This window comes from Bordetella trematum (assembly GCF_900078335.1).
GTDB classification, from domain to species: domain Bacteria; phylum Pseudomonadota; class Gammaproteobacteria; order Burkholderiales; family Burkholderiaceae_B; genus Bordetella; species Bordetella trematum.
Window position 1 is genome coordinate 55,441 of the sequence record NZ_FKBR01000031.1, and the last position, 42,704, is coordinate 98,144.

Here is a 42,704-nt window from a genome sequence, read left to right on the forward strand (position 1 = left end):
CGTGAAACTATAGCGTGTTTTTTTTCTTTTGTCCAACCGGATGACACCGGCTGGATGCCGCCGCCCGGTTTTCACCGTTTGGCGCAGACACGTAAAACCGAAATCATGCGTGTCTTGCAAAATGGCGCGCCCGGCAGGATTCGAACCCACGACCCCTTGGTTCGTAGCCAAGTACTCTATCCAACTGAGCTACGGGCGCTAAAGAGGCGTGTTTATAACATGCCTGGAAAAACAACACAAACCGGGCCGTTCAACTCAGCGGCAGGCAACGCCCATGCGCTTCGAAACTGGGCCGCCCTTCCTCCACCAGAAACTCGACCAGCGCCGGCAGCGCCGCCCCGGCCCGGCCACCGTCGCGCGCCATGCGCATGACGTAGCCCCAGGAGCCGGCCAGGCGATATTGCGGCACCAGCGGCACCAGCCGCCCGGCGGCCAGTTCCTCGTCGATGAGCGGCGCGCGTCCCAGCGCGATGCCGACACCGGCCACCGCGGCCGCCACCACGGTGCTCAGTCCGCTCAGGACCAGCGGCTCGGGGACGGGCTCGCCCTCCAGCCCCAGATGGCGGCGCCAGGTGCGCCAGTCGGTCTCCGGGCTGTCGACATGCTTTTCCTCCAGCCAGCGATGGGCCAGCAGGGCGCGCGGCTGGTCGCGTTGCCCGGGCGCAATCAGCGCCGGGCTGCAGACCGGCAGCACCGTTTCGGCCAGCACCGGCAGATCGCCCGGCGCGGCCAGCCGCGCCCCCGTATCCCGCGTATGCAGGAAAGCCAGATCCAGCGCCTGACTGCTCCAGGCAGGGTCCTGACTGGCATGCAGAAAGACTTGTACATCGATGCCCGGATGCAGCTCGATGAAACGCCCGATCCGTGGCGCCAGCCACAGGGAAGCCAGCGAAGGATTGGCCGAAATGTTCAGGCCCAGGCGGCCACGGCCCTGGGCGGCGGCGCGCGTATTGCGACAGGCCGTGGCCAGCAAAGCCAGCGCCTGCTGCACCGAGGCCAGCAGATCAGCCCCGGCCTCGGTCACTTCGGCCCGCCTCAAGCGCCCGCCTCGGTGCAAAAGCGCTATACCCATGTCGGCCTCCAGCGCGCGCAGCTGATGACTCACGGCGCTTTTGGTCACGTGCAGCTCCACCGCTGCGCGGCTCAGGCTGCCCAGGCGTGCAACGGCTTCGAAGGCGCGCAGGGCTGCCAGCGGCGGGGTATGTCCGGGAAACGGGGAGGTGCGAGTCATGAGTTGAGTTTATCTCAACCCATGATTGAAAAAGCATCGCTTTCCCGAAGCGGGTCTGCGGGAGATGATGAGGTCCTGGAGGGAATGCTATGTATTTCGACTATCGTTTATGGCTCATGACGGCCGGCCTGCGCACCCGCATGCTGGGCGGCGTCGTGCTCGGGTTGCTGGCCATGCTGGCCGGCATCGGCCGCTATGTGTTTCTTGGCGTGCTGCTGGCGCGCGTCTATGACAACCAACCCTGGCAGCAATGGCTCGAGCCGGCCGCCATGGTGGGGGTACTGGTGTTGCTGCGCGCCGCGCTGGACCACTGGCGCACGCTGGCCGCCAACCGGGGGGCTGCCGAAGTCCAGCAGATGCTGCGCGGCCAGCTCTATGACCGGCTGGTCGAACTCGGCCCGGCCTGGATCGCCAACCAGCGCACCGGCGGGATCATGCTGACGCTGGTCGATGGCGTGGAACAGCTGCAGACGTTCTTTGGCCAGTATCTGCCCCAGGTCGCGATCGCGGCCCTGGCCCCCCTGGCGATCTTCGGCGTGATCGCCTTCTGGGACCTGCCCACGGCCAGCGTGCTGCTGGTGGCGGCGCTCTTTTCTCTCTTCGGCCCCATGGCCGTGCACATGCTGGACCGGCGCGCCAGCCTGGCGCGCTCCCAGGCGCTCAATGCCTTCGGCGAGGATTTTCTGGACGCCATGCAGGGGCTGCCCACCCTCAAGGCCTTCGGCCAGGGCAAGGCCTTCGGGCGCCGGCTGGCAGAACGTGCCCGCATGCTGTCGGATCATACGTTCTGGGTGCTCTCGGTCAGCCTGCTGACACGCGGCATCAGCGACCTGGGCGTGGCCCTGGGCGCGGCGGCCGCCATCGCGCTGGGCGCCTGGCGCGTGACCCACGGCGACATGAGCGTCGAAGCCCTGCTGATCGTGCTGATGGCCGGCACCGAGATCTTCCGGCCCTTGCGCGAACTGCGCGCGGTATTGCACCGGGGCCTGCTCGGCCAGTCCGCCGCCACCAGCATCCACGCCCTGCAGGATGCCCGCCGCGACGACAGCGGGCCGGGCGGTGCGCGCGGCGTCAGGCTCGCGCCCACCATCGAGTTCGATCAGGTCAGCTACGCCTATCCGTCCAGTCGCCAGGCACACCAGGGCCTGAGCTTTCGCGTGGCGGCCGGCGAGCGGGTCGGCGTGGTCGGCCCCAGCGGCGCAGGCAAGTCGACCATCGTGCGCCTGTTGCTGCGCGAGGGCCTGGCCCAGTCCGGTGCGGTACGCATCGGCGGACGCGACGTACGCGAACTGGCGCACGAGGACCTGCTCTCGCATCTGGCACTGGTCAGCCAGGATCCCGTGCTGTTTCACGGCACCATCGCCGAGAACCTGCGCCTGGGGCGTCCCCAGGCCAGCGATCAGGATCTGCGCGAAGCGGCGCGGGCCGCCAATATCGACGCCTTCATCCTGTCCCTGCCGCAGGGCTACGACACCCGCATCGGCGAGCGCGGCCTGCAGCTGTCGGGCGGCCAGCGGCAACGCCTGGCGATTGCGCGCGCCCTGCTGCGCGACGCCCCCATCCTGATCCTGGACGAAGCCCTGTCCTCGGTGGACTCCGAGAACGAGGCCCTGATCCAGCAGGCGCTGGACCGGCTGATGGCCGGCCGTACGACACTCATCCTGGCGCACCGCCTGGGCAGCGTGATCGGCGCCGATCGCGTACTGGTGCTGGATCAGGGCCGGGTGGTCGAAGAAGGGCCGCATGAAGCCCTGATGCAGGCGCGCGGCCTGTACTACGCTCTCATGCGCGAGCAGGCGCGGGACCGGGCCACGCCTGCGGCCAGCGGCGGCGCCACGGACCGCCCTGCCGCACACGCGTCCAAGGCAGGCGACGGCGCCCTGCCCCGCTCGCTCAATGCCGACGCCGCCCAGGTCGGCTGGCGCGCGACCCTGGGCACGCTGCTGGCCTTCGTGCGCCCCTGGCGCGGCACGGTCATCAGCACCGTATTGCTGGGCGTGGCCCGGGTGGCGGCCTTTATCGGCGTGGGCGTGCTCAGCGCCCTGGTGGTGGCGGCAGTGCGCGATGGCCAGCCCACCGGCGCGCTGATCGCCGCGCTGTTGATCGTCGCGCCGCTGGCCGCGCTGTTCCATTGGCTGGAGTCCTGGCTGGCGCACGCCATGGCCTACCGGCTGCTGGCCGATATGCGCGTCAAGCTCTTTGATCAGCTCGAACGCCTGGCGCCGGCCTATCTGCTGCGCCGTCGCTCGGGCGACCTGGTCGCACTGGCGACCCAGGACGTCGAAATGGTGGAGTACTTCTATGCCCATACCCTGGCGCCGGCCATCGTCTCGGTGCTGGTGCCGCTGACGGTGCTGGGTTTTCTGTTCGCCTATGACGCAATGGTGGCACTGGCCCTGCTGCCGTTTCTGGCCTATGCGCTGATTTCGCCGTGGCGCGGCCGCCGGCGCGCCGACCGCCTGGGCGAACAGGCCCGCCAGGCCCTGGGCGAGATGAGCGCCCATGCCACCGATACTTTGCAGGGCATGCCGGATCTGGTGGCCTTCCAGGCCACCACCCGGCGACGCGCGCAGTTCCTCGAAAGCGCCCGTCAGTACCAGCAACGCCGCCTCGCCCTGCTGCGCGACCTGTCGGCGCAATCCACGGGGTTCGAAATCGCCACCGGCCTGGGCGGGCTGGCGGTCGCCGTCGTAGGCGCCATGCAGGCCGCCGCCGGCGTCGTGCCGGCCGTCATGGTGCCCCTGCTGGTGCTGATCGCTCTGGCGACTTTTCTGCCGGTCTCGGAGATCTCGCAGGTCAGCCGCCAGCTGGCCGACACGGTGGCGGCCACCCGACGCCTGCATGTCGTCGCCAACGAACCGGTGCCGGTCCAGGATGGTCCCGACCGCCTGACCCCGGCGCCGGGCGGGGTTCAGGTGCGTTTCGAGCAGGTCGGCTTCCGCTATCCCGGCACGACGCGCGATACGCTGCACGAGCTGTCGTTCACACTGGAGCGCGGCCAGGCCACCGCCCTGGTGGGCGCCTCCGGCGCAGGCAAGAGCACCATCGCCCATCTCTTGCTGCGTTTCTGGGATCCGCAACAAGGGGCCATCCGGCTCGACGGCCGGGACTTGCGCCAACTGGAGCTGGACAACCTGCGCGAACATGTGGCGCTGGTCACGCAGGACACCTATCTGTTCAACGACACCCTCGCAGCCAACATCCGCCTGGCACGCCCGGACGCGAGCGATGCCGAGTTGCAGCAGGCAATCGAGCGTGCGGCGCTGAGCGACTTCTTGCGGGCGCTGCCCGACGGCCTGCAGACCCGGGTCGGCGAGCGCGGCATGCAACTGTCCGGCGGGCAGAGGCAGCGGATCTCGATCGCGCGCGCCTTCCTGAAGAATGCACCGGTGCTGATCCTGGATGAAGCCACGTCGCATCTGGACACCCTGAGCGAACAACAGATCCGTCAGGCGCTCGACAGCCTGATGCGCGAACGCAGCACGCTCATCATCGCGCACCGCCTGTCCACGGTGCGCGATGCGGACCAGATCCTGGTGCTGGATGCCGGGCGGCTGGTCGAACAAGGCCGCCATGACGCGCTGATCGCCCGCAACGGCGCCTATGCCCGCCTGGTGCGCCACCAGACGATGCAGGCTTGATCCCGGAGGCCGGCGCAACGCGCCGGCCGGCTCACAGCCCGCGGCAGGCCTGGATGACAGCCGTGCGGCTTTGCGCCAGCACCATGGCCATCCAGGTATCCTCATCGATGAAGAAGGCGTCCCTCAGCGCCCGCTTGGCGCTGACCTGCTCGCGCGTGCCCGCCAGGGCCGGACGCAGGTGGTACCACTGCTCGGCACGCATGGCCGACAAACTCGTCGGCAGACGGGTGCCGAACTCCAGCGCGATCCCGACGTTCTGTGAATGCGGACACTCATCGAAGATCGCGCCCAAAGCGTGGCCCTTGACCTGCCGCGACACCGAGTCGTCGGCCCAGGCCGCCACCACATCGCTGCCCCATACCCGGCGCGTCAGCGCCAGATTGTCCACCGCACCGGGCAGGCCGCCATGGATTTTCTCGCCGTGACCGTAAGGCCCCAGCCCCGTGTGCACATCGATCCAGGCGATGCGTCGGCGCTGGGCGCCATAGATGCGCAGGATCGCGCGCAGACTGCGGTTGCTCCAGCTGGGCGCATAGCCGCCATAGAACAGACCGCCCGGATGGCTGGTCTGCCCAGTCGTGACGGCCTCGCGAAAGGCGGCGTAGCCATGCTCATCCTGGTAGCGCTGCAAAGCGGCGGCATTCTCGACCGACGCAGGCCAACTGGCCGGCAGCAATAATTCATGCAGCTGGTCGTAACCCGGATTGTCCAGCACCAGATCATCGGGCCCGCGAAAGTTGCGATTCAGATCGATGTTGTCCTCGTTGACCCGCCGCAGATGCGAGAACCCATAGGGGTTGACGCCATGGATGAGAAGACAAGCCACCCGCCGGGCGGCCAGCAGCGCACGCACGCCCGCGTCTCGCATCAGGGCCACCTGACAGGCTGAACCGCAGAACCCCTCCACGCCATGCGTACCCGAGGAGACGATGAGCAAGCTTTCGGCGTCCTCGGCGCCCAGGTAGGCCACGTCCATCGACAACACCTCCCCCTGCGCCCCGCTCAGCCCAGGCAGCACGTAGGCCGCCATGGACGCCGAGGCTGCGCTTGCGGCCTCCTGGAACTTGCTGCGCGCATCAATGTAGAGATGCGCAAAACAATCACGCGGAACGGGGGAAGACATAACAGGGTCCTGATCACAATAACGGGAAAGCGGCGCCGCTCTCAGGGAGAGGCCGACCGTCGGGCGCGCAGCGCCCACCTCTGATGAATCTCACGCATATTCCGGGCCAGCACCTCACCATCTGCCGGGTTGACCTGCGACCCCTGCAGGCGCAGTTGCTGCCTGACGTCCTCATCCTGCAAGGCCTGAAACACCGCCTGCCGCAGCACGGCGACGCGCCCGGCATCCGTGCCCGGGGGCGCGAACAGGCCCACCACGCTGCCATGCTCCAGGCCCGCCAGCCCCTGCTCGCCGAAGGTCGGCACCTGCGGCAGATCGGGGTGCCGCCGTCCCCCCGTCACAGCCAGCACGCGCAAGCTGCCGGCCCGCCACGGCTCCAGCACCTCTGCCACCGACGTCATACCCATCGCCAGATGACCGCCCAACAGCTCCGTGACCATCGGCGCCCCGCCACGGTAGGGGACCACCACCAGGTCGACCTCCAGGCGCTCGCCCACCATCTCCATCACATAAGCCGGCACACTGCCCGGGGCCGGCACGCCCACCGCGGGACTGCCGGGCAGTGCCGGCAGGTCCGCCAGCTCGCGCACAGGCGAGTCGGCCCTGACTGCCAAGGCCAGCGCAGCTTTGTCGGTCAGCTGCGCAACGGCGCGGAAATCATCCGGGGACCGGTAGCCAGCCCCCGGCACCTGATGCGGCACGATCGCCAAGGCGTGATCATTGCTCAGCAGCAAGGTGTGTCCATCCGCCGCCGCAGTCAGCACGGCTTGCGCTGCCAGCAATCCCCCCGCACCCGGCCGGTTCTCGACCACCACGATCTCCCCCAAGCTGCGCTGCATCTGCTGCGCCAACACGCGCGCAATCCTGTCCACCCCCCCGCCCGGCGCAAAACCCACCAGGATGCGCGTCACCGGCGCCGCCCGGCTCAGACGGACACTGGTTGTTGCGAGGACGACACCCGCCAGAACGGAAAAAAGCCGGCGGCGGCTCGGGGACACAGCAGCTTGCATGGTTGACTCCGCAGCAATGCCCTATCCACGGCCCCCCATGGGCAGAATAGGAAAAAACACTATATAAAAGAAGACAGCCCTGTTCTATGAGAGATTCAAATGATCAATCTCCAGGAAAACCCGGATCTGACCTGGCGTTTCAGCCTTCGGCAGCTCGATCTCTTTCGCGCCGTCGCGACGCACGGCAGCCTGCGCGCAGCGGCCCGTCATCTGGGCCTCACGCAACCGACGCTGACCCACGCCATGAAACAGCTGGAACACAGCGTGGGCGCGCCGCTGTTCATCCGCTCGGCGCAGGGCAGTCGCCTGACGCCGATCGGCCAGACGCTGCTGCAGCACAGCCGGCGGGCGCTCAACGAACTGCAACGGGCCCAAGCCGAGATCGGACGCCTCAGCGGCCAGAGCGGCGGACATGTATCAATGGGCTTCAGCGCAGCCGGCTCCACGCTCCTGCCGCAGGCCTTGCCCCGCTTTCAGGCGACCCACCCCGATGTCTCGCTGACATTGAAGGAAGTCACTTCGGCCGAGCACGATCCGGACTGGCAGGCGGGCAACTACGACTTCATCATCACCAGCGAGCTGGACGCCCCGGCCAAGGGCGACCGGCAGCGCGAACTGCTCACCCGGCTACCCCTGACCCCAATGACGCGCAAGGGCAGCCGCTGGCTGCAGGCCCGCTCCTTGCATGCACTGCAGGACGCCCTGTGGATCCTGCCGGAGTACGGCCCCGAACTTCTCAGGCGGCTGCATGCCGGCCAGGGCCTGGCGGCTCCGCAGCGACAACTGATGTGCCTGTCTATCCAGCTGGTGTTCACCATGCTGCGCGCCACCGACGCGGTGTGCCTGCTGCGCACCCAGTCGATACCGATGCTCCGGGAACGCTATGACCTGCATCCGGTGCCGCTCGATGAGCCCCTGGACGCGATGCTGTATGTCTGTCTGTCGGCACCCGACCTGCAACAACTCACGCCGGTCGCGCAACACTTCGCAGACTGCCTGCGCGCCGTCCAGGCCGGCCAGGATCGCCAGGCCCGTGCAGCGCGCACGGGCGCGCCAGGCAAAGAAAAAACCCGCAAGGCCTGAGCCTTGCGGGTTTTTTGACTTCGGGCTGCGCCAGAAGCGGTATCTGGCGGAGACGGTGGGATTCGAACCCACGATGCAGTTTTTAGCCACATACTCCCTTAGCAGGGGAGCCCCTTCAGCCTCTCGGGCACGTCTCCGAAGAATCCAAGATTCTACACGAAAATTTTTAGTTTTTCGCGCTGACGGCGAGAAAACTTAAAAAAAGTGGACGGAGCAACCGTCCACTTCTTCAATCAGGCGGCCGGCGCCTGATCCAGACCAAAGGCCTTGTGCAGCGCACGCACGGCCAGTTCCATGTACTTGTCGTCGATGACCACCGAGGTCTTGATCTCGCTGGTGCTGATCATCTGGATGTTGATGCCCTCTTGCGAAAGCGTCTGGAACATCAGGCTGGCCACACCGACGTGCGAACGCATGCCGATGCCGACGATGGAGACCTTGGCGACCTTGTCGTCGGTCACCAGCTCGCGGGCGTTGACGGCCGGCACCACGTCGCGCTTGAGCAGCTCGACCGTGCGGGCCAGATCATTGCGATTGACCGTGAACGAGAAATCGGTCGTGCCTGCCACCGACTGGTTCTGCACGATCATGTCGACATCGATATTGGCGGCGGCGACCGGCCCCAGGATGGAGTAGGCCACTCCAGGGGTGTCCGGCACGGCCAGCAGGGTGATTTTGGCTTCGTCGCGGCTGAAGGCGATGCCGGAGACAACGGCGGCTTCCATTTTTTCGTCTTCCTCGAAAGTAATCAGCGTGCCCGAAGCCATTTCTTCTTCGAGCGGAATAAGCGGGTCGGTCAGCGAGGACAGCACGCGGGTGGGCACCCGGTACTTGCCGGCGAACTCGACGGAACGGATTTGCAGAACCTTGGAGCCCAGCGAGGCCATTTCGAGCATTTCCTCGAACGAGGCCACCGGCATGCGGCGCGCTTCGGGCACCACGCGCGGATCGGTCGTGTAGATGCCGTCCACGTCGGTGAAGATCAGGCACTCATCGGCTTTCAGGGCCGCCGCCACGGCCACGGCCGAGGTGTCGGAGCCGCCCCGGCCCAGGGTGGTGATGTGACCCTCGGGATCCACGCCCTGGAAGCCGGTCACGATGACCACGCTGCCGGCATCCAGATCGGCGCGGATGCGCGTGTCGTCGATGGAGCTGATGCGCGCCTTAGTGAAGGACGAATCGGTCACGATCGGCACCTGCCAGCCGGCATAGCTGCGCGCCTTGACGCCCTGCGCCTGCAACGCAATCGCCAGCAGACCGCTGGAGGCTTGCTCGCCGGTGGCGGCGATCATGTCGAGTTCGCGGCCATTGGGCTGCGGGGTAATCTCGCGGGCCAGGCCCAGCAGGCGATTGGTTTCGCCCGACATGGCCGAGGGCACCACGACGACCTGGTGGCCGGCGGCGTGCCACTTCGCGACGCGGCGCGCCACATTCTTGATGCGCTCGATGGAGCCCATCGACGTACCGCCATACTTGTGAACGATCAGGGACATCTCGTACTCTGGCTTAAGGCCCGCCCAGGGCGAGCAAAGTCGGTAATTCTAGCGCATGGTGATATTTTGCGCAGATCGTTATGCGAGCTTGTCCACCTGGCGCATCACCGACACCCGCCCGCGTTGACAGCGGATTTCATGGCCGTCGTGCAGCAGCCGCAGGTCGCGGTCGTGGCCCAGGGCGTGCAACTGCCGCAGCTGACGCATCAGTTCCTGCAGACGCGCCTCGGAGGGCATGCGCAGGCCCTGTCCGTGCAGCCAGTGGCGCAACACCTGGGCCTGGCGGGGCGCCGACAGGCCGCGCCAGGCTGCCAGAGAGAAGTCCTGCCCTTGCGGCCCGGGCGCAAGCGCGGCGAAATCGGCGCGCGCCACTTCGTCGAGGATGTCGGCAGCCTCGGCCATCTGGCGCGCATGACGCGCCACGATGGATTGCCAGCCCGGCCAGCGGGCCGCCAGCGCCGGCCCCAGCGCCGTTCGCACGGCGGCACGGGTATAGCGCGGGTCGGCATTGGTGGGATCGTCGACCGCCTGCCAGCCACTCACACGGGCAAACGCCTGCGCAGCGTCGCGCAATGTATCCCGCCCGATATCCAGCCAGGGCCGCAGATACACCAGCCCGTCGCGGCGGTGCTCGGCGCGCATGGCGGCCAAGCCGGCAACGCCGGCGCCGCGCAGCAGGCGCAGCAACACGGTTTCGGCCTGATCATCGCGATGGTGCGCCAGCAGGATATGCCCCACGCCGGCAGCCCCGGCCATTTGCGCCAGCGCGCCATAGCGCGCCTGACGCGCCGCCGCCTCGATGCCGCTGCCATCGGCCGGCACACTCACCCGGGCCACCTGAAACGGCAAGCCCAGCAAGGCGCAAAGCGCGCCGGCGCGCGCGCTCCAGGCATCGGCCTCGGCTTGCAGACCATGATGCACGTGGAAAGCCCGCAGCGGCCGGTCCCGCAGCGCGAGGGCCGCAGCCAGGGCCAGCATGGCCGAGTCCGGGCCGGCGCTCAGGGCAATGCCGACCGGCGTGCCGGCAGGCACACCCGCCACGGCGGCGCGCAGCTTCGCCAGCGGCGCCTCGCCCAGCAGAGCACGGTAGGGAGAAAGATCAGGAAGGCCCGACATGGTCAGACCCTTGCCCGCTCAGGCGCGCGTTTCCTGATATCGGCCGTAGGCCAGCACACGCTCCAGGCGTTGCTCGATCAGTTGCTCGGGCGTGAGACCCTGCAACTGGCGCAGCGAATCGCCCAGGGCGCGGCGCAGCAGCCGGGCCATGACGCGCGGATCGCGATGCGCGCCGCCGACCGGCTCGTTGACGATGCGGTCGATCAGGCCAAGATCTTTCAGGCGCGGCGCCGTGATGGCCAGCGCTTCGGCTGCCTCGGGCGCCTTGTCGGCGCTGCGCCAGAGAATGGAGGCGCAGCCTTCGGGCGAAATCACCGAATAGGTGGAGTACTGCAGCATCAGCACGGCATTGCCCACGGCGATCGCAAGCGCGCCGCCCGAGCCGCCCTCGCCGATCACGGTCACGATGACCGGCACCTTGAGCTCGGCCATGACGAACAGGTTGTGGCCGATGGCTTCCGACTGCCCGCGCTCTTCGGCACCGACGCCGGGATAGGCGCCCGGGGTGTCGATGAAGGTGAAGATGGGCATTCTGAACTTTTCGGCCAGGCGCATCAGGCGCAAGGCCTTGCGATAGCCCTCGGGGCGCGGCATGCCGAAATTGCGTGCGGCACGCTCTTTGGTGTCACGCCCCTTCTGGTGGCCGATGACCATGCAGGGCGTGCCGTTAAAGCGCGCCAGGCCGCCCACGATGGAGAGGTCGTCGGCATACATGCGGTCGCCGTGCAGCTCGTGGAAATCGGTGAAGATCTCACGCACGTAATCCAGCGTGTAGGGGCGCTGCGGGTGCCGCGCCACCAGGGCAGTCTGCCAGGGCGACAGCTTGCCGTAAATTTCCTTGGCGAGACTTTGGCTCTTCTGCTGCAGACGCCCGATCTCATCGGAAATGTCCACTGCAGAATCGGCCTGCACATAGCGCAGCTGCTCGATCTTGTTCTCAAGCTCGGCGAGCGGTTGTTCGAATTCCAGGAATGTATTGCGCATGAGGTGTGGTTCCGTCGAAGGGCGCTGGCGGGATCAGTACTGGACCGGAGTCGGTTCCAGGCTGCGCCACAAATACCAGGTCGCCACGGTACGCCAGGGCTGCCAGGCCAACGAAACCTCTCGGGCTTCGAAGCGCGATACCGGCTCGCCGCTGAAGTAGTGTAACGAGATTGCCTTGAGCAGCCCAAGATCGTCCAAGGGCAGGACGTCCGGCCGCTGCAAGTTGAAAATCAGGAACATCTCGGCCGTCCAGCGGCCGATGCCCCGAATGGCGACCAGTTCGGAGATGACCGCTTCGTCGTCCATGGAGGCCCAGCGCTCGGGGTGCACCTTGCGCTGGCCAAAATGATCTGCAAGATCCTGCACGTATTCGGCCTTGCGTTGCGACAGCCCGGCCTCGCGCAGCCCGGCCACGCCGGCGCGCAGCACAGTAGCTGGCGTGGGGCGTTTGCCGGCCACCTCCAGCAGGCGCGTCCAGAGGGCATCGGCCGCCTTGGTGGAGATCTGCTGCCCGACGATGGCGCGCGCCAGCGTCACGAACGGCGAGCCGCGCGACATCAGCCAGGTATGGCTGTGCTGCGGAATGATCTTCTTGAGAATGCGGTCGCGGCGCATCAGATGCGCCACGGCCTCTTCCCAGTAATCCGGTTTGGCAGCGTCGAGGTCAGTGCTGGACATGGCCGTCGATCTCAGGCGCGACGCCACTGCGTCAGGCCGCCCGGTTTGTCATCGAGCTCGATGCCGGCGGCGCGCAGTTCGGCCCGGATGGCGTCGGCGCGTGCGAAGTCACGCGCCTGCTTGGCCTGGCCACGCTCGGCAACCAGCGCCTCGATACGTGCGGCATCCAGCTGGCCCGCGGGCGCGCCCTGTTCCATCGCCGCGGCCGAATAGCGCGTGGGCGACTGGAAATACGCCACAGGATCGAGTTGCAGCAGGCCCAGCACGCCCCCCAGGGCGCGCAACTGGCCGGCGGCGCGCGCATCGCGATCGCGGTTGGCCTGCGTGGCCAGTTCGAACAGGGCGGCCACGGCGCCGGAGCTGTTGAAATCGTCGTCCATCGCGGCCTTGAAGGCCTGCGCCTGCGGCTCCTGCCAATCGATGCCGGCCTGATCGGGAGCCACGTTCTGCAGCGCCTGATACAGGCGATCAAGCGCGTTCTGGGCGTCCACCAGGTTGTCGGGGGTGTAGTTCTGCGGGCTGCGGTAGTGATTGCGCACGATGAAAAAGCGCAGCATTTCCGCTTCGCGCGGATTGACCGCATAGACCGCTTCGTTCTCGGCGGCTTCGCCCTGCGCGATGGTCTGGCGGATGGTGCGGAAGTTGCCCAACGACTTGGACATCTTCTCGGCATCGACCATCAACGGGCCGCAATGCATCCAGACATTGGCCAGATTGCCGCCGAACGCCCCTTCGGTCTGGGCGATCTCGTTCTCGTGATGCGGGAATTTCAGGTCCGGGCCGCCGCCATGGATATCCAGCGGCAGGTCCAGCAGGGCCTTGCTCATGGCCGAGCACTCGATGTGCCAGCCGGGGCGGCCGAAACCATAGGGAGACTGCCACTTGGTTTCAGGCGGTTCTTCTTCCTTGGCCGATTTCCAGAGCACGAAATCGAGCGGGTCGCGCTTGGCGGTATCCACGGCCACGCGCTCGCCGGCGCGCAGATCGTCGAGCGACTTGCCCGACAGCTTGCCGTAGCCGGCGAACCCGCGCACGGAGAAGTTCACGTCGCCATCATCGGCCTGATAGGCCAGCCCGTTATCGCGCAGCCGGCCGATGATGTCCAGCATCTCGCCCACATATTGCGTGGCGCGCGGCTCGTGATCGGGCCGCGCCACGCCCAGGGCGCGCTCGTCGGCGTGCATGGCGTCGATGAAGAACTCGGTGACTTCGTGCATGCGCCGCCCGGTCTGCACCGCGCGGCGGATGATCTTGTCGTCGATGTCGGTGATATTGCGAACGTAGTTCACGGCATAGCCGCTGGCCCGCAGCCAACGCTGAACCACGTCAAAGGACACCAGCATCCGGGCATGGCCCAGGTGGCAGTAGTCATAGACGGTCATGCCACACACGTACATGCGCACCTCGCCGGCATGGACCGGTTTGAAGGCTTCTTTGGTACGCGACAGTGTGTTGTAGATGTGCAGCATGGCGCTCGTCGGCAAGTATCAGAACGTCGTTGGGGGAAATGCCGCCCGGATGGCGGCTGCGGTGAATTGCGGCACCTGCGGACAGCGCGGAAACTCCCGCGACGCGCCCCGCTGCGCCCCTGATTGCACCGGTCTGCCACCTTCTGGCGGGCCATTGCCTCAACCAGAGCTAAAATGGCGATCGTAAAGTATAGCAAGCGGCCTGCCTCTGCGCTTTTCTGCCGCTTGCCCGCCAATGGACTACGCCCTGTGATTACCCCGTCGTTTCTCCGTTTCGCCGCGCGGACGCTGGCCTTGTGCACAGCCCTGGCCGCCCCTGCCGCCCTGGCGCAATCCATGGCCGGCGGCATCCCCCTGCGGGACGGCCCGCCGGCCACGACCACCCTGGACGAGCCCCCGCCCGAAGGCGGCTGGGACAGCCTGGCCCGTCTGCTCGAGGCGGCCAAGCCCGGCGTGGACACGCGCCTGGCCCCATCTCCGTCGCAGATCACCGACCACATCGAGCGCCTGATCAACAGCGGGCGCTACGAAGAGGCGCTCAAGCTCATCGATGCCCGCACCCAGGCCTCGCGCAATCTGCCGGGCACCGATGTGCAACTCATGTTCCAGCATGCCCGTGTGCTGGGCGCGCTGGGGCGCGACCAGGAAGCCGAAGCCATCTACACCGAGATGACCACCCGCTTCCCAGAACTGCCCGAACCCTGGAACAATCTGGGTGCGCTGTACGCCTCGCGTGGCGAGCTGGATCGCGCCCAGGATGCGCTTAACATGGCGCTGCGGGTCAATCCGAATTATCCGGCTGCGCGCGCCAACCTGGGCGACCTGCAGCTCATGATCGCCCTGCGCACCTATCGGCAGGAAGCCGAGCGCGGCGTGCCCGGGATGAAAGAAAAAGCCCAGGATCTCGAAAAGCTACTGAAGGATAAATCGCACTCATGACCGCTTATGATTCGCGCATCAAACCGCTGGGCCGCTGGGCCGGCGCTTTTCTGCTGGCCGCGCTGCTGCCCCTGAGCGCAGGCGCCCAGACGTCCCCCACCCCCTCTCTTTCAGAAGGCACTACTTCCATGAGCAATCCTCGCGTCAAGCTGCATACCAACCAAGGCGACATGGTCATCACGCTGGATGCCGAAAAAGCCCCCAAGACGTCCGCCAACTTCCTGCAATACGTCAAGGACGGCTTCTATGACGGCACGGTCTTTCACCGCGTGATCGACGGCTTCATGGTGCAGGGCGGCGGCTTCGAGCCCGGCCTGAAGCAAAAACCCACCCGCGAGCCGATCGACAACGAAGCCGACAACGGCCTGAAGAACAACAAGTACACCCTGGCCATGGCCCGCACCAGCGACCCGCATTCGGCCACGGCGCAGTTCTTCATCAACGTCGCCAACAACGACTTCCTGAACTTCACCGCGCCCACCCCGCAAGGCTGGGGCTATGCCGTGTTCGGCACCGTGACCGAAGGCACCGATGTGGTCGACAAGATCAAGGGCGTGAAGACCGGCAACAACGGCTTCCACCAGAACGTGCCCAAGGAAGACGTGATCATCGAGAAGGCCGAAATCCTTGAATAACATCGAGACGATCGCGCTGCCGGGCACGCTCTGGCTGGCTTCCGATGTGCATCTCGGGCCGGCCACGCCGGCCACCGCCGAAGCCTTCACGGGCTTTCTGGAGGCGGCGGCCGCCGAGGCCGACGCCCTGCTGCTGCCAGGCGACATCTTCGACGCCTGGATCGGCGACGATGTCATCCGCGCCGCGCCGCCCTGGCTTGCCCAGGCGCTGCAGGCGCTCAAGGCCACCGCAGCGCGCATCCCGGTGTATCTGGGCCGCGGCAACCGCGACTTCCTGATGGGCCGGGAGCTGGCCGACGCCCTGGGCGCACGCCTGCTGCCCGACCAGGCTCTGCTGCAGACCGATGGCGGCATGGTGCTGCTCAGCCACGGCGACGAATACTGTACGGACGATGCAGCCTACCAGCAGTTTCGCGCCATGGTGCGCGACCCGCGCTGGCAGACGCAGTTTCTCTCCATGAGCATTCCCGAACGCCTGCAGATGGCCCAGCAGGCGCGCGGCGAAAGCATGGCGGCCAATCAGGCCAAGACCATGGAAATCATGGATGTGAACGCCCAGGCCATCGAGACGGCCCTGCGCGACAGCGGCGTGGCCCTGATGATTCACGGCCATACCCATCGCCCGCAACGCCACGTGCTGAGCGTGGACGGCCGCAAGTGCGAACGCTGGGTCCTGCCCGACTGGGATTGCGACCATGGCGCCACGCGCGGCGGCTGGCTGGTCATCGACGCCGACGGCCCCCAGATGTACGACCTGGACGACGCCGAGTAAGGCACGCGCCCCGCTAGAAAAACGACCGCCCCTCAGGGCGGTCGTTTCGTTTGGGCCGGCGTCAGGCCGGCCAAGAGGTGGCGTCAGGCCCGCATCATCAGCCAGCCTCCCACCACCAGGCCCAGCGCGATGCGGTACCAGGCAAAGCCGCGATAGGTATGGTTGGCCACGAAGCGCAGCACGGCGCGCACCACCACCAGGGCGCTCAGGAAGGCCGCCACGAAACCTACCGCGATGCCGGAGAGGTCATGGCTGGAAAGCAGGCTGGCATTGCGATACATGTCGTAGACGGCCGCGCCCAGCATGGTCGGCATGGCCAGGAAGAACGAGAACTCGGTGGCCGTCTTGCGCTGGATCCCGGCGATCATGCCGCCGATGATGGTCGCGCCGGAACGGGACGTGCCCGGCACCATCGCCAGGCATTGGGCCACGCCCACGCCCAGCGCCTGCTTCCAGCTGATGTCCTCCAGCCGCCGCGCCGTGGCGCGCTCTTCGGAGGCGGTGTCGTCAGCCGCCCCGGGCAGATCGCCCGGGGTCTTGGGCGCACGACGCTCGACCCACAGCATGATGAGGCCGCCCACCACCAGCATCACTGCCACCACCGCCGGGTGATAGAACACCTGCTTGATGTGCTTGATGAAGATCGCCCCGATCACCGCCGCAGGCAAAAAGGCCAGCAGCAGGTTGCGCGTGAACAGCACCTCCTGGCGATCGCCGGTCAGCGTGCCACGGATCAGCTGCCACAAACGGGCGCGGAAGATCCACATCACGGCCAGGATGGAGCCGAGCTGGATCACGACTTCAAACACCTTGCCCGTGCCGGAATCGAATTCGATCCAGTCGCCGAACAGAATGAGGTGGCCCGTGCTCGACACGGGGATGAACTCCGTCAGGCCTTCGAGGATGCCCAGGAGAAATGCTTTGAGGAGGTAGATATGGCTGTCGGTCACGGTGCAATGCAGAGATAAAGGTCAGAGGAAGGCCGCGCCCGGATCAGGCTTGCGCGGTATCGTCAGGAACATCGAACAGGGTCAGCGCAATGCGCTGCACGCGCACCGAGGCAATGCGCCGCCCTGCCATGTGCAGCACTTCAAAGCGGAAGCGGAAATAAGGGGTTTCGTAATCACAGCTGTCGCCCGGCTGGGGCAGTTTGCCGAAGCGCATCAGGAGATAGCCGCCCAACGTGGAATAATCCTGCGCCTCATCGAGCAGCCCTTCGGTATCGAGCACCTGCTCGACATGGCGCAGATCGGCTGCGCCATCGATCTGCCAGACATCGTCGCCGATGGCGGTAATGTCGGGGACCTCGTCCTCGTCGGGAAACTCGCCGGCAATGGCCTCGAACACGTCGATGGGTGTCACCACCCCCTCGATGGCGCCAAACTCGTCGGCCACCAGCACCAACTGCCCGCGCGACCGCTTGAGCGTGTCCATGAGGCGCAGAATGCCGATGGACTCGTGCACGATGATGGGCTCGCGCAGACGCTTGGTGTTGACGCGCCCTTCGGTGATCAGGTCAGCCACCAGATCCTTGGCCCGCGCAATGCCGATCACTTCGTCCAGCGCCCCACGGCATACCGGGAAGAAGCTGTGCGGCGCCCGCATCAATTGCTCGCGGATGAGCTGCGGGTCATCGTCGAGGTTGATCCACGACAGATCGATGCGCGGCGTCATGATGGAGCGGATGGAGCGTTCGGCCAGGGTCAGCACGCCGCTGACCATATTGCGCTCCTCGATGCCGAACGCCCCCGTGGCCGGCGGCGAAGCCTCATCGTCCGTCGCCGGTTCGGCCTGCGCACGCTTGCCAAGCAGGCGCAGCACTGCCTCGGCCGTGCGGTCGCGCATGGGCCGGCGCGCATCCAGCTTGAGCAGGTTGCGCCGCGCGATCTGGTTGAGCGACTCGATCAGCACCGAGAATCCGATGGCCGCGTACAGATAGCCCTTGGGCACCTTGAAGCCGAAGGCCTCGGCCAGCAGCGAGAAACCGATCATCAGCAAAAAGCCCAGACACAGCACGACCACGGTCGGATGGGCATTGACGAAACGCGTCAGCGGCTTGGAGGCCGCCAGCATGATGCCGATGGCGATGATCACGGCGATCATCATGATCGCCAGGTGATCCACCATCCCGACGGCGGTGATGACCGAATCGAGCGAAAACACCGCGTCGAGCACCACGATCTGCGTGACCGTGACCCAGAAGCTGGGATAGGCGCGCGACCCGCCGGCCGGCGACATGCCGCCGCCTTCCAGGCGCTCGTGCAGCTCCATGGTGCCCTTGAAGAGCAGGAACAGGCCGCCCAGCATCAGGATCAGGTCGCGCCCGGCAAAGGAGAACGCCCCGATGGAGAACAGCGGCCGGGTCAGGGTGACCAGCCAGGACATCACCGACAGCAAGCCCAGGCGCATCACCAGGGCCAGGGACAGGCCCACGACGCGTGCCCGGTCGCGCTGCGCAGGCGGCAGCTTGTCGGCCAGAATGGCGATGAAGATGAGGTTGTCGATCCCGAGGACGATTTCAAGGATGACAAGGGTAAGCAAGCCGACCCACGCGGCGGGGTCAAGCAGCCACTCCATCAGATGCTCCAGAAGTTGGGGAATCGGTAATCGTACATGCAAGCCCGCGACAGTATGGTCACAAAATCCTGCACGCGACGGCTGCTGGCCCCGGGATGCAAAAACCGGCACAAGGCCGGTTTTCGGAATGGCACGGCCGGAATCAGGCCTTGGGCTGCAACGCGGTCATCATCTGCGTGAAGACCTTGGGCGTGCCGGCCAGCACGTTGCCGGAGTCCATCCAGCCCTGCTCGCCATCGAAGTCGGCCACCAGGCCGCCGGCCTCGAGCACCAGCAGACTGCCGGCGGCCAGATCCCAGGGCTTGAGGCCCACGCCGCAGAAGCCGTCCAGGCGGCCGGTGGCGACATAAGCCAATTCCAGGACGGTCGATCCCAGACGGCGCACGCCGACGCTGCCCTCGGCCATGTTGCGAAAGCGCGAAGCGCTGGCGTGGTCGGCGTCGACCGGCGAAGGCCAGTGCGCGCCCAGCAGCGCCTCGTGGTAGCGCACGCGGCCCGATACCCGCATGCGGCGGTCGTTCAGGAAGGTGCCGCCGCCACGGCTGGCGGTGAACAGTTCGTTGCGCGACGGGTCGTAGACCACGGCCTGGGTGACCAGGCCGCGTTGCGTCAGGGCAATCGACACGGCGTAGTTGGGCAGACCGTGAATGAAGTTGGTGGTGCCGTCCAGCGGATCGATGATCCACTGGAACTCGGCCTGATCAGGGCCTTGCAGGCCAAATTCCTCGCCCAGCACGGCGTGGTCCGGGTAGGCCGTACGCAGCACCTCGACCACCGCCTCCTCGGCGGCGCGATCCACTTCCGTGACATAATCGCGCGGACCCTTGCGCGCCACGGTCAGGCGGTCGGGATCGAGGCTGGCGCGATTGATGATGGTGCCGGCACGGCGAGCCGCCTTGATGGCGGTATTGAGCATCGGGTGCATAGAATTCCGTTCGGTGAGAGCCTGGCCTGCATAGGTTGGGGCCGCAGGGCGTATCGTACCGCGCCGCAGCAAGAAATACCCTTGCGGCACCGGCGGCAGCCCCGGGAAACCAGAAAAGCGCAAAGCCAAACCAGCTATTTTAAATGACTCAAAAATTTTCACGCGTGCGATTCATCATGGTGCAGCCCAGCCACCCTGGCAACGTGGGTTCGGCCGCGCGCGCCATCAAGACAATGGGGTTCGCCGATCTGGCGCTGGTCGAGCCCCGGTTCCCCGACATGACCCGGCAGCCGGAAGCCCAGGCCCTGGCCAGCGGCGCCACCGATGTGCTCGATCGCGCACAGGTCTTCGCCACCCTGGAAGACGCCCTGGCGCCCGTCACGCTGGCTTTCGCCCTGACCGCCCGGGTACGCGACCTCGGTCCGCCCCCCTGCGATATCCGGGAAGCCGCCGACCTCAGCCGCGCCCACCTGGATCACAACGACGAGGGCAGCGTGGCCATCATCCTGGGCACCGAGCGCTCTGGCCTGACCAATGAACAGATCGCCCTGTGCCAGCGCATCTGCCATATCCCGGCCAATCCCGAGTACAGCTCGCTGAACGTGGCCCAGGCGCTGCAACTGGCGGCCTGGGAACTGCGCTATGCGCTGCTGCGCGCCGACGGCACGGCGCTGCTGCCGGCATCGCGCGCCCAGCAGCCCGACCCCGGCGCCCGGCCGGCCAGCAGCCAGGCGGTGCAGGCCATGCTGGCGCACTGGGAACAGGCGCTGGTCGGGGTTGAGTTTCTCGACCCGGCCCATCCCAAGAAGCTGATGCCGCGCATGCGCCACCTGTTCGGGCGCGCGGAACTGACCCGCGACGAGATCGACATGATGCGCGGCGTCTGCACGGCCATGCTGGAGGTCGCCTCGCGCGCCCTGCCGCGCAAAGGCAAATAGAAAACGGGCAGTCCCGCGAGGGATCTGCCCGTCTGCGCGCCACGCTGCACACGTGGCGCCAGGGTGCGCGGGATCAGTCGACCCGTGCGCCCGAAGCCTTGACCACAGGGGCCCAGCCTTCGACTTCCGACTTGATGAAAGCGCCGAACTCTTCGGCGGTGGTCTTCTCGGCCACCGCGCCCAGGCTTTCATAGGCCTTGAGCACGTCCGGATTGTCCAGACCCTTGACCATCGCTGCGTTCAGCGTCTGGATCACTTCCGGCGGCGTGCCGGCCGGCGCAATCAGGCCGAACCAGGACGACACGTCGAAATTCTCGAAACCCGACTCCTTCATGGTGGGCACATCCGGAGCACTGGTCGAGCGATCCTTGGTGGTCACCGCCAGAGCGCGCAGCTTGCCCGACTGCACATGCGGCCACGACGACGGCATGTTGTCGAACATGTACTGCACCTGGCCGCCGATCAGGTCGGTCACGGCCGGCGCGCTGCCCTTGTAGGGCACGTGCAGCACGTCGATGCCGGCGCTCTGCTTGAACAGCTCGCCCGCCATGTGGATGGAGGTGCCGCTGCCCGAGGAAGCGAAAGCCAGCTTGCCGGGGTTGTCCTTGGCGTACTTGACCAGTTCCTGCACCGAATTGACCGGCACCTGCGGGTTGACCACCAGCACGTTGGGCACCTTGGCGCCCAGGGCAACCGGCGAGAAGTCCTTCACCAGGTCAAAGTTGACGTTGCTGTAGAGCGTCTGGTTGATGGCGCTGGTCACGGCCACGAACAGCAGCGTGTAGCCATCGGGTTTGGCGCGGGCCACATAGTCGGTGGCGATGTTGCTGCCGCCGCCTGGCTTGTTTTCGACCACGAAGGACTGGCCCAGCTGAGCGGTCAATTCCTTAGCCATCAGGCGAGCAATCACATCGGTCGTGCCGCCAGCGGAAAAACCGACAACGATGCGCACCGGTTTATCCGGATAGGCGGCGTGAACCGTCGTCGCACTGAGAGCAAAGGCGCTGAGAGTAGCTGCGGCCAGGCCGGTCAAAGCACGGGCCACGCGGGGCTTTTTAGCCTCGGACATGCGTCTGTCTCCTATAAAACGTCCAGGATGTGGACATAATAAGAACTGTTACCTATCGGATGATGCGCTATACACTCGGACTCAGGCAAGGTAGAGTCCACGGTACGGACACATACTAACCCTAGGACAGAATCTGGGCGCGTACAGATTTACCCGGACTATCAGAGACATACATGCAAGAGAGTGAGACCGCTGCCGCGGGGCCGCGTACCCTGAGACGGGGGCTGGCCGTGCTGGCGGCATTGCGAGACCAGGGCAACCAGGGCCTGAGCGTGACGGATCTGGCCCGCCATACCGGCATCCAACGCCCCACCATCTATCGCCTGCTGGCCGCCCTGCTGGAGGCCGGACTGGTATCCACCATCCAGGGCACCAAGAAATACCGCGCCGAACTGGGCGCTGAAACCGATATCGTCTCGCCCGATCCCCGCGTGCGGCAACTGTTGCCAGCGCTCAAGCGCCTGGCCGACCGGACCGGCGACGCCGTCTTTCTGGTGGTGCGCGATGCCGACGACTCGGTCAGCCTGCATCGCGAGGTGGGCAGCTATCCGGTTCAGATCCTGGCCACCTATGCCGGCAAACGCCAGCCGCTGGGCGTGGGCTCTGGCGGTATGGCCATCCTGGCCGCCCTGCCCGATGAAATGGCCCAGGGCATCGTGATGCGCAACTCCAGCCTGCTGGACGAGTACGGAGGCATGACGCCGCAGGAAATGCAGCGGCTGATCGTCAACACCCGTTCGCGCGGATACTCCGTCGTGGGCAATCATGCGGTGCGCGGGGCGCTGGGCGTGGGCTGCGCCCTGCTCAATGCCCAGGGCCAACCCGTACTGGCGGTCAGCGTGACAGCCATCATCGACCGCATGCCAGCCCAGCGACAACGGGAGATCGCCGGCTGGATCAAGGCCGAGCTGGCACGCCTGAAGACCTGAAATGCAAGGGCCGCCCTGAGGCGGCCCGGCGAAAGCATCGAGAGGCTTCCTGGCTTACCTGGCCTGCGGCGCATCCTGCGGCGGCGCCTGGATCTCGCGCACCGGCACCGGGGCGCGGAAACCGGCCTCGGTCAGCTGCAGGCGGATCTGCTGGAACAGATTCCAACGCACTTCCCAGTAATCGGCCGCCTTGGTCCAGACCCGTACGTTGACGACCGTGCCGTTGTCGCGGTACTCGATGGCACGCACCATCGGCGCCGGATCCTTGGCCACGGAAGCATGATTCTGCACCAGGGTTTCGAGGCGCCGCATGGCGTCCTGCAGATCATCGCCATAGTGGATGATCACCGGGATATCGCAACGGCGATCGACGTTGCGGCTGTAGTTGATAATGGTGGCTCCCCAGACCGTGCTGTTGGGCAGCGTGATGTGCACCCCGTCGAACTGCACCAGGCGGGTCAGGAACAGGCCCACCTCGGCCACCGTCCCTTCGTTGCCGGTGCTCAGGCTGACGTACTCACCCGCGCGCACGGGGCGCAGAATCAGCAGCATGATGCCTGCCGCGATGTTCTGCAGCGTGTTCTGCAGAGCCAGGCCCACCGCCAGACCGGCAGCGCCGAGCACGGCGATGAGGCTGGCGGTCTGCACGCCGAAACGGGCCAGCACCGCGATCACCGTGAAGATCCGCACCGCCCATACCACCGTGGCATAGGCCATCGGCACAATGGTCGGGTCCACGCGCGGCGAGCGTTCGGCCGCGCGCCGCACCCAGCGCCCCAGCAACGCCGACAGCCACCAGCCGACGATCAGGATCAGCAAGGCCATCAGCAGATTCATGCCCATATCCAACAGGCGCGGCATGACCTCGCTCATGCCATCGATTACTTCATTCATGGAAACTCCTGCCTAGTCCGGTCGAAGATGTAAAACAAACAGCACCGACTCTAGCAGAAGCCCTCGCTGCGCCAAACTCAAATATTGTCAGGATAGCCGGCGGAAGTGATTGTCCCAGGCCTGCCCGGAGCCTGCCTCGTGCAGACTGTGCATGGGCTGCTGCGGCCCGGTGCGCACCATGGCCCCCAGCCCGCTGGACACCAGGAAACCGGCCGGCGCAGCCGGCGCGACGCCACAGCCGTCCGCCAGGAACGTCGTCCCCAGCAGCCGGCCACTGGCCGCATCCCAGTAGAGGACCTGCCCCCCCACGGGGCTGGAGGTGGCGATGACCTCGCCACGGGCATCGGCGGCCACCGAGCCGACATAATTGCGCATGCCGCGCAGCGCCTCGGCGCTGCCCTCGAAAAGCTGTGGCGCCTGCCCCCGGCGGTGCCGCCCCACCAGCGCCGGCCGCTCGCCGGCCGGCCCCATATGCTGACAACCGAACCACACGGCGCCGTCGGCCGCCAGCGCCAGATGGCGGATGGAGAGGCGGTGCCAGGCCCGCGCCAGCTCGACGCGCTCCAGCAGGTCTCCGGTGGCGGCATCCAGGTAGACCAGTGAAGGCTGCATGCTGTCCAGGTTGAGCTCCAGCTTGCCGTAATCGGGATGCGTCAGGATGCCGCCATTGGCCACGCACAGCGTCTTGCCGTCAGGCATCAGGATGACTTCATGAGGGCCGATCCCCCCCGTATCGAACTCGCCGATACGGCGCGGCGCGCCACTGACATCGTAGATGCCCAGCACGCCCCGTCCGGCCTCATAGTCGTTCTCGGTCGCCACCATCAGTTGACCGCCCGGCAGGTAGACGCCGTGACCGAAAAAATGGCGCCCCTCGGCGGCGGCGATCGCCTGCGGCGCGCGCCGGCCCTGCAGGTCCAGGCTCAGGGCAAAGAAGCCGGGTTGGCGGCCAAACACCGTCAGGCGCCGGCCATCCAGCGCAAAGCTGTGCCCGCGGTCAGGCATGGTTTCGACCAGCCGCTCGCGCCCCTCGGCATCGAGCAGCACGACCTCGTGGCGTGCCCCGCGCAGCCGGGCCGTCACGTAGAGGGCCTCGGTGCCCGCCGCCAGCACCTGGGAAGGCGCCACCAGGGCGGCCGCGCCCAGGCCGAGAAAAGTGCGTCGATCAATCCCCATCGAGCGCATTGAACCCGATCGTGACCCCAAGCGCCGGGGCAATATCCTGATCCACCACATCTTTGGCGTTTTTGATGACCAGGGCCGCCAGGCTCAAGGCCGCACGCGGCGCCTCCTGTACGAAGGCCGCCTCGACATCGGCCGGCACGCCGGCCACCAGCGTGGCTGCCTGGCGGAGCTCGCTGTCGAGCGTTTCATTGAGCGCCTGGCTGCCGGCGGGCAAGGGATAGCGGCCGGCATCGTAAAACGCCTGCATGCCGCGCAGGCCTGCCGCCAGCACGACCATGCTCTGGCCGCTGCGCCAGAAGGCGGCCCGCTTTGGCCGGGCCGCCTCGGCAGTGGCGCCCAGTACCGGCAGCAACTGCACGTCGCGCGCAAACTGCAAGCCGGTAGACAGCGCCTTCATGGCTTCGGCCGCCACTTCCTGGGAACTGCGGTACAGGTCATTGGCCGCAGCCGGCGCGGTGAACTGACGCCCGAAGTCGCCCTGCTGGCTCCAGGCCGCCACCAGTTCGCCTGTCAGTCCGCTTATATTGCCCGCCACCGCAACCGCATAGCCGCAAGGATAGACGGCCGGCATCCTGGCGCGCAGCAGCCCAGGCTCGCCATACAGCACATACTCCAGCGCCGGCAGCCCCTGCACCGCCACGCTGCGCTGCGCCAGCGCCCCCTCGGCCAGCAGCGCCGGATCGGCCGCCTTCAGGACCGCCTGCACCTGACGCGGCATGACGCCGCGCGGATCCGGCCAGAAAGACAGGCGCTCGAAACGATTGCCCTGCACCAGCGGGCCGAAACGCAGAAAGGCCACGCCGCCCCAGGCCTGCACCAGGTGCCCAAACGCTGCCTCGACACGGGCGGGCGAGCCCTGCCCGTCCGCGCCGCACCAGGCCTTGAGTTCGCCCTGCATCTGGCCGGCGCGCTGTTGCAGTTCGGCAAAGGCCGCGCGCGCATAGCCATCGGCGAGCCGTTGCCCGAGATCCGGCGGCACCTCTGCGCGCACGCCGGCGACGGCCAGCAGGCCCGCAGCCAGCACAAGGGATGACTTCATAGAGACTCCAGGAAACGGATCAGGTCGGCCCTTTCGGCCGGCGACATATTGACCACGCGATCCCGCGCGGCCTGCGCCTCGCCGCCATGCCACAGCACGGCCTCCAGCAGACTGCGGGCGCGGCCATCGTGCAGATAGGTGGCATTCGGGTTGACCACCTTGGTCAGGCCGATGCCCCACAGCGGCGGCGTTCGCCACTCGCGTCCGTTGGCCTGGCCTTCGCCCACGCCATCGGCCAGCCCCTCGCCCATGTCATGCAAGAGCAGGTCGGTATAGGGCCAGATGAGCTGGAACTGGTGCTCGGGCTGTTTGGCATCGCGCCGGGTCACGTATTTGGGCACGTGGCAGGCCACGCAATTGGCCTGATAGAACAGTTTTTTGCCTTCGAGCACGCGCGCATCATCGACGTCGCGGCGCTGCGGCACCGCCAGATTGGTCGAGTAGACCGTCACGAAATCCATCAGGCGCGCCGGCACCTCGTGCTCGCCCAGATGGGGTTGCGCACCATGCGGCATGTCGAAACAGGCTTTCTGCGCAGGCGTGCAATCACCGTAGTGGCTGGGAAAGAGCGGCGAGGACAGGCCCATGTCGTTGGAGAAGGCCGCCGCGCTTTGTTGTTCGACGCTGGGCTGGCCCGCCTTCCAGTTGAAGCGCCCCAGCACTTTCTTGCCGCTGCGCAAGTCCGTCACCCAGTTCGGCTTGCCGCTCACGCCATCGCCCTTGTCTTGCCGGGCGTTGGCCAGGATGTCGTCTTCGTGGATGGCCTCCAGCAGACCCAAGCCGATCATCGGCGGCGCCAGGCGTGGCGAGAACTGGGTGTCGGCCCGCATCGGGCCATAGTTCAGATCCTCGATCCGATAGCTGGGCTGCATCAGGGTGGCTGTTTCCCCGCCCGCCAGGGCGACCTGCAGCGGCGCATAGTCGACCACCAGCCTGCCCTCGCTGGGCAGGCCAGCCACGGCGAAGTTCTGCAGCTGATGACCATAGACCGGCTCGGGCAGGGCCGCCAGCTCGCCCGCCCGCAGGGCGCGCTTTTCCTCGTCGGTGGTGGGCGGCACCGAAAGACGCATCAGCAGCGCGACCGCCTCGCTCTGCTCCAAGGGGTCAAAACCGGGGGCCGTGCCGCGCCCGTCCTTGACGTGACAGGCTTGGCAAGAACGTGCATTGAAGAGCGGCCCCAGGCCATCGGAGGCCTGGGTGGATGACGGCGCCGACACCCAGTCCTTGCGGAACAGGCCATTGCCGACCAGAAACTGCTGGCGCCCTTCGAAGCTCATGTTGGCCGACGGCTGCGAAAAAATGTCAGCATTGATCAGCTTCTTGACGGTCGCCGCGCCGGCCTGCATGGTCTCGAACGCCTCGGGCGACGAAAAATCCGCCGTCGGCGCAGTGATCTTGCGCACACGCTCGGCATCCTCGGCGCTCAGGTCGCTGCGCGCTTGGGCGCCAGCCATCGCCAGCGCCCCGGACAGCATCAACAACCAGGGCTTCACTTGAATACCGCTTCCGGCTGGTCCAGGCTGTCAGAGCCTTCGATTTCGATGTCACCCAGCTCCAGCAACGCGATCACACGCTCCAGGCTGCGGGTCTGATCGATCAGACGGTCGATGGCAGCCTGCACCACCGCGTTGCCCTCGGCATTGCCTTCGGCGATCATCTGGTCGTAGGTCTCGATCTTGTCGGCGCGGTCACGCATGGCCTGCATGGCCGCCAGCGTGGCGTCCAGCTTGGCGCGCACTTCGGCATCCAGCTTGGGATCTTTTTCCTTGACCAGATCCGAGAGGCTCGCGCCCTTGACCTGCGAGCCGTCGATGCGACGGTAGTCGCCCAGGTAGACATTGCGCATGCCGACCTGATTGTAATAGTGCGAATTGTGCGTGTTGTCGGAGAAGCAGTCGTGCTCTTCTTCGGGGTCATGCAGCATCAGGCCCAGCTTCATGCGCTCGCCGGCCAGTTCGCCGTAGGAGAGGCTGCCCAGACCGGTCAGCATGGCCGTCAGGCCCGCCTTCGGATCTTCTTCGACCGACTTGCGCGCCTCGCCCGTGGCTTGCCACTGAGCGGCCATTTCCTTGAGGTCGTCGACCAGCAGTTGCGTCACCACCTTGAGGTATTCGATGCGGCGCTCGCAGTTGCCGCCGGTGCACTGCTTGGGATCGAAATCGGTGTGCGGGCGGTTGCCGGCATGGCGCTCCTGCGGCGTGCCCACGCTGCCTTCCGGCGCCGGACCCGAACCATTCAGATCCTGGCCCCACAGCAGGAACTCGATCGCATGGTAGCCGGTGGCCACGTTGGCCTCATTGCCGTCGGCTTCGTGCAACACGTCGCTCAGCAGCTCGGCCGTGATCTTGCTGGCATCCAGGGTCTTGCCCCCCACGGAGATCTTCGAATTGGCGATGACGTTCACGGCATAAAAGGCGTTTTCATCATTCTCGTTGCCGTAGGAGGCGTCAACGTAATCGATCAGGCCTTCATCCAGGGGCCAGGCATTCACCCGGCCTTCCCAGTCATCGACGATGGCGTTGCCGAAGCGGAATGCTTCGGTCTGCTGATAGGGAACGCGGGCATCCAGCCACGCCTGACGGGCAGCCTTGAGCGACGCTTCGCTGGGCTTGGCGATCAGCGCATCGATGGCTTGCTGCAGTTTTTCGGCAGCCAGCAGCGAATCCTGGTAATTCGCCGCGGCGATATCCGAATACGTTTTGACGACAGCCTTGGGTTCCACCGCAGCCTGAGCCCCGCCGGCGGCGACGGCCGCGACCAAAAGCATGCCTTGCAGCAACTTGCGCATCCTACTCTCCCTATTCATGGGCCTCCCCAGCGGGGGCCGCAATGAGCCAAAAATTCAGGAATGCAAGTGTAAACAATTTTCGTTTGTGATTCAGTGTATTGTCAGTTGGGCATGCGGATTCATCGGTTTACGATTGAATCTGCCAAGGCGCCGCCCTACACTCAGTCACGCCATTTCCCTGGAGACCCGGATCATGAAGCAGCGTGACATCCTCATTGTGGTCGGCAGCCTGCGCGCCGATTCGATCAACCGCCGTCTGGCGGGCGCCCTCAAGAAATGTCTGCCGCCGCACTTCGCCGCGCACGACGCTGCATTGGATCTGCCGCTGTTCAATCAGGACGATGAACACAGCCCCACGCCCGCTGTGAGCGCTTTCAAGCAGCAGGTGGCCCGCGCCGACGGCCTGATCTTCGTGACCCCCGAACACAACCGCTCGGTGCCCGCTGCGCTCAAGAACGCGCTGGACTGGGGCAGCCGCCCGCCGGGGGAAAGTGTCTGGTCCGGCAAGCCTGCCGGCGTGCTGGGCACTTCGACAGGCGGCCCGGGAACCGCCCTGGCACAGCAGCACCTGCGCAACATCCTGGTCTGCCTGGGGGTGGACACGCTCAGCACGCCCGAAGTCTTCCTGCAGATGAAGGAAGGACTGATCGATGCGCAATCGAACATCACGGATCCGCGCACCGAGGCCTTTCTGCAAAAATGGGTAGACCGCTACGTCGCCTGGGTGGAGCGCCTGGCTGCCTGATCCCGGGATACACAGCTTATCCCCGCCTGATGTGGACAAGCATGAGGACAGTTGCCGGGCAAGACGAAACAATGGTTTCAAATCAATGACTTGAAACCACTGCTCTTTTATTGCCCAGGCACAGCTTTTCGCCACGAAGTTGTCCCCGATTTTTGTGGATAAGACCCCGAAAATACGGGACAGTATCAGGGAAAATTGTTTTAAATCATCGACTTGTAGTCGATCGCATGAAAAAGAAGCAGCTCCGGGTAAACCCTGGAGCCTGCCTGCCGCTCATCGGCCGCCGTGTTTCATCCTGCTTGGCTTATCCCCGCCCAGTGTGGAAAAAGCACTTGATAGCCCGGGAACAAGAAGAAAAAGACCAGCGATATCAACACCTTGAAATTCGTGCTCAAAAACTGCCCGACATCGCCTATTCTTTTTTCCCCAGGGCAGCGCCGGAATTATCCCCGCCCATTGTGGACAAGCACGGGGAAACCCTGCTGACAATAAAGAAAAAAGCATCCATATCAAAGACTTGCAATCCATGGGCAAATATTGCCCATTTCCCGCCGACCCACGATGCATCGCCTCGGACAAGCCAGGACGGCCCCGGCCATCGCCCCCTTCTCCGTCCGGCCACGGCCTGTGGATTTATCCCCGCAAAATGTGGACAAACCCTTGAATAGCCTGCGGGCAAACCAAAATATCTGTTGCAGGGCAATAACTTGCAATGCACGGGCAATCATTGCCCAGACGCTCGCCGACATTCTGCCCAGGGTTATCCCCGCCAAATGTGGATAAAAGCCGGGACAGCTTTCTGACAAGCAGAAAAATCGCTTATAAAACAATTCACTACACGATCTGGTCAGAGATTGAACAAGGCGCACCGAGGCAAGCCGGTCTTCAGGCAACCGTTTAACGAGCGCCACGCGGTGCCGGGCGTACCGCTGGACGATGTCTGTGCACCCGCCACGCCGTTGCCAGCAGGGCAAGCCCACTCCCGAGGCATAAGCCGTCAAACGCCAGCAGCGCCCGGGCTGCGTCCGCCACATCGGCGCGCGTGGCCAGGTCCACCACAGGAATCAGGCCATAGAGTCCCCCTGCAAGCGCCAGTTGCAGCACCCAGGCCGACCTCGCGCAACGCAGCAGGAAAGGCAGCAACAGGCAGGCCAGCCAGACCAGGAAAAACACCGCGAGCTCGCCGCCGACGCGTCCGGCCAGCCCCGCCGGCAGCAGGCGATTGGCCCAGAAGTAGGCCGCGACCGCCACCATCAGGCCTGCAACGATCCCGATGTTCAGGCGGTCCACGATCTGGACATGACGTGGGGCAACCCCGCCTGGCGGCCGGCGCTTGAGCGGCCACATCACCAGCCCGGTGACGATCATGAGCGTCCCCAGGGCTCCGGCCAGGAAAAACAGGGCACGCAGGCCGCCGGGCGCAAACCGGGCCCGGTGCAGGCTGCCCAGCGATGTATCGATACGGCTGAGGACCGAGCCAGGATCGCGACGATGTTCACTGAGCAGGCTCCCGCTGGCCGGATCGAACCAGAGTTTGACATCCCCCACCCCGCCGCTGCCGCTTTGCTGCGACAGGGCGTCATTGCGCGTCGGCAGCACCTCCAGCAGCGCCCGCGGCGTGCCGGGGTCCAGCAGGGTAAAGCGACTGGGCGGCTGCCCCCAACGCTGCTCGGCCTGCGCCAGGATATCCGCGATGGGAATGGCCGCTGTCGCGGTGGACACGCCGCTGGCTCGTACCTCGCTGGCCGGGGCCGGTGCGCGCCGCCCGCCCTCATTCCAGGGCAGCAGGGTCGCTGCCAGCAACACCAGCCCCGAATAGGTGATCATCAGATAGAAGGGCAGCGCCAGCACGGCGCTGGCGTTATGGCCATCCAGCCAGCTGCGCAAGGCCTTGCCGGGCCGGAAGGTGAAGAATTCGCGAAAGATCTTCTTGTGCGTGATGACGCCGGACAGCAAGGCGACGAACATTGCCAGCGTGGCGATGCCGACGATCCAGCGTGCGGTATCGCGCGACAGGCCATACAGCTCGAAGTGCATGCGGTAAAGAAACTCGCCGCCTGCGGTGGCGCGCGGCTCCAGCACCGCACCGCTGCCCGCATCCAGCGTCAGCGTCTGCAAGGCCCGGCGCATCGGCGCCGTCCCTTCGGCTTGCGGAAGGGGCCAGGCGATACGCAAGGTATTGCCCCGGTCGGTCGGCAGATAGACTGTCCAGCGCCCGGCATCAGGCGCCAGCTCGGCCAGCTTGCGCAACGCCAGCTGCGCGCTGTCCGCCGAAGGCTGCGACGCTGCCAGCTCCGGCTGCATCCAGGCGGTGATCTCCTGCCGGTAATAGGAAAGCGTGCCGGTCAGAAAGATCACAAACATCAGCCAGCCCAGCAGCAGGCTGGACCAGGTATGCAGCCAGGCCATGGCCTGGCGCAGGCCCTTGGGCTTCATGGCTGCCCTCCTGCCAGCAGGCCGACAGCGGCCAGCCCGCCACACAGACAGGCCACCACACCCCACGCCCGGCCCGCCGAGCGCAGGCCGAAACTGGCCAGGATACAGGTCGGATAGATCAGGAAACCCAGCAGGACCACCGATCGGGCGGCCTCACCGGCATCGAGCAACGGGCGCAGGGCGAACCGCAAGGCCAGCAGCACGGCATAGCCGCCGACCACGCCCGCCAGGCTGCGTGATGTGACGGCCCACGCCGCATGGAACTTGTTCATCGTCTTGTCTCAGAAGCCCGGCGGCCACGCCGCCGGGCAGGCGCGCAGGTGTCAGAAGCCAGCCGTCAGGCCCACGTAGAAACGGCGGCCATCGAGGGTTTTGCCGTAATCCTGCGAGCTGACTTCTTTGTCGAACAGGTTGTAGATACCGAAGAAACCGCTCAGGTTCTTGTGGAAGGCGTAGCGCGCGCCCACATCCACCAGGGTGTAGGAAGGGATCTGATCGCTGCCGCCCTCCAGGGTCTTGCTCTTGAAGCGCACCTTGCCCCACAGCGCGAGTTTCTCCGTCACCGGCGAATCCGCAGCGATGTTGAACATATGCCGGGGCAGGTTGTTCAAGGCACGCCCCTTGCTCGTGCCCGAGGTGATCTCGCTGTCCGAGTAGGTGTAATTCACATCCAGCGTGGCGCGTGCCACAGGCACCCGCAGCGCCGCCTCCACCCCACGCAGGGTGGCCGAATTGACGTTCACGTACTGGCGGATTTCCTGGCGTACCTCGCCGTTGTAGTAGCAGGCCGGCGCGCCAGCCGGACTGGAGCAGATGGTCTGGGTTTCGATCTTGTCCTTGAAGCGGGTCTGATAAGCCATCAGGCTGCCGCTCACTCCGTGCTCATCGGCCCAGGTAAAGCCCAGCTCATAGTTGGTGCTTTTCTCGGGTTTCAGATTGTCATTGCCCATATCCCAGGCCCGGCCGCGCGCGGCCAGCTCAACGATGTTGTCGTCGGCCTGTTTGAGCGTGGGCGTGCGATAGCCACCGCCCACGCCGCCCTTGAGCGCCAGCGCGTCGGTCAGGTGATAAACGCTGTAGAGCCTGGGCGTGAAGTGCTTGCCATATTTTTCATTGTCATCGGCGCGCAGCCCGACCGTCACGGCCCAGTCATCGGTGACGTTGTATTCATCCTCGGCGAACAGCGCCGCCTGCCAGCGCTTCAGATTGAGCGTCTTCGACCCCGGAAATCGCGATCCATCGTGATCGGTTTGCTCTTTCTTGAACTCGGCCCCCAGCGTCAGCATATGGGCATCGAAAGGCAGCACCGTCCTGGTATTGAAGAGCGTGCTCCTGTAGCCGGATTCGTTGGTGCCGTTCTCGATATCCACCCGCTCGCGCATGATGTAGCTGTTGCTGCGATTGCCATTGCCCCAGTTCCACTCGTGCGACAGCACGAAGTGCTTGCGGGTGTTGCGCATGTCGCTGGGCGAGCCGCTGCGCTCGCTGCGCCGGTTGTCGGTGCGCGCCTGCCCCCCTTCCAGCTCCAGGCTGTGGGCCGGGTTCAGTTTCCAGCTGAGCTTGGCGGTGTTGTCGTAGCTGTCCTTGCGTGCATAGCCGCCGATGTACTTGTCTTCGTTGCGGCGGTACTTCACGCCATACAGCGTAAGAGCCAGCGCGTCCTCGACAATCGGGCCGCTCAGGTAATAGGTGCCCTGGGTGGCATTGCCGGCATTCGAATGCGCCTGCAGGGTGGCATTCAATGTGACGCTGCCGGTCCACTTGTCCGGCACCTTTTTGGTGATCAGATTGATCACCCCGCCCAGGGCGCTCGACCCATACAGCGAAGACATCGGCCCGCGGATCACCTCGATACGCTCGATCGATGACAACGGCGGCATCCAGGCGGTCTGCGCACCGCCTCCGAACCCGTTGTAATAGGCCTCGGAAGACGCACCCAGCGGCCGCCCGTCGATCAGAAAGAGCACATAGTTCTCGCCCAGCCCCCGGATGTTCACCGAAGTGGATTCCAGCTTGCCGCTTGCGCCGCCCTCGATAGACACTCCCGGGATGCCCTGCAAGGCATCGGTGACGTCGCGATAGGCTTTACCCTCCAGCTCTTCCTTGGTGATGATGGTGATGGAGGCGGGCGCGTCGGCGACCGCCTGCTCGAAGCCACTGGCCGTCACCACCACCGCATCCAGCGTAGGCGCGGCTTTCTGCGCACTCTGCGCCGCTGCTGCCGCCGGCGCCGCCAGCGCCAGCAACAACCCCCGAATCACCACTGCAGACGCACCAGGACGCCCCGACAAGACAAGCGACAACACAAAGCTCTCCGATGAGCCGGCAACCGCCTACCCTTTCCGTTGGCGGCCCGCTCCATTGCGTTTATGAATAAGAATAATTTTCAATACGCAATTTATCCGCAGGTCCTGACCATTTCCTGACGCCTGCGGCACGCTGTGGTTTGCCCGCCTCAGACCGCCACGAAACACAACCGCAACACGCAAGGCCGAACTGACACGAATGCCGCCGAGCCGCCGGCGTTGTGCATCACGCGCCGCACGATCGCCAGGCCCAGACCGGATCCGGCGCTGACGGCCGCTCCCTTTCTGAAACGCTCGAACACGGCTTCACGATGGGCCGGGGGGATGCCATCGCCCTCATCGCAGATATCCAGCACAAACCCGTTTTCGCTGCGATGCAGGCGCAAGCGCACCTCCCCTTCACCATGCCACAGGGCGTTCTCCAGGCCGTTGCGGATCGCGTCCTTGATCTCCTCGGCGTGGCCGCGCACGACCGCCCCCTCGATCAAGGCCACCGACAGCCGGCGCCCGCAGGCGTCGTAGAGCGGCATCATGGCGGCGACCACCTCGCGGCAGACACGGGCCAGTCTCGCCCTGGCGGGTGCGGCGCCCTGGCGGGCACGCTCATGCTGCGCCAGCGACAGCAACTGATGCACGCGCCGGCGCAGATCCTGCATATTTCCCTGCACCGCGGGCCAATCCAGCGCGCCGTCGGCCTGGCCCTGCTGCAGGCGCAGATCCAGAACGGTCAGCGGCGTGCGCAGCTCATGGGCGGCATCGGCCACCAGTTGCCGCTCGCGCTCAAGGGCAAGCGTCAGCCGGTCCAGAGCCAGGTTGACCGCTGCTGCCAGCGGCGCGACCTCCTGCGGCATGCCCCGCAAATCGAGGCGATAGCCCGGATCCTCCGGCACGATCCCCTGCGTAGCGCGTGCCGCCCGCGCAAGAGGCGCAAGGCTGCGCTTGACCAGCCAGCGGATCAGCCAGGCCGCCAGCGCGGCCAGCGGCAGAAACAGCAGCAAGGCCTGCACATAGCGTGAGGACATGACCATGCCGATCACTTCCCGTTCACGGACGTCGTCCTTGGCAACCAGCAGCACAGCACCATCGGGCAGACGCAGGGCGGCGGTGATGACATCGCCCCTGCCGCGCGGCAGGCTCAGGTGGATGCCGGGCGTCAGCATGCGCAACTGCGCCTTGGACCGTGGTATCGGGCCGCTGCGATCCGGCGAGTACCACAGCAGCCCGCCCTGCCCGTCGTAAAGGGTGTAACTGAGCGCCCCGCCTGCATGGGTTGCGGGAAGCCGCCGCGGATCGCTCGCGGAGCTGAAACCGGCAGCGATCTCGGTGGCCTGCAACTGCATCAGGCTCAGCCGCAGATACGCCCCCGACTCATAGACAAACAGGATGACCGAGGCAAAGCCCAGCATGAACACCACTACCGCCGCCAGAAACACCCGCCCCTGCAGGCTGCGCAACCACGGCTTCACGCCCTGTCGACCTCTACCAGCCGGTAGCCCACGCCGCGCACCGTGTGGATCTGCACCGACGCCCGCCCCGCCACAAGACGTCGGCGCAGCCGCGACACCAGCGCCTCGATGGCATTGGGCGTAACACTCTCGTCGAGGTCGTAGAGCCGCTCCTCCACCCGGTCCTTGACCACGATGCGCGGGAAGGCACGCATCAACTCCTCCAGCAGCATCGACTCGCGACGCGGAATGTCCTGTGAAGCGCCACCGATCAGCCAGGTACGAAAACGGCGCTCGTAACGCACATTGCCACGCGCCAGCTCCAGTCCGCAGGACTGCGTGCGCCGCAGCACCGCACGCAAACGCGCCACCAGCTCAGCGACCTCGAATGGCTTGAGCACGTAGTCGTCCGCGCCGCTTTCCAGCAGGCGGATACGGCTTTCGAGCGCATCGCGCGCGGTCAGAACCAGGCATGGCACCCGCGCCGTGCGCCCCAGATTCACGCTCTCAAGCACCTGCACGCCGCCCATGTCCGGCAAGCCGAGATCCAGCACCATCGCGTCATAGCGGTCCCCCGCGGCCATATCGATGGCCTGCCCGCCATTGCCGGCAACCTCGACATCGAAACCCTCCCGGGTCAGATGGGTACTCAGCAGCCCGCTCAAGGCGGCGTTGTCTTCGATCAAGAGCAATCTGGTCATGACGGGAAAATACGGACCGCCCGAGCCGACGGCCTAAGCTGTAAATAACGTAATGATAATCGTTAATACTTCTTTTTAAAAAAGGAGGGACAGCCGGGAAAACCGGAGGACCCCGGCGAGCAACCCCGGTCCGCTCAAGCGAAGCCGGCCCCGCAGCCCCTAGCCGCCGCGGTAACGCTCCCGATAGCTCACGGGCGACATGCCGCAATGCTTGCTGAAGATCTCCCGGAAAGCCTTGCTATCGTTATAGCCAACGTCGTACATGACTTCGGCCACACTCTTGCGAGAACTCTCCAGACGCTGCTTGGCGGCCTCCACGCGCACGCGCTGCAGGTATTCGACAATGCTGTTGCCGGTGGCCAGACGAAAGCGTCGCTCCAGGCTGCGCCGCCCCAGCGCGTGTCGGCGGGCCAGCTCTTCGACGGTGATTTTCTGCGTATAACGGTCTTCGATATCGCTCTGTACCGCCTGCACCACCGGGTCCGCATGTGATTTCTGCCCCATGAAGACCGAAAATGGCAACTGGCTCTGCCGGCCCCAGTCGAGCTGGAAATACTTGGCGCACCAGATGGCGGTCTCGCGATCGGTATCGCGCTCGATCAGATGCAGCACCAGATGCGCGGCGGAGAACGCGCCGCCGCTGGTGTAAATGCCCCCATCGGCCAGGACAATGCGATCACTGACCCATTGCACCTGCGGGAACAGGCTGGCATAGAGCGGCAGTGCCGCCCAGTGCACCACGGCCTGGCGGCCGTCCAGGACCCCACCCGCGGCCAGCAGCGCGGCACCCATGCACAGACTCGCCACCTCGCCTCCTGCGCAGCGATGGCACGACAGCCATTCGATCATCGCCCGATTGGATGCCACGGCGTCCGGCACCGCCCCCATCAGGGGCGGCGCAATGCAGATATCGATATCACGGGCGTCGGCCAGCACCCCATCGGCCTGCACCGTGATGCGGCCTTCGTCCAGGCGCACCTGCGGCGTCACGGCCAGGGTGCGCAACGAGAATCGCGGTGCGCGCCCCTGCATGCGCAGATATTCATTGGCGGCCAGAAATCCTTGCCTGGCCGTCTCGAGCGAAGCGATGTTGGCCGCCTGCGGCAACAGGAAGACGATGTTTTTCATGCAGAAAAGCATACGCCCGGCGATTGTCGCAATCCACCCTCAAGATTGTCGCAATTTCCTATCTGAGCCAGACACGCCCACCGATACAGTGAGGTTCACCGGAATACGGCCCGGACCGGAATCGGCCGGCGACCGCCCCGCTCCCACTGAAGCACGCCAATCCAAGGAAGGATCCATGGAAAAATATATTGACGGTTTCCTGCTGCCCCTGCCCCGGGCCAATCTTGAAAACTATCGAAAAATGTCCGAACAGGCACAGATCGTCTGGCGGGAACACGGAGCGCTGGATTACCGCGAATGCGTGGCTGAAGACATCGACAAGGAAGGCGTTGCTTCATTTCGCGCTGCAGTCGGCGCGCATGAGGACGAGACCGTCGTGTTCGCCTGGATCACCTACGCCAGCAAGGCTGAACGCGACCGCATCAATGCCCTGGCGATGGCCGATCCGCGCCTGACCGGAAATTGCTGCGAGGGCGTGTTCGACTTCAAGCGCATGTGCTGGGGCGGTTTCACCACCCTGGTCGGACACTAGAGCAACGATCGGGCGCACCGCCCGCCGGCGGCGCGCCCGATGGCTCGGCGCCTCCCCCCTCTTCCGCACGCGCCGCGCCTCCCGCCTGCCCCGACAGCCCGGCGCGCGCCAAGCTGCCGCCAGCTTGCGCGCCTTGCCCCTCCAGGCCAGCCGCCGCAGCGCCAAGGCCGATACAATCCCCGCTCGGCAACCCCGGACGAGGCCACACCGTGGGCAGGCAACGCCCCTCGCACCCGCATCGGCGCCTGCCGCGGCACGGGGTCGACCTGTGCTGTGCAAGCGATTTACAGAATGGTCTGATACCCGCCCGCCCGGCCTGACGCCAAGGGGGCCGGCAGCGTCTCCTGCGGTGTTACCCTCTTCAGGATTCGGCCCCGGCTCGGCTGCCATGACCGACCGGCGTCGCCAGCGCGCGCAAACGCCCGCCGCCGACGGCCCCCCCATTCAACCGCCCGGCAAACAAACGGGCCTGAGTTTCAGACTGTCCAGAAAAAGCATGTCGCAAGCCATCGATTCCAAACATACCCCCATGATGCAGCAGTACCTGCGGCTGAAAGCGGAGGCCGGGCCGCTGCTGCTGTTCTACCGCATGGGGGACTTCTATGAAATGTTCTACGAGGACGCCGAGCGCGCCGCGCGGCTGCTCAACGTCACGCTGACCAAACGCGGCAACTCCAATGGCGCGCCCATCCCCATGGCGGGGGTACCGGTGCACGCCATGGAGCAATACCTGGCACGCCTGGTCGCGCTGGGCGAATCGGTCGCAATCTGCGAGCAGATCGGCGACCCGGCGGCATCCAAGGGCCCGGTCGAGCGTCGCATCGTGCGCATTGTCACCCCCGGCACCCTGACCGATGAGGCCCTGCTGCCCGCCAAGGCGGACCGCGCCCTGGCCGCCGTGTGCGTCAGCGGCAAGCGCGAGCCGCGCGCCGGCATCGCCTGGCTGAATCTGGCCAGCGGCGAATTCCAGGCAACCGAATGCGCCCCCGCCCAACTGGACTCCGAACTGCACCGCATCGCACCGGCTGAACTCATCTATGCCGACGGCGCCGAACTCGACAGCACCTACGGCGGCGCGCGCAGCCGGGTGCCGGACTGGCACTTCGAGGCCGACGGTGCGCGCTCCCAGCTGCTGTCCCACTTCAAGACCGACTCGCTGGCCGGCTTCGACATCGAAGACATGCCGGCGGCGATCTGCGCGGCCGGCGCGCTGCTGCGCTACGCCGCCCGAACCCAATCGCAGACCCTGGCGCATGTGCAAACCATCCATGCCGAACGCGCCGGCCAGTATGTGCTGATGGACCCCGTCACACGGCGCAACCTGGAGCTGACGCTGACGCTTTCCGGCGAGGACGCGCCCACCCTGTTTTCGTTGCTGGACGATTGCCGCACGCCCATGGGCAGCCGCCTGTTGCGCCGCTGGCTGCACCACCCCTTGCGTGAGAATGCGCCGGTTGCCGCCCGCCAGCAGGCCATCAGCATGCTGCTGACGGCACGTCTGGAAATGGCGCAGACCTTCGGCGCAGCCGGCCTGCTGGAAACACTGCGCGGCGCGCTGGGCGCGTTTCCCGACATCGAGCGCATCGCCGCGCGCCTGGCGCTGCGCTCCGTGCGCCCGCGCGAGCTGGCCAGCCTGCGCGATGCGCTGGGTACGTTGCCGCAGCTGCAACGCCTGCTTGCCCCGTTGTCGGGCGACGGCCGCCTGGCTGAACTGGCCTCCCACCTGTCGCTGGATCCGGCCATCGGCGCCCTGCTGACCCAGGCCATCGCCCAGGAACCTGCGCTGGCGGTACGCGACGGCGGCGTCATCGCCGCTGGCTTCGACGCCGAACTGGACGAACTGCGCACGCTGGCGGCCGACAACGGCGAGTTCCTGCTCCAGCTGGAGGCGCGCGAACGCGAGCGCACCGGCATCAGCAACCTGCGGGTCGAGTTCAACCGCGTGCACGGTTTCTATATCGAGGTCACCAAGGGCCAGGCCGACAAGGTCCCGGAGGACTACCGGCGTCGCCAGACCCTGAAGAACGCCGAACGCTACATCACCCCGGAACTCAAGAGCTGGGAAGACAAGGTGCTGTCGGCCCAGGATCGCTCCCTGGCGCGCGAAAAATGGCTGTTCGAACAGCTTTTGGATCATCTGGCCGGCGCCGTGCCGCCGCTGTCGGCAGCTGCTGCCGCGCTGGCCGAACTCGATACGCTGGCCAGCCTCGCCGAGCACGCGCGCCGCCATGACTGGGTCGCCCCCGACCTGCTCGAAACTTCCGAGATCGACATCGAGGCGGGGCGCCACCCGGTGGTCGAGCATGCCATCGAACGTTTCACGCCCAACCACTGCCGCCTGGACGCCACACGCCGCATGCTACTGATTACCGGCCCCAACATGGGGGGTAAGTCGACCTACATGCGCCAGGTGGCCCTGATCGCGCTGCTGGCGCGCACCGGCAGCTTCGTGCCTGCGCGGCGCGCGCGCATCGGACGGCTCGATCGCATCTTCACCCGCATCGGCGCGGCCGACGACCTGGCCGGCGGACGCTCGACCTTCATGATGGAGATGACCGAAGCCGCCGCCATCCTGGCCGCCAGCACCGCGCACAGCCTGGTCCTGATGGACGAGATCGGCCGCGGCACGTCCACCTACGACGGGCTGGCGCTGGCCTGGGCCATCGCCCAGCGCCTGGTCACGCACAACCGCGCCCTGACGCTGTTTGCCACCCACTACTTCGAACTCACGCGCCTGCCCTCGGAGCAGCCCACGGCAGCCAACGTCCACCTGGCGGCAGCCGAATCGGCCGGCGGCATCGTGTTCCTGCACGAAGTGCGCGAAGGCCCGGCCAGCCGCAGCTATGGTATTCAGGTCGCCCAGCGCGCCGGCATTCCGGCCGCCGTGATCCGTCATGCCACGCGCGAACTGGAACGCCTCGAAGCCCAGGGCGCGCCCACGCCCCAGCTGGGCCTGTTTGCCGCCGCCCTGGACGCCGACGCCCACGAGCAGGCGCGCGATGAGCAGGACGCCGAACTCGACGCGCTGCACAGTCTGCGCCAGACTCTGGCCGACATCGACCCCGACAGCCTCACCCCGCGCGAAGCGCTGGAAGCCCTTTACCGTCTCAAGGCACTTTCATGATCCTGGATCAGCCCCTCACCCTGCTCGGCGGCCTCAGCCCCGAGGTCTTCATGCGCCGCTACTGGCAACGCAAGCCACTGTTGATCCGGCAGGCCATCCCCGGCGTCAAGCCGCCCGAGAGCATCACCTCGCTGCGTAAAATGGCGCGCCGCGATGACGTCGAGTCGCGCCTGATCTGGCGCGAAGATGGCCAATGGCAGATGGAGAACGGCCCCTTCGCCCGCCTGCCCAAGCCCGCCGAGCCAGACTGGACACTGCTGGTGCAAAGCGTCGATCAGCACAGCGATGCCGCAGCCGAGCTCATGCAGCGCTTCCGTTTCATCCCGGATGCCCGGCTCGATGACCTGATGATCAGCGTGGCCTCCGATGGCGGCGGCGTGGGGCCGCACTTCGACAGCTATGACGTGTTTCTGCTGCAGGTCGCCGGCACGCGCCGCTGGCGCTATGGCCGCCAGAAAGACCTGTCGCTCGAACCCGGCCTGCCGCTGAAGATCCTGAGCCAGTTCGAACCGGAGCACGAGGCCGTGCTGGAGCCGGGCGACATGCTCTACCTGCCGCCTCAGGCCGCCCACGATGGCGTTGCCATCGGCGACGGCTGCGTCACGGTCTCTATCGGTTTTCGCGCTCCCACCCAGGCCATGCTCGCGCGCGGCCAGCTCGAAGCCGCCGCCGACCAGGCCATGGCGCGCATCGGTCTGCTGGGCGGGCCTTATGGCGAACCGGCACTGCCCGGCCCGCGACTGGACGGCCTTTATCGCGATCCTGGCCAACCCGCCACGGCCCAGCCTGCCGCCCTGCCCGACGCCTTGGTGCAGGCCACCCTGGCCACCCTCGACAAGCTGCGCTTTGACGACGCCCTGGCCGCCCGCTTCCTGGGCTGCTGGCTCACCGAACCCAACCAGATGGCGGTTTTCGACAGCCCGCTGGAGCACGTCGAACTGGAACACGACTGGCCTGACCGGGGTCGCCTGATGCTGGACCGCCGCAGCCGCATGCTCTATCGCGACAAGCAGCTGTTCATCAATGGCGAGACGGCCATGGTGCGCGCCGAACCGGCGCTGCGCCTGCTGGCCGACGCCCGCAGCCTGGACTGCACCGACCCCGCCTGCCGCAAGCTCAGCGACGAGGCACGCAGCTGCCTGGCCGACTGGCTGGATTCGGGCTGGTTGCACTACCGCGCCTGACACCGGTCCCCATCCGCGGCGTGGCCGCGGATGGGGGAAATCCCGTAGCATCCGGACACCTCGAGATGACCAGGCCGCACAAAAAACAAATAAACCTGTCGCTCCGGTAACATCCGGACAAGCCCCAAACATCGCGGCAAACACTGTTGCAGTTGGGATGCCTCCGCTTTAACTTCCCTACGCCAGCAACGAGTCGATTCTTGTAGCCTGAGTACTGGTTTTCCCCGCTTGCCAACGGGGCCGACGAGTTTTCACAACAAGGAGTCTCGACATGATGAGCAAAACCCTGATCGCCGCTTCGGTCATGGCCGTCGCACTGGCCGCCTGCAATAAGGACGAGTCCGCCGCTCCGCCTGCCGACAATCCCGCGCCGACCAGCCCGAGCACCGCCCCCACCACGCCGGCCCCGACGCCGGAACCGGCTCCGCAGCCCGATGCCGCCCCGACGCCGTCGCCTGCGCCCAGCACGCCCGACACCACGCCGGGCGAGGGTTCGACCACGCCGGGTGGTGGCGCTTCGGCCTCGTAAGCCGGCTCGTCCGCCATCTGTCTACGGCCTGCGCCGGGGGAAACCCCGGCGCAGGC

36 protein-coding genes and 2 tRNA genes are annotated in these 42,704 nt (G+C 66.1%); 13 read left to right on the forward strand and 25 right to left on the reverse strand.

The annotated features are described in order from the left end of the window. Positions 1 to 122 precede the first annotated feature (122 nt). Together A7V84_RS12515 and A7V84_RS12520 are read right to left on the reverse strand one after the other, a co-directional pair. Positions 123 to 199: transfer RNA gene (locus A7V84_RS12515), tRNA-Arg, on the reverse strand. Positions 200 to 250: 51 nt separating this feature from the next. Next, complete coding sequence (locus A7V84_RS12520) at positions 251 to 1,231, reverse strand: LysR substrate-binding domain-containing protein (RefSeq protein WP_025513466.1); 981 nt, start codon at positions 1,229 to 1,231, stop codon at positions 251 to 253. Positions 1,232 to 1,320: 89 nt separating this feature from the next. Here A7V84_RS12520 and A7V84_RS12525 point away from each other — a divergent pair, with 89 nt between their 5' ends. Beyond that, complete coding sequence (locus tag A7V84_RS12525) at positions 1,321 to 4,872, forward strand: ABC transporter ATP-binding protein/permease (RefSeq protein ID WP_063491351.1); 3,552 nt, start codon at positions 1,321 to 1,323, stop codon at positions 4,870 to 4,872. A gap of 31 nt (positions 4,873 to 4,903) precedes the next feature. Here A7V84_RS12525 and A7V84_RS12530 read toward each other — a convergent pair whose 3' ends face one another. Both A7V84_RS12530 and A7V84_RS12535 read right to left on the reverse strand, forming a co-directional pair. Then, a complete protein-coding gene (locus A7V84_RS12530) occupies positions 4,904 to 5,995 on the reverse strand; it encodes a M14 family metallopeptidase (RefSeq protein ID WP_025513471.1) in 1,092 nt (363 codons plus the stop codon). A 41-nt stretch (positions 5,996 to 6,036) separates the two neighbouring features. Further along, positions 6,037 to 6,906, reverse strand: coding sequence for a tripartite tricarboxylate transporter substrate-binding protein (locus A7V84_RS12535; protein ID WP_231886836.1), 870 nt, complete (start codon positions 6,904 to 6,906; stop codon positions 6,037 to 6,039). A 198-nt stretch (positions 6,907 to 7,104) separates the two neighbouring features. On the opposite strand from A7V84_RS12535, the gene A7V84_RS12540 reads away from it, so the two are divergent. Next, positions 7,105 to 8,088: a LysR family transcriptional regulator gene (locus A7V84_RS12540; RefSeq protein ID WP_052125690.1), complete on the forward strand. Its 984-nt coding sequence runs from the start codon at positions 7,105 to 7,107 to the stop codon at positions 8,086 to 8,088. A 44-nt stretch (positions 8,089 to 8,132) separates the two neighbouring features. On the opposite strand, the gene A7V84_RS12545 is transcribed toward A7V84_RS12540, so the two are convergent. The 6 genes from A7V84_RS12545 to cysS all read right to left on the reverse strand — a co-directional run bounded on the left by A7V84_RS12545 (position 8,133) and on the right by cysS (position 13,828). Continuing rightward, positions 8,133 to 8,225 (reverse strand) — tRNA-Ser (locus A7V84_RS12545). Positions 8,226 to 8,321: 96 nt separating this feature from the next. After that, the gene (locus tag A7V84_RS12550) at positions 8,322 to 9,581 is read right to left on the reverse strand and encodes an aspartate kinase (RefSeq protein ID WP_025513477.1); all 1,260 of its coding nucleotides are present in this window, start codon (positions 9,579 to 9,581) and stop codon (positions 8,322 to 8,324) included. A gap of 78 nt (positions 9,582 to 9,659) precedes the next feature. After that, positions 9,660 to 10,697 (reverse strand): tRNA lysidine(34) synthetase TilS, encoded by a 1,038-nt coding sequence (gene tilS, locus A7V84_RS12555; RefSeq protein ID WP_025513479.1) that lies wholly within the window; start codon positions 10,695 to 10,697, stop codon positions 9,660 to 9,662. Positions 10,698 to 10,715: 18 nt separating this feature from the next. Continuing rightward, the gene (locus A7V84_RS12560) at positions 10,716 to 11,681 is read right to left on the reverse strand and encodes an acetyl-CoA carboxylase carboxyltransferase subunit alpha (protein WP_063491352.1); all 966 of its coding nucleotides are present in this window, start codon (positions 11,679 to 11,681) and stop codon (positions 10,716 to 10,718) included. Between the two features lie 33 nt (positions 11,682 to 11,714). Continuing rightward, positions 11,715 to 12,359 carry a DNA-3-methyladenine glycosylase family protein gene (locus A7V84_RS12565; RefSeq protein ID WP_025513483.1) on the reverse strand — a complete coding sequence of 215 codons (645 nt, stop codon included), beginning with the start codon at positions 12,357 to 12,359 and terminating at the stop codon, positions 11,715 to 11,717. A gap of 11 nt (positions 12,360 to 12,370) precedes the next feature. Then, positions 12,371 to 13,828, reverse strand: a complete 1,458-nt coding sequence (gene cysS, locus A7V84_RS12570) for a cysteine--tRNA ligase (RefSeq protein WP_025513485.1) — start codon at positions 13,826 to 13,828, stop codon at positions 12,371 to 12,373. Between the two features lie 336 nt (positions 13,829 to 14,164). Between cysS and A7V84_RS12575 the strand changes: the two genes are divergently transcribed. Genes A7V84_RS12575 through A7V84_RS12585 form a run of 3 tightly spaced genes read left to right on the forward strand, consistent with a single transcriptional unit; the run spans position 14,165 to position 16,174 of the window. Beyond that, positions 14,165 to 14,767, forward strand: coding sequence for a tetratricopeptide repeat protein (locus A7V84_RS12575; protein ID WP_115638865.1), 603 nt, complete (start codon positions 14,165 to 14,167; stop codon positions 14,765 to 14,767). Beyond that, positions 14,764 to 15,402 (forward strand): peptidylprolyl isomerase, encoded by a 639-nt coding sequence (locus tag A7V84_RS12580; RefSeq protein WP_025513489.1) that lies wholly within the window; start codon positions 14,764 to 14,766, stop codon positions 15,400 to 15,402. Before A7V84_RS12575 ends, A7V84_RS12580 begins: the two co-directional genes overlap by 4 nt. Position 15,403: 1 nt before the next feature. Continuing rightward, entirely contained in the window at positions 15,404 to 16,174 is a 771-nt protein-coding gene (locus tag A7V84_RS12585; RefSeq protein ID WP_033534596.1) for a UDP-2,3-diacylglucosamine diphosphatase, read from the forward strand. Positions 16,175 to 16,257: 83 nt separating this feature from the next. Here the strand turns inward: A7V84_RS12585 and A7V84_RS12590 are convergent, their stop codons facing one another. From A7V84_RS12590 to A7V84_RS12600, 3 genes are all read right to left on the reverse strand, one after another. Further along, positions 16,258 to 17,124: an undecaprenyl-diphosphate phosphatase gene (locus A7V84_RS12590; RefSeq protein WP_025513491.1), complete on the reverse strand. Its 867-nt coding sequence runs from the start codon at positions 17,122 to 17,124 to the stop codon at positions 16,258 to 16,260. 43 nt (positions 17,125 to 17,167) lie between these two features. Beyond that, positions 17,168 to 18,751: a TerC family protein gene (locus tag A7V84_RS12595; RefSeq protein WP_025513492.1), complete on the reverse strand. Its 1,584-nt coding sequence runs from the start codon at positions 18,749 to 18,751 to the stop codon at positions 17,168 to 17,170. Positions 18,752 to 18,893: 142 nt separating this feature from the next. After that, the gene (locus A7V84_RS12600; protein WP_025513494.1) at positions 18,894 to 19,676 is read right to left on the reverse strand and encodes an inositol monophosphatase family protein; all 783 of its coding nucleotides are present in this window, start codon (positions 19,674 to 19,676) and stop codon (positions 18,894 to 18,896) included. Between the two features lie 143 nt (positions 19,677 to 19,819). Between A7V84_RS12600 and A7V84_RS12605 the strand changes: the two genes are divergently transcribed. Continuing rightward, a complete protein-coding gene (locus A7V84_RS12605) occupies positions 19,820 to 20,614 on the forward strand; it encodes an RNA methyltransferase (RefSeq protein ID WP_115638864.1) in 795 nt (264 codons plus the stop codon). A 73-nt stretch (positions 20,615 to 20,687) separates the two neighbouring features. Here the strand turns inward: A7V84_RS12605 and A7V84_RS12610 are convergent, their stop codons facing one another. Next, a complete protein-coding gene (locus tag A7V84_RS12610; RefSeq protein ID WP_025513498.1) occupies positions 20,688 to 21,683 on the reverse strand; it encodes a Bug family tripartite tricarboxylate transporter substrate binding protein in 996 nt (331 codons plus the stop codon). Between the two features lie 173 nt (positions 21,684 to 21,856). On the opposite strand from A7V84_RS12610, the gene A7V84_RS12615 reads away from it, so the two are divergent. Next, entirely contained in the window at positions 21,857 to 22,612 is a 756-nt protein-coding gene (locus tag A7V84_RS12615) for an IclR family transcriptional regulator (RefSeq protein ID WP_025513500.1), read from the forward strand. A gap of 54 nt (positions 22,613 to 22,666) precedes the next feature. On the opposite strand, the gene A7V84_RS12620 is transcribed toward A7V84_RS12615, so the two are convergent. The 5 genes from A7V84_RS12620 to A7V84_RS12640 form a co-directional block, all read right to left on the reverse strand. Then, positions 22,667 to 23,506 carry a mechanosensitive ion channel family protein gene (locus A7V84_RS12620; RefSeq protein WP_025513502.1) on the reverse strand — a complete coding sequence of 280 codons (840 nt, stop codon included), beginning with the start codon at positions 23,504 to 23,506 and terminating at the stop codon, positions 22,667 to 22,669. Positions 23,507 to 23,593: 87 nt separating this feature from the next. Beyond that, positions 23,594 to 24,682 carry a DUF1513 domain-containing protein gene (locus tag A7V84_RS12625; protein WP_025513505.1) on the reverse strand — a complete coding sequence of 363 codons (1,089 nt, stop codon included), beginning with the start codon at positions 24,680 to 24,682 and terminating at the stop codon, positions 23,594 to 23,596. Continuing rightward, a complete protein-coding gene (locus A7V84_RS12630; RefSeq protein WP_033534574.1) occupies positions 24,672 to 25,730 on the reverse strand; it encodes an imelysin family protein in 1,059 nt (352 codons plus the stop codon). The genes A7V84_RS12625 and A7V84_RS12630 overlap by 11 nt, the downstream gene beginning before the upstream one ends. After that, on the reverse strand, positions 25,727 to 27,205 hold the full coding sequence (locus A7V84_RS12635) for a di-heme oxidoreductase family protein (protein WP_115638927.1): 1,479 nt from the start codon (positions 27,203 to 27,205) through the stop codon (positions 25,727 to 25,729). The genes A7V84_RS12630 and A7V84_RS12635 overlap by 4 nt, the downstream gene beginning before the upstream one ends. 14 nt (positions 27,206 to 27,219) lie before the next feature. Beyond that, positions 27,220 to 28,518 (reverse strand): imelysin family protein, encoded by a 1,299-nt coding sequence (locus A7V84_RS12640; RefSeq protein WP_025513511.1) that lies wholly within the window; start codon positions 28,516 to 28,518, stop codon positions 27,220 to 27,222. Positions 28,519 to 28,711: 193 nt separating this feature from the next. On the opposite strand from A7V84_RS12640, the gene A7V84_RS12645 reads away from it, so the two are divergent. Both A7V84_RS12645 and A7V84_RS21160 read left to right on the forward strand, forming a co-directional pair. After that, on the forward strand, positions 28,712 to 29,263 hold the full coding sequence (locus tag A7V84_RS12645) for an NADPH-dependent FMN reductase (RefSeq protein WP_025513513.1): 552 nt from the start codon (positions 28,712 to 28,714) through the stop codon (positions 29,261 to 29,263). 227 nt (positions 29,264 to 29,490) lie between these two features. Further along, the gene (locus tag A7V84_RS21160; protein WP_127070869.1) at positions 29,491 to 29,931 is read left to right on the forward strand and encodes a hypothetical protein; all 441 of its coding nucleotides are present in this window, start codon (positions 29,491 to 29,493) and stop codon (positions 29,929 to 29,931) included. Between the two features lie 229 nt (positions 29,932 to 30,160). Here A7V84_RS21160 and A7V84_RS12650 read toward each other — a convergent pair whose 3' ends face one another. The 6 genes from A7V84_RS12650 to A7V84_RS12675 all read right to left on the reverse strand — a co-directional run bounded on the left by A7V84_RS12650 (position 30,161) and on the right by A7V84_RS12675 (position 37,291). Next, on the reverse strand, positions 30,161 to 31,699 hold the full coding sequence (locus tag A7V84_RS12650; RefSeq protein WP_063491354.1) for a PepSY-associated TM helix domain-containing protein: 1,539 nt from the start codon (positions 31,697 to 31,699) through the stop codon (positions 30,161 to 30,163). Beyond that, positions 31,696 to 31,971, reverse strand: a complete 276-nt coding sequence (locus A7V84_RS12655) for a hypothetical protein (RefSeq protein WP_033534571.1) — start codon at positions 31,969 to 31,971, stop codon at positions 31,696 to 31,698. The genes A7V84_RS12650 and A7V84_RS12655 overlap by 4 nt, the downstream gene beginning before the upstream one ends. A gap of 51 nt (positions 31,972 to 32,022) precedes the next feature. Continuing rightward, complete coding sequence (locus A7V84_RS12660; RefSeq protein ID WP_081695000.1) at positions 32,023 to 34,005, reverse strand: TonB-dependent receptor domain-containing protein; 1,983 nt, start codon at positions 34,003 to 34,005, stop codon at positions 32,023 to 32,025. A gap of 149 nt (positions 34,006 to 34,154) precedes the next feature. Continuing rightward, positions 34,155 to 35,471 carry a sensor histidine kinase gene (locus tag A7V84_RS12665; protein WP_127070872.1) on the reverse strand — a complete coding sequence of 439 codons (1,317 nt, stop codon included), beginning with the start codon at positions 35,469 to 35,471 and terminating at the stop codon, positions 34,155 to 34,157. Beyond that, positions 35,468 to 36,151 (reverse strand): response regulator transcription factor, encoded by a 684-nt coding sequence (locus A7V84_RS12670; protein ID WP_025513524.1) that lies wholly within the window; start codon positions 36,149 to 36,151, stop codon positions 35,468 to 35,470. The genes A7V84_RS12665 and A7V84_RS12670 overlap by 4 nt, the downstream gene beginning before the upstream one ends. A 159-nt stretch (positions 36,152 to 36,310) precedes the next feature. Beyond that, complete coding sequence (locus tag A7V84_RS12675) at positions 36,311 to 37,291, reverse strand: GlxA family transcriptional regulator (RefSeq protein WP_063491355.1); 981 nt, start codon at positions 37,289 to 37,291, stop codon at positions 36,311 to 36,313. Positions 37,292 to 37,454: 163 nt separating this feature from the next. Between A7V84_RS12675 and A7V84_RS12680 the strand changes: the two genes are divergently transcribed. The 4 genes from A7V84_RS12680 to A7V84_RS12695 all read left to right on the forward strand — a co-directional run bounded on the left by A7V84_RS12680 (position 37,455) and on the right by A7V84_RS12695 (position 42,648). Continuing rightward, positions 37,455 to 37,811, forward strand: a complete 357-nt coding sequence (locus A7V84_RS12680) for a DUF1428 domain-containing protein (protein WP_025513527.1) — start codon at positions 37,455 to 37,457, stop codon at positions 37,809 to 37,811. 496 nt (positions 37,812 to 38,307) lie between these two features. Beyond that, positions 38,308 to 40,935 carry a DNA mismatch repair protein MutS gene (mutS, locus tag A7V84_RS12685; RefSeq protein ID WP_412778656.1) on the forward strand — a complete coding sequence of 876 codons (2,628 nt, stop codon included), beginning with the start codon at positions 38,308 to 38,310 and terminating at the stop codon, positions 40,933 to 40,935. Further along, entirely contained in the window at positions 40,932 to 42,119 is a 1,188-nt protein-coding gene (locus A7V84_RS12690) for a cupin domain-containing protein (protein ID WP_063491356.1), read from the forward strand. Before mutS ends, A7V84_RS12690 begins: the two co-directional genes overlap by 4 nt. Before the next feature lie 271 nt (positions 42,120 to 42,390). Beyond that, positions 42,391 to 42,648: a hypothetical protein gene (locus tag A7V84_RS12695; protein WP_025513533.1), complete on the forward strand. Its 258-nt coding sequence runs from the start codon at positions 42,391 to 42,393 to the stop codon at positions 42,646 to 42,648. The last annotated feature ends 56 nt before the right edge of the window (positions 42,649 to 42,704 follow it).

Bases quoted from the DNA above. Each gene is read 5' to 3' on its own strand.
- A7V84_RS12695 (WP_025513533.1), top strand. From the start codon at position 42,391: ATGATGAGCAAAACCCTGATCGCCGCTTCGGTCATGGCCGTCGCACTG.
- tilS (WP_025513479.1), bottom strand. From the start codon at position 10,697: ATGTCGGGCCTTCCTGATCTTTCTCCCTACCGTGCTCTGCTGGGCGAG.
- A7V84_RS12575 (WP_115638865.1), top strand. From the start codon at position 14,165: ATGGCCGGCGGCATCCCCCTGCGGGACGGCCCGCCGGCCACGACCACC.
- A7V84_RS12655 (WP_033534571.1), bottom strand. From the start codon at position 31,971: ATGAACAAGTTCCATGCGGCGTGGGCCGTCACATCACGCAGCCTGGCG.
- A7V84_RS12630 (WP_033534574.1), bottom strand. From the start codon at position 25,730: ATGAAGTCATCCCTTGTGCTGGCTGCGGGCCTGCTGGCCGTCGCCGGC.
- A7V84_RS12530 (WP_025513471.1), bottom strand. From the start codon at position 5,995: ATGTCTTCCCCCGTTCCGCGTGATTGTTTTGCGCATCTCTACATTGAT.
- A7V84_RS12640 (WP_025513511.1), bottom strand. From the start codon at position 28,518: ATGCGCAAGTTGCTGCAAGGCATGCTTTTGGTCGCGGCCGTCGCCGCC.
- A7V84_RS21160 (WP_127070869.1), top strand. From the start codon at position 29,491: ATGAAAAAGAAGCAGCTCCGGGTAAACCCTGGAGCCTGCCTGCCGCTC.
- cysS (WP_025513485.1), bottom strand. From the start codon at position 13,828: ATGCTGCACATCTACAACACACTGTCGCGTACCAAAGAAGCCTTCAAA.
- A7V84_RS12525 (WP_063491351.1), top strand. From the start codon at position 1,321: ATGTATTTCGACTATCGTTTATGGCTCATGACGGCCGGCCTGCGCACC.
- A7V84_RS12635 (WP_115638927.1), bottom strand. From the start codon at position 27,205: ATGCTGTCCGGGGCGCTGGCGATGGCTGGCGCCCAAGCGCGCAGCGAC.
- A7V84_RS12560 (WP_063491352.1), bottom strand. From the start codon at position 11,681: ATGCGCAATACATTCCTGGAATTCGAACAACCGCTCGCCGAGCTTGAG.
- A7V84_RS12690 (WP_063491356.1), top strand. From the start codon at position 40,932: ATGATCCTGGATCAGCCCCTCACCCTGCTCGGCGGCCTCAGCCCCGAG.
- A7V84_RS12600 (WP_025513494.1), bottom strand. From the start codon at position 19,676: ATGCACCCGATGCTCAATACCGCCATCAAGGCGGCTCGCCGTGCCGGC.
- A7V84_RS12620 (WP_025513502.1), bottom strand. From the start codon at position 23,506: ATGAATGAAGTAATCGATGGCATGAGCGAGGTCATGCCGCGCCTGTTG.
- A7V84_RS12540 (WP_052125690.1), top strand. From the start codon at position 7,105: ATGATCAATCTCCAGGAAAACCCGGATCTGACCTGGCGTTTCAGCCTT.
- A7V84_RS12650 (WP_063491354.1), bottom strand. From the start codon at position 31,699: ATGAAGCCCAAGGGCCTGCGCCAGGCCATGGCCTGGCTGCATACCTGG.
- A7V84_RS12670 (WP_025513524.1), bottom strand. From the start codon at position 36,151: ATGACCAGATTGCTCTTGATCGAAGACAACGCCGCCTTGAGCGGGCTG.
- A7V84_RS12645 (WP_025513513.1), top strand. From the start codon at position 28,712: ATGAAGCAGCGTGACATCCTCATTGTGGTCGGCAGCCTGCGCGCCGAT.
- A7V84_RS12675 (WP_063491355.1), bottom strand. From the start codon at position 37,291: ATGCTTTTCTGCATGAAAAACATCGTCTTCCTGTTGCCGCAGGCGGCC.
- mutS (WP_412778656.1), top strand. From the start codon at position 38,308: ATGTCGCAAGCCATCGATTCCAAACATACCCCCATGATGCAGCAGTAC.
- A7V84_RS12565 (WP_025513483.1), bottom strand. From the start codon at position 12,359: ATGTCCAGCACTGACCTCGACGCTGCCAAACCGGATTACTGGGAAGAG.
- A7V84_RS12520 (WP_025513466.1), bottom strand. From the start codon at position 1,231: ATGACTCGCACCTCCCCGTTTCCCGGACATACCCCGCCGCTGGCAGCC.
- A7V84_RS12595 (WP_025513492.1), bottom strand. From the start codon at position 18,751: ATGGAGTGGCTGCTTGACCCCGCCGCGTGGGTCGGCTTGCTTACCCTT.
- A7V84_RS12605 (WP_115638864.1), top strand. From the start codon at position 19,820: ATGACTCAAAAATTTTCACGCGTGCGATTCATCATGGTGCAGCCCAGC.
- A7V84_RS12550 (WP_025513477.1), bottom strand. From the start codon at position 9,581: ATGTCCCTGATCGTTCACAAGTATGGCGGTACGTCGATGGGCTCCATC.
- A7V84_RS12615 (WP_025513500.1), top strand. From the start codon at position 21,857: ATGCAAGAGAGTGAGACCGCTGCCGCGGGGCCGCGTACCCTGAGACGG.
- A7V84_RS12580 (WP_025513489.1), top strand. From the start codon at position 14,764: ATGACCGCTTATGATTCGCGCATCAAACCGCTGGGCCGCTGGGCCGGC.
- A7V84_RS12625 (WP_025513505.1), bottom strand. From the start codon at position 24,682: ATGGGGATTGATCGACGCACTTTTCTCGGCCTGGGCGCGGCCGCCCTG.
- A7V84_RS12680 (WP_025513527.1), top strand. From the start codon at position 37,455: ATGGAAAAATATATTGACGGTTTCCTGCTGCCCCTGCCCCGGGCCAAT.
- A7V84_RS12610 (WP_025513498.1), bottom strand. From the start codon at position 21,683: ATGTCCGAGGCTAAAAAGCCCCGCGTGGCCCGTGCTTTGACCGGCCTG.